The sequence below is a fragment of the Faecalicatena contorta genome, assembly GCF_022835095.1.
Classification (GTDB): Bacteria; Bacillota; Clostridia; order Lachnospirales; family Lachnospiraceae; genus Faecalicatena; species Faecalicatena contorta.
On record NZ_BQNQ01000001.1, the window covers coordinates 3,573,239 to 3,630,909 of the forward strand.

General features: G+C 46.2%; 48 protein-coding genes, 1 tRNA gene, 2 pseudogenes and 1 riboswitch (2 of these 52 running past the window's edge). Of the genes and pseudogenes, 9 read left to right on the top strand and 42 right to left on the bottom strand.

The window, feature by feature from the left end:
- The 4 genes from MWG26_RS16105 to MWG26_RS16120 form a co-directional block, all read right to left on the bottom strand.
- Positions 1-1,241: the 5' portion of an ABC transporter substrate-binding protein gene (locus MWG26_RS16105; RefSeq protein WP_025656678.1), read on the bottom strand. Its footprint begins 103 nt before the window's first position; 1,241 of the gene's 1,344 nt are visible here — the first part of the coding sequence; it begins with the start codon at positions 1,239-1,241; its stop codon lies beyond the left edge, outside the window.
- Between the two features lie 189 nt (positions 1,242-1,430).
- Positions 1,431-2,600 carry a serine hydrolase domain-containing protein gene (locus MWG26_RS16110; RefSeq protein WP_173005715.1) on the bottom strand — a complete coding sequence of 390 codons (1,170 nt, stop codon included), beginning with the start codon at positions 2,598-2,600 and terminating at the stop codon, positions 1,431-1,433.
- Positions 2,601-2,884: 284 nt separating this feature from the next.
- Positions 2,885-3,091, bottom strand: coding sequence for a hypothetical protein (locus MWG26_RS16115; protein WP_244062754.1), 207 nt, complete (start codon positions 3,089-3,091; stop codon positions 2,885-2,887).
- Positions 3,092-3,238: 147 nt separating this feature from the next.
- Complete coding sequence (locus MWG26_RS16120; RefSeq protein WP_025656676.1) at positions 3,239-4,483, bottom strand: uroporphyrinogen decarboxylase/cobalamine-independent methonine synthase family protein; 1,245 nt, start codon at positions 4,481-4,483, stop codon at positions 3,239-3,241.
- 255 nt (positions 4,484-4,738) lie between these two features.
- Here MWG26_RS16120 and MWG26_RS16125 point away from each other — a divergent pair, with 255 nt between their 5' ends.
- Complete coding sequence (locus MWG26_RS16125; protein ID WP_025656675.1) at positions 4,739-5,590, top strand: AraC family transcriptional regulator; 852 nt, start codon at positions 4,739-4,741, stop codon at positions 5,588-5,590.
- Positions 5,591-5,617: 27 nt separating this feature from the next.
- Here the strand turns inward: MWG26_RS16125 and MWG26_RS16130 are convergent, their stop codons facing one another.
- The 12 genes and pseudogenes from MWG26_RS16130 to MWG26_RS16185 all read right to left on the bottom strand — a co-directional run bounded on the left by MWG26_RS16130 (position 5,618) and on the right by MWG26_RS16185 (position 19,858).
- The gene (locus MWG26_RS16130) at positions 5,618-6,607 is read right to left on the bottom strand and encodes a GDSL-type esterase/lipase family protein (protein ID WP_240285806.1); all 990 of its coding nucleotides are present in this window, start codon (positions 6,605-6,607) and stop codon (positions 5,618-5,620) included.
- Positions 6,608-6,750: 143 nt separating this feature from the next.
- On the bottom strand, positions 6,751-7,632 hold the full coding sequence (larE, locus tag MWG26_RS16135) for an ATP-dependent sacrificial sulfur transferase LarE (RefSeq protein WP_330587999.1): 882 nt from the start codon (positions 7,630-7,632) through the stop codon (positions 6,751-6,753).
- On the bottom strand, positions 7,619-8,896 hold the full coding sequence (gene larC / locus MWG26_RS16140) for a nickel pincer cofactor biosynthesis protein LarC (RefSeq protein ID WP_025656674.1): 1,278 nt from the start codon (positions 8,894-8,896) through the stop codon (positions 7,619-7,621). The genes larE and larC overlap by 14 nt, the downstream gene beginning before the upstream one ends.
- A complete protein-coding gene (gene larB / locus MWG26_RS16145; protein WP_025656673.1) occupies positions 8,893-9,639 on the bottom strand; it encodes a nickel pincer cofactor biosynthesis protein LarB in 747 nt (248 codons plus the stop codon). Before larB ends, larC begins: the two co-directional genes overlap by 4 nt.
- A 246-nt stretch (positions 9,640-9,885) precedes the next feature.
- Positions 9,886-11,424 (bottom strand): annotated as a pseudogene (locus MWG26_RS16150) (ABC-F family ATP-binding cassette domain-containing protein); the annotation flags it as partial.
- A 49-nt stretch (positions 11,425-11,473) separates the two neighbouring features.
- Complete coding sequence (locus tag MWG26_RS16155) at positions 11,474-12,214, bottom strand: Rpn family recombination-promoting nuclease/putative transposase (RefSeq protein ID WP_244062755.1); 741 nt, start codon at positions 12,212-12,214, stop codon at positions 11,474-11,476.
- 486 nt (positions 12,215-12,700) lie between these two features.
- Positions 12,701-14,608: an FtsX-like permease family protein gene (locus MWG26_RS16160; protein WP_117440679.1), complete on the bottom strand. Its 1,908-nt coding sequence runs from the start codon at positions 14,606-14,608 to the stop codon at positions 12,701-12,703.
- A complete protein-coding gene (locus MWG26_RS16165; protein ID WP_025656670.1) occupies positions 14,609-15,361 on the bottom strand; it encodes an ABC transporter ATP-binding protein in 753 nt (250 codons plus the stop codon).
- A gap of 141 nt (positions 15,362-15,502) precedes the next feature.
- Complete coding sequence (locus MWG26_RS16170) at positions 15,503-16,528, bottom strand: sensor histidine kinase (protein WP_117440678.1); 1,026 nt, start codon at positions 16,526-16,528, stop codon at positions 15,503-15,505.
- Entirely contained in the window at positions 16,525-17,352 is an 828-nt protein-coding gene (locus MWG26_RS16175; RefSeq protein ID WP_240285808.1) for a response regulator transcription factor, read from the bottom strand. The genes MWG26_RS16170 and MWG26_RS16175 overlap by 4 nt, the downstream gene beginning before the upstream one ends.
- 67 nt (positions 17,353-17,419) lie before the next feature.
- A complete protein-coding gene (locus MWG26_RS16180; protein WP_025656667.1) occupies positions 17,420-18,397 on the bottom strand; it encodes a hypothetical protein in 978 nt (325 codons plus the stop codon).
- A complete protein-coding gene (locus MWG26_RS16185; RefSeq protein ID WP_025656666.1) occupies positions 18,398-19,858 on the bottom strand; it encodes an FAD-dependent oxidoreductase in 1,461 nt (486 codons plus the stop codon).
- A gap of 299 nt (positions 19,859-20,157) precedes the next feature.
- Here MWG26_RS16185 and MWG26_RS16190 point away from each other — a divergent pair, with 299 nt between their 5' ends.
- Positions 20,158-20,781 carry a hypothetical protein gene (locus MWG26_RS16190; protein WP_025656665.1) on the top strand — a complete coding sequence of 208 codons (624 nt, stop codon included), beginning with the start codon at positions 20,158-20,160 and terminating at the stop codon, positions 20,779-20,781.
- Between the two features lie 50 nt (positions 20,782-20,831).
- On the opposite strand, the gene MWG26_RS16195 is transcribed toward MWG26_RS16190, so the two are convergent.
- Together MWG26_RS16195 and MWG26_RS16200 are read right to left on the bottom strand one after the other, a co-directional pair.
- Positions 20,832-21,458, bottom strand: a complete 627-nt coding sequence (locus MWG26_RS16195; RefSeq protein WP_025656664.1) for a CatB-related O-acetyltransferase — start codon at positions 21,456-21,458, stop codon at positions 20,832-20,834.
- Between the two features lie 228 nt (positions 21,459-21,686).
- Positions 21,687-22,559 carry a helix-turn-helix domain-containing protein gene (locus MWG26_RS16200; RefSeq protein WP_025656663.1) on the bottom strand — a complete coding sequence of 291 codons (873 nt, stop codon included), beginning with the start codon at positions 22,557-22,559 and terminating at the stop codon, positions 21,687-21,689.
- Between the two features lie 330 nt (positions 22,560-22,889).
- Here MWG26_RS16200 and MWG26_RS16205 point away from each other — a divergent pair, with 330 nt between their 5' ends.
- The gene (locus MWG26_RS16205) at positions 22,890-23,876 is read left to right on the top strand and encodes a helix-turn-helix transcriptional regulator (RefSeq protein ID WP_117440677.1); all 987 of its coding nucleotides are present in this window, start codon (positions 22,890-22,892) and stop codon (positions 23,874-23,876) included.
- Here MWG26_RS16205 and MWG26_RS16210 read toward each other — a convergent pair.
- Positions 23,856-24,359, bottom strand: coding sequence for a hypothetical protein (locus MWG26_RS16210; protein ID WP_025656661.1), 504 nt, complete (start codon positions 24,357-24,359; stop codon positions 23,856-23,858). The genes MWG26_RS16205 and MWG26_RS16210 overlap by 21 nt on opposite strands.
- A gap of 164 nt (positions 24,360-24,523) precedes the next feature.
- On the opposite strand from MWG26_RS16210, the pseudogene MWG26_RS23190 reads away from it, so the two are divergent.
- A pseudogene (locus MWG26_RS23190) lies at positions 24,524-24,682 on the top strand (TetR/AcrR family transcriptional regulator); the annotation flags it as partial.
- Positions 24,683-24,856: 174 nt separating this feature from the next.
- Here MWG26_RS23190 and MWG26_RS16215 read toward each other — a convergent pair.
- The 4 genes from MWG26_RS16215 to MWG26_RS16230 all read right to left on the bottom strand — a co-directional run bounded on the left by MWG26_RS16215 (position 24,857) and on the right by MWG26_RS16230 (position 30,268).
- Complete coding sequence (locus MWG26_RS16215; protein WP_025656660.1) at positions 24,857-25,120, bottom strand: CD3324 family protein; 264 nt, start codon at positions 25,118-25,120, stop codon at positions 24,857-24,859.
- A 458-nt stretch (positions 25,121-25,578) separates the two neighbouring features.
- A complete protein-coding gene (pflA, locus tag MWG26_RS16220) occupies positions 25,579-26,352 on the bottom strand; it encodes a pyruvate formate-lyase-activating protein (protein WP_025656659.1) in 774 nt (257 codons plus the stop codon).
- A 103-nt stretch (positions 26,353-26,455) separates the two neighbouring features.
- Positions 26,456-28,708, bottom strand: a complete 2,253-nt coding sequence (gene pflB / locus MWG26_RS16225) for a formate C-acetyltransferase (protein WP_025656658.1) — start codon at positions 28,706-28,708, stop codon at positions 26,456-26,458.
- Between the two features lie 162 nt (positions 28,709-28,870).
- Positions 28,871-30,268, bottom strand: a complete 1,398-nt coding sequence (locus MWG26_RS16230; RefSeq protein ID WP_117440676.1) for a L,D-transpeptidase family protein — start codon at positions 30,266-30,268, stop codon at positions 28,871-28,873.
- Between the two features lie 246 nt (positions 30,269-30,514).
- Between MWG26_RS16230 and MWG26_RS16235 the strand changes: the two genes are divergently transcribed.
- Both MWG26_RS16235 and MWG26_RS16240 read left to right on the top strand, forming a co-directional pair.
- On the top strand, positions 30,515-31,000 hold the full coding sequence (locus tag MWG26_RS16235) for a GNAT family N-acetyltransferase (protein WP_025656656.1): 486 nt from the start codon (positions 30,515-30,517) through the stop codon (positions 30,998-31,000).
- A gap of 240 nt (positions 31,001-31,240) precedes the next feature.
- The gene (locus MWG26_RS16240) at positions 31,241-32,341 is read left to right on the top strand and encodes a glycerol dehydrogenase (RefSeq protein WP_025656655.1); all 1,101 of its coding nucleotides are present in this window, start codon (positions 31,241-31,243) and stop codon (positions 32,339-32,341) included.
- A gap of 476 nt (positions 32,342-32,817) precedes the next feature.
- Here the strand turns inward: MWG26_RS16240 and MWG26_RS16245 are convergent, their stop codons facing one another.
- From MWG26_RS16245 to MWG26_RS16285, 9 genes are all read right to left on the bottom strand, one after another.
- Positions 32,818-35,088 (bottom strand): xanthine dehydrogenase family protein molybdopterin-binding subunit, encoded by a 2,271-nt coding sequence (locus MWG26_RS16245; RefSeq protein WP_025656654.1) that lies wholly within the window; start codon positions 35,086-35,088, stop codon positions 32,818-32,820.
- The gene (locus tag MWG26_RS16250) at positions 35,085-35,552 is read right to left on the bottom strand and encodes a (2Fe-2S)-binding protein (RefSeq protein WP_025656653.1); all 468 of its coding nucleotides are present in this window, start codon (positions 35,550-35,552) and stop codon (positions 35,085-35,087) included. The genes MWG26_RS16245 and MWG26_RS16250 overlap by 4 nt, the downstream gene beginning before the upstream one ends.
- Positions 35,553-36,392, bottom strand: a complete 840-nt coding sequence (locus tag MWG26_RS16255) for an FAD binding domain-containing protein (protein WP_330641664.1) — start codon at positions 36,390-36,392, stop codon at positions 35,553-35,555. It abuts the gene before it with no gap.
- 261 nt (positions 36,393-36,653) lie between these two features.
- Positions 36,654-38,084: a 6-phospho-beta-glucosidase gene (locus tag MWG26_RS16260; protein WP_044927139.1), complete on the bottom strand. Its 1,431-nt coding sequence runs from the start codon at positions 38,082-38,084 to the stop codon at positions 36,654-36,656.
- Positions 38,077-40,017, bottom strand: coding sequence for a beta-glucoside-specific PTS transporter subunit IIABC (locus tag MWG26_RS16265; RefSeq protein WP_025656650.1), 1,941 nt, complete (start codon positions 40,015-40,017; stop codon positions 38,077-38,079). The genes MWG26_RS16260 and MWG26_RS16265 overlap by 8 nt, the downstream gene beginning before the upstream one ends.
- A 209-nt stretch (positions 40,018-40,226) precedes the next feature.
- Positions 40,227-40,952: a MurR/RpiR family transcriptional regulator gene (locus MWG26_RS16270; protein WP_025656649.1), complete on the bottom strand. Its 726-nt coding sequence runs from the start codon at positions 40,950-40,952 to the stop codon at positions 40,227-40,229.
- A gap of 118 nt (positions 40,953-41,070) precedes the next feature.
- A complete protein-coding gene (locus MWG26_RS16275; protein WP_025656648.1) occupies positions 41,071-42,972 on the bottom strand; it encodes an endonuclease MutS2 in 1,902 nt (633 codons plus the stop codon).
- Between the two features lie 630 nt (positions 42,973-43,602).
- Complete coding sequence (locus tag MWG26_RS16280) at positions 43,603-46,308, bottom strand: translation factor GTPase family protein (protein WP_025656647.1); 2,706 nt, start codon at positions 46,306-46,308, stop codon at positions 43,603-43,605.
- A gap of 29 nt (positions 46,309-46,337) precedes the next feature.
- The gene (locus tag MWG26_RS16285) at positions 46,338-46,499 is read right to left on the bottom strand and encodes a hypothetical protein (protein WP_244062756.1); all 162 of its coding nucleotides are present in this window, start codon (positions 46,497-46,499) and stop codon (positions 46,338-46,340) included.
- 256 nt (positions 46,500-46,755) lie between these two features.
- Between MWG26_RS16285 and MWG26_RS16290 the strand changes: the two genes are divergently transcribed.
- Positions 46,756-47,226 carry a nucleotidyltransferase domain-containing protein gene (locus tag MWG26_RS16290; protein ID WP_025656645.1) on the top strand — a complete coding sequence of 157 codons (471 nt, stop codon included), beginning with the start codon at positions 46,756-46,758 and terminating at the stop codon, positions 47,224-47,226.
- Positions 47,227-47,308: 82 nt separating this feature from the next.
- Here MWG26_RS16290 and MWG26_RS22740 read toward each other — a convergent pair whose 3' ends face one another.
- From MWG26_RS22740 to MWG26_RS16305, 4 genes are all read right to left on the bottom strand, one after another.
- The gene (locus tag MWG26_RS22740) at positions 47,309-47,440 is read right to left on the bottom strand and encodes a hypothetical protein (protein ID WP_275891950.1); all 132 of its coding nucleotides are present in this window, start codon (positions 47,438-47,440) and stop codon (positions 47,309-47,311) included.
- A 27-nt stretch (positions 47,441-47,467) separates the two neighbouring features.
- Positions 47,468-48,313, bottom strand: a complete 846-nt coding sequence (locus MWG26_RS16295; RefSeq protein WP_240285809.1) for a hypothetical protein — start codon at positions 48,311-48,313, stop codon at positions 47,468-47,470.
- Positions 48,310-48,654, bottom strand: coding sequence for a PadR family transcriptional regulator (locus MWG26_RS16300; RefSeq protein ID WP_025656644.1), 345 nt, complete (start codon positions 48,652-48,654; stop codon positions 48,310-48,312). Before MWG26_RS16300 ends, MWG26_RS16295 begins: the two co-directional genes overlap by 4 nt.
- Before the next feature lie 981 nt (positions 48,655-49,635).
- The gene (locus tag MWG26_RS16305) at positions 49,636-50,865 is read right to left on the bottom strand and encodes a chloride channel protein (RefSeq protein ID WP_044927143.1); all 1,230 of its coding nucleotides are present in this window, start codon (positions 50,863-50,865) and stop codon (positions 49,636-49,638) included.
- Positions 50,866-51,008: 143 nt separating this feature from the next.
- Positions 51,009-51,081, bottom strand: a riboswitch (Fluoride riboswitch).
- Between the two features lie 464 nt (positions 51,082-51,545).
- Between MWG26_RS16305 and MWG26_RS16310 the strand changes: the two genes are divergently transcribed.
- Both MWG26_RS16310 and MWG26_RS16315 read left to right on the top strand, forming a co-directional pair.
- Positions 51,546-52,898, top strand: coding sequence for an MATE family efflux transporter (locus tag MWG26_RS16310; RefSeq protein WP_181969614.1), 1,353 nt, complete (start codon positions 51,546-51,548; stop codon positions 52,896-52,898).
- A 73-nt stretch (positions 52,899-52,971) separates the two neighbouring features.
- Positions 52,972-53,057, top strand: a tRNA-Ser gene (locus tag MWG26_RS16315).
- Between the two features lie 10 nt (positions 53,058-53,067).
- Here MWG26_RS16315 and MWG26_RS16320 read toward each other — a convergent pair.
- From MWG26_RS16320 to MWG26_RS16345, 6 genes are all read right to left on the bottom strand, one after another.
- On the bottom strand, positions 53,068-53,775 hold the full coding sequence (locus tag MWG26_RS16320) for a hypothetical protein (protein WP_025656641.1): 708 nt from the start codon (positions 53,773-53,775) through the stop codon (positions 53,068-53,070).
- 7 nt (positions 53,776-53,782) lie between these two features.
- Positions 53,783-54,697 (bottom strand): ABC transporter ATP-binding protein, encoded by a 915-nt coding sequence (locus MWG26_RS16325; RefSeq protein WP_025656640.1) that lies wholly within the window; start codon positions 54,695-54,697, stop codon positions 53,783-53,785.
- 88 nt (positions 54,698-54,785) lie between these two features.
- Complete coding sequence (locus tag MWG26_RS16330; RefSeq protein WP_025656639.1) at positions 54,786-55,634, bottom strand: sensor histidine kinase; 849 nt, start codon at positions 55,632-55,634, stop codon at positions 54,786-54,788.
- A complete protein-coding gene (locus tag MWG26_RS16335) occupies positions 55,631-56,347 on the bottom strand; it encodes a response regulator transcription factor (protein WP_117441331.1) in 717 nt (238 codons plus the stop codon). Before MWG26_RS16335 ends, MWG26_RS16330 begins: the two co-directional genes overlap by 4 nt.
- Before the next feature lie 249 nt (positions 56,348-56,596).
- A complete protein-coding gene (locus MWG26_RS16340; RefSeq protein ID WP_025656638.1) occupies positions 56,597-57,391 on the bottom strand; it encodes an SseB family protein in 795 nt (264 codons plus the stop codon).
- 205 nt (positions 57,392-57,596) lie between these two features.
- On the bottom strand, positions 57,597-57,671 hold the final stretch of the coding sequence (locus MWG26_RS16345; protein ID WP_025656637.1) for an FtsX-like permease family protein. It continues 2,553 nt past the right edge of the window; only the last 75 of its 2,628 coding nucleotides appear in the window; its start codon lies beyond the right edge, outside the window — the gene reads right to left on this strand; it ends in the stop codon at positions 57,597-57,599.

The following is a 57,671-nucleotide window of genomic DNA, read 5'->3' on the forward strand; positions in this document are numbered from 1 at the left end:
TTTGCCAGCAGGTCACGGATATCGATGACTGTCTGGTCGTAGATTGAAGGAGTCGGGATGACGATGCTCTGTGCGATTTCTCCATATAAGAATCCGCCTACATCCTGTCCTGCAAAGAACGGATCTGCTCCGGACGCATAGGAAGCATCTTCATAGAATTCTTTTGTTGGTACATAGTAATCTGTTGCTTCTTTTGCAGTATCAACACCGCCCTGCTCCAGGAATGCCCATTTTAAGAATCTCCATGCCGCATCTTTCTGTGCATCTGTACTTGTGTTTGTAATACCTACGGAACATCCGCCGCAGCTGTAACCGCCTGTAGCTGGCATCATCAGGCCCCAGTTGCCTTCGCCGTCAGGGTCATTAGCCTTGATATAGTAAGAGATTGCCCAGTTCGGACAAGGATAGAACAGGTGCTTGTCATCTGCATATGTAGCATTTGCCTGTGGAGTACCATTTTCAAATGTATCCACAACCTTGTTGTCTCTCATCTTAACAAGTGTGTCCATAACCGGAGTCATCTTCTCTGTAAAGTTTACGGTATCCCCTGTCTGAAGTTCTGTGCTGTCTGCAAAGTACAGCCACTCAGCAACAGCGCCGCTGGAATGGAACAGGTAAGCATCTCCGCCTGATTTTTCATTGACTTCTTTGCCTTTTGTAATGTAGTCGTCTGTTGACTGGAACAGTGCTGCCAGTTCTTCCGGATCATCTGTTCCAAAATATTCTTTCGCAAGATCTCTCTTGTATGCAATTGCTGATGGAGATACAGACTGCTCAATACCGATCAGCTGTCCGTCTTCTGTCATTGCTCTGTCTTTGATAAAGTCAAAGAAGATATTCGGATCCACATTGTATGGGTCTGAGGTCAGATCCTCGAACACACCCAGTTCTTTGTAGTTTGCAATCAATGTACAGCTCTGCTGAACCATGGTCGGAAGCTCTGATCCTGAAGCAATTGCCTGCTGGATCTTTGTAAAATAATCGCTGTATGCAACATTGGTAGCCTCAATCTTAATATCCGGGTTCTCTTCCATAAACTTTTCGAACATCGGCTCATACCAGTTCGTGTCCCATCCCCAATATGTAATCGTAGTTACATCACCTTCTGCTTCCTGCTTTGTGTCTTTGCTGCCGGAGTCACTCTTTGCAGTATCTTCGGAATCACTCTTTCCGCACCCTGCCAGCATTCCAAGTGCCAGAACAGCTGTCATAGCCATCGCAGTTACTCTTTTCAATTTCATAAATTCTCCTCCTTGCCCTCATTTAATATGGGATTTCTTTTGTTAAATAAAGATTAACATGTCCGAAATTATTTGTTCATTGCAAAATTCTTTCATTTTGTTAGAAATCCGAACATGTGATATTTTTTACTGCAAAGGGGTCTGACCCCTTTGCAGTAAGGACGCTCCCTTTGTATCCGTCGGATTTTCTCAGCTGCATAGAATCTCCCGGATCGCTCTGTTTAAAGGCCAGTTGGAATATGCGCTGACCTGCACCATAAACAAGAATACTGTCTGCTTCTTTGCATCCACGGCCATATACGCTCCTGCCCAGCCGTCCCAGCCGAATTCCCCCTGTTTCCCGCCAATGGGAGAAGCATTTTCATCCATCAGCACCCGCATTAGGTTTCCGTATCCGTATCCCTTCATATGTTCAAAATAAATGGATTCTGTCTGCGTTTCCCCCAGTTGATTCTGCATAAACTGTTCCACAGTTTCCGCTTTCAGGATCCGCACCCCGTCCAAAATCCCCTGATTCGCCAGCATCATACAAAACCGCGCACTGTCATCCACCGTGGATAACAGCCCCGCCCCTGCAGATTCAAAAGCCGGCGGCTCCAGGCATTTTGTAAGTCCCAGCGTCCGATCCTCTTCCACCGCCAGCTTCACGCCATTCTCCGTCTCTTCCTGCCGGTACAGCTGGGCAAGCCTGCCCCACTTTTCCCGTGGCACATAGAATCCCGTATCCACCATACCCAGAGGCTCAAAAAGCTCTTTTTTATAGAACTCTCCCAATGTCATCCCCGACACAACTTCCATGACAGCCCCCAGTACATCCGCACAAAGCCCGTACCGCCATACACTTCCCGGCACATTAGCCAAAGGCTTTTCTGCGATCTTTTGCACAACCTCTCTCGTACTATACCCCACACCATCTCTGATATGCGCATGAATATCCTCAAATAGCCCCGCCATCTCCTGTCCGGCCGCATCCTCGTCCGGATATACAATCCCCGCAGTCATATTCAGAAGCTGTCTCACCGTAATGGTATACGGAGTCTCATCCCCCAGAACATACATCCGTTCATATTCCGGCAAATACCTGCAGACCGGAGCATCCAGGTCCAGCAGCCCTCTCTCTGCCAGAATCATGGCAGCCACAGCAGCCACCGGCTTGCTCATGGAATACAGCCGGAAAATCGTATCCCGCTTTATGAGCCGGGCCGTATCCCTGTCAGCCATACCATAAGTATCAAAGAAGACTTCCTTCCCCTTCTCATAATAGCCAATCAGAGCCCCCGCAAAATGCTCTTTCTCTATCTCCTCCTCCATCAGGCGGCGAAGCCTGCGCCTGATTTCTTTTTCTTCCTTCCAATCCATAAAAACGCCTCCTTTTCCCCTAAACCTGTTGCGGCAATGAATTTTCAAACACGCTTTAGCATAACGCCTTACCGCCTTGCCGTAAAGTAAAAAATCCGCGCATAAAGTACAAAATACGGAAATAGTGAACGGACTTTGGGAGTGAATGGATGGGGGCGCGAAGTAAAAGGTGAGGCGGGGAAGCTCCGGAGAGGGGGGCATCAAGTCGGTTGTCAAGATCCGCTTCCCGGAGGGATACCTAATACGGGAGCAGCGGATTTAAACTGGCTGTACGTAGCTGTATCCTATACTCCATATCCCATCCGCCGCCCCCACAGACTTCCTAAAAGCGCCCCTCCCCTTTGGATGCGCCCAGCCTGTCCGGGCCGTGTCTCCTGCCACAGCGGGAAACTTCCATGCCCCTTTTTCGCTGCATAGAGTGCGCCGTACTGCCGCTTGATAAAAACCACACCGGATTGGGAGGCACCGGCGGCATTCACCGCGCAATTCATCAGAATTGCACGGTGAATGCCGCCGGTGCCTCCCAATCCGGTGTGGTTTTTATCTAGTGGCAGTAGGCAAACGGACCGCAGCGAAAAAGGGGCATGGAAGTTTCCCGCTGTGGCAGGAGACACGGCCCGGACAGGCGTCCTCCCCCCTTAAATCCCCGCCTCCGCTTTAATAATATCCACATAACGTTTTGCTTTTTTGGGGTCGTTATTTATTGTATATACGTCTCTCTGTGTGATTTCCAGTTTACATCCTTCGGATGCCTTCATCGTTTTCCGTATACTTTCTCTTACTGCTTCCTCGTCCAGCACAGTTCCCACTCCAAGGTAGTTCGGGGACGGCTTCCTGTGGAAAATAGTTTTGCTGCCTTTAAGCCGCTCTCCCATATATTCTTCGTTACACCATGGAGAAATAGACACTTTTCTAAGATTCTCTAGTTTTGAGATGCAGTTTTCCCAGATCGGATCCACCGGTTCACAGCATCCATAGGACAGAAGGCCGTATTGTTCGGATATTTTCTTATAACATGGGAAGATAAACTCTTCAAACATCTCCGGTGACAGCCCTACAGTCTCCTGGGAATCCATGAATCCCCAGACGTCCCGCGTTGTAAGTGGACGTATTTTTGCTTCTTCTTCACCCGGCAGTTCACGGTTGTAGCACCAGCTGCCCTGTCCCAGACTCTCTCCTCCGGTTGTTGGCAAAATCAGATGCTTTTCTTCCAGCATCCGGTAATAAGCAAGCGTATCGTCTGCAATACGGTTCATCATTTCTTTGAAAAGTTCCGGATAGTCATAGATATTGAACATCATATTTTCCATCTTCATAAAATGAACGATCATCTGTGTTGGCACGCTGTAAAGGCAGTCCATCTGCACCCTGACAGGGAGGATATCTCCAAAGGCTTCCTCCAGCGCCTGCTTTTTCAGCATGGTGGACTCCATATCCACCCCGTAATCTGTTGCCTGCAGTTTCACGTAGTCATCTTCCAGATCTTCCACAACCGATATGAACTCGTGCCCGACAGAACCCACACTGTTGTGTTTTTTTATTGGAATATTGAATAAGGTAAAATGGGTATCGTATGGCAGCGGATAATAATCCGGGGTTACACGATCGTCGTCAAACAATTCCTGGTTCAAAAAATTGCAGTACAGCTTTGTCTCTACATCCCTGGCAAATTCGCCCTTGCACTGCAGGCGCTGGGGGATGATTTCCTGCGCAAACGTCCACAACTCCAGATGAATCATGGGGCGTTTCCCCTGCAGTGAGTTGTGATCCGTCCACTCCCGGATTCTATTTTTATTTTTTTCAGTCTGAGAGTATTCATACTGCTTTTTAGCCAATTCTCTCAAAATCATGCGATCTTTCCCATCAATCATATATCTTTGCATACGACCTCTCCTTTTTTCTCCCGCCTGCCGGTATCCCGTACTGCGGAATGTTTTCACGGTTTTCTTTACCGTTTTATCTTACCCTGTTCCTGCGCGTCTGGCATTAGATTTCTTTGCCCATTTATATCAAAAAATTGCTCTGCATAATCTTGACAAGTTTTTAATCAGATCCTATAATTAGCAAAACAAATCCTCTAATGCCACATTGAGATTTAGCCTAATCGTGCACTAGCATAATACAGAAAGGCAGAGCATATGAGCCATTCATTTAATGAAGGGGTTTCCCCTAATTCCACAATCTATTTTCACACGCCCATGAACTGTATTCCTGATTTTTTATATTATCCCTTATGTATCGGGCATTTTTACTGCAGCGCCGGGTATAAAGTTGACAGAACCAGTTATGACAGTTTTCTGCTTCTGTACACAAAGAGGGGGAAGGGTACCATAAATGCCGGCGGAATTACCAGAGAGCTGCATCCCGGCAAGATATGCCTTCTGGACTGTTACTGCCCCCATCTATACCAGACATCCGAAGTGTGGGAACTGGAGTGGATTCATTTTGACGGCGGAAACAGCCGCGCCTTTTTTGACTATCTAAGAGACGATATGCCATTCTTCTATACACTTCTGGATAGTCCGGCCCAATTAGAAGCCATTTGGAACCGTTTATATGAAACGCTTTTAAAAAAGAACAACATCAATGAGCTGCTGATTTCCCAGGATATCTCCCAGATACTCACCCTTCTTGGACTTTCAAAGGAGCGCCGGGAAAAGCAGAAAACTGCATCTGATTTTATGGATATTTCATTGAAATACATTCACCGCCACCTGGACGAAGACATCTCGCTGAATGCACTTGCTGCCCGTGTTTCTCTGAGCCCATTCTATTTCACAAGGAAGTTTAAAGAAGAAACAGGATATACCCCTTACAGATATATCCTGATATCACGCATTAACCTTGCAAAATTTTACTTAAAAAGCAGCCGGGATACGGTAAAAAATATAGGATTCAGCTGCGGCTTTCACAGCGAACACAGCTTCTGTACTACATTTAAAAAAGAAGTTGGCGTAACACCGACTGAATACCGATACCGTTCAGAATAACTTAATCTTAGCCGTCTTCCCTGCGCCTTACTGCAGAGAGCTTTCCGCCATAATGCGGGACCAGTTCTCTGCAATTTCCATACATCCTTCCACTGAAGGATGTACCAGGTCCTCTGATATAAATTCCTCTCTGTTTAATAATTCCAATCCGTCCGTAAAGATCAGCCTCTTAGAAGCGTATTCTCTCACTATTTCTCTGTAAACTTCTATAAGCTCCTTGTCAACATAATTGTTTCCAAAGATATTTGTGCAGTATATTTTTCTTGAATCTGAAGCCAATATTTCGATAAATTTTTTCACTCTATCCTCAAAAAAACGTGTGGAAAACCTGCCGTCTGTCATGTTAATTCCCAGTTCCACAGAGGCAAAGTCCCAGTCTTTTCTGCTGACAATGTACTCTGCCATCTCCTGTTCCAAAAATGCAGTTCCCGCAAATCCCAGATTCAGATAATCTGCACCCAGCCTGCGGGCGATCTGAAAGGGATAGGAGCAGGGCGCAGACAATGCCAGGCTTCCATGGGTGATAGAAGAACCATAGGCAAGATATGTCCTTTGCGGCAGTTCCGCTTTCTGCGGCGGCTGTATATCTCCGATTATTTCTTTAAAATAGCAGGTGCCGTATGGCAGTATGATCCTTACGATTTCGGGATGGAAGGGCAGCCTTTTTTTCTCTGTAAGCATTTTCAGCAGCTCTATATTTTCAGCCTTTTTAATTTCAATTGTAGTACCATCCTCTGTAAGTGCAGCGGATGACTTCTGCCATCCCCCCTGAAAGGAACCATAATAAATAAAAGCAGTCTGGGCCTCAATATCTTTCTCCGCGGACAGCATTATTTTTACAGTATCACTTTGCATCCTGAATCTGATTTCCACCCCTGTGGTAAAGCGGCAGGAGCCGTTTCGCGCTCCTTCATTTAATTTTTCCGATACAAAAGAAGGAATACGCTGCATGGCATACCCCTTCCTACACTCTATAATTTCCTCCACATTATGAAATTCCATATTTTTGAATATCATTGCTATTACCTCCTCTCCCATTGTGTCTTCACTTTAACACTGCCGTATAAGGAAAGGAATTACGAGATCCGAACAAATTTTATAAATAATGAGCATAAGTTTAGTACCCCTGTTCTAATGTATCTGCCGGGATATCGTACTTTTTACTTACTTATGTCATTGTCACCGTCCTCTGTCTTTTTACCAATATGCTTCTCGTCCATGCTGCCGGAACGGAATCCTTCCAGATCCAGCGCAACATACCGATATCCAAGTTTCCTCATGTACTCCATAATCTCTTTATGGTGCTGCAGCGCTTGTCCCAGGGACGCCTCATCCACCTCAATGCGGGCAACATCTTCGTGAACCCGCAGACGTACATTGTAAAATCCCAGAGACCGGATGTACGCTTCCCCCAGTTCCGCTGCTTTCATTTTCTCCCTGTCCAGTCTGGTTCCATAGGGAAAACGTGTCGCCATGCATGGAGATGCCGGACGCTCTGCCACAGAGATTCCGTAGGCAGCTGCCAGTCTGCGTACCTCTTCTTTTGTCAGCCCTGCCTCTGCCAGCGGACTTTTTATACCTAATTCACGGATTGCCCGGATACCCGGCCGGTACATGCCAAGATCATCTGCATTCGTCCCCTCCAGTATGCTGCCCACCCCCAGCCGGGAAACTTCTTCACGTATTTTGGTGAAGAGGAGCTTTTTACAGAGATAGCATCTGTTTTCGGGGTTATTCTCTATTCCCGCTTCCTCGAGTTCATTAACATAAAGGACTATATGAAATGCTCCAGTTTCTTTTGCTACTTTTTCAGCTATTATTAAATCATTTTGTGTGTGAAGTTCTGTTTGTACCGTTACTGCATAAACCTCATTTCCCTGCTTTGTGGCACACTCGCATGCAAGCTTCAGAAGCAGGCTGCTGTCCGCTCCGCCGGAAAATGCAACGGCAGTATCCTCCCTGCAATATTTTTCCATTGCCGTAAACAGAGCTTTTTTTCTTTTATCTAACAACACGTTCTGTGCATCCTCATACATCTCCATCGCACTCCCTCACAATCAACCGGTAAACTTCCTGCCATGAAAGTCCGCTTTTCCTGCTCAGCTCGGCCACACTGTCATGTTCCGGGTATATCCTTTTTCCTGATGGAAGCGCACAAATTTTTACGGCTGCCCGCCCCAGAGAAGTCACCACCTCTTTTTGCTCACGTTTTAGGATTGAGCGCTCCATTTTCATCCTCCGGATTCCAATGGTCGTTGTTTCCATGAACATAACCTCTTCCAACTTTGTGATATCTTCCTCTGCGCAGATTACATTAATCTGATATGCAGGACGGTTCTTTTTCATATAAATTGGAGTAAAATATACATCTTTTGCGCCTGCCTCCAGGAGTCTCTGCATTACGTAAGATAAAGCCTCTCCTGTACAGTCATCTATATTACTTTCAAGTTTACATATACAATCCGTTTGATCCTGCTCCGCCTGAATCAGCATCGCCCGGAGCAGGCTTGGCCTTTCATATGTCCTTTTCCCAGCTCCCAGGCCGGTTTTCAGAATCGTAAACTTCTCCGGAAGCCGGTCTTTCGTTCTGACCGCTGCTGCTATAGCCGCACCGGTCGGTGTCACAAATTCACCCTCCATATTATGTATACGAAGCGTCAGGGCATATTTCTCAGCAATGGCCGCAACAGCCGGAACCGGAACAGGTATCATACCATGCTGACAGCGGACAAATCCGGTTCCTTCATTCAGGATCGGAACAATCACCTCTTTTATATCCAGATTATCCAGGCATACTGCCGCTGCAACAATATCCACAATCGAATCCACGGCGCCAACTTCATGGAAATGCACCTGGTCAATAGAAACTCCATGAGCTTTTGCCTCAGCCTCTGCCAGAATCTCAAAAATACGGACGGCCGTGTTTCTGGCGTAATCACTGAGATCAGCCTGTTTTATAACCGCCATGATATCTGCCAGCCCCCTATGTTCGTGCGTATGCTGATGAGAGTGATGATGTACATAACTATGCTCGGCTCCATGCACATGATTCCCTGCATCCGCCCCATGCAGATACTCCATATCATGATCATGGTTCTCATGTTCCGCATCCAGATGAACCGAAAAGTCGCATGCAGCCAGACCACTTTTCGTAACCCGGCTGATTTCCACCCTGTATCCGGGCAGCCGCAGACTGTCAAGCGCCTTTCTCAGTACGTCCTGATCAGCGCCCAGATCAAGCAGCGCTGCCGTAAACATGTCCCCGCTTATTCCTGAGGCACATTCTAAATACAATTCCCTGCTCATATTCTCTCCCCCAATCTGTTAATCTGTGTAGCGATATATCCCGCCCCATATCCATTATCAATGTTGACAACCGCAATTCCATTTGCACAGGAATTAATCATAGTAAGCAGAGCCGACAATCCATGAAAATTAGCTCCATAACCTACGGACGTGGGAACCGCTATCACCGGTTTGTCCACAAGTCCTCCCATGACACTGGCCAGGGCCCCCTCCATTCCCGCCACGGCAACCACACAATTTGCACGCTGAATCACATCCAGACGGGACATCAGCCGGTGAATGCCGCTGACCCCCACATCATAGATACGTTCCACCCTGCTTCCAAAATACTCTGCGGTCTGTGCTGCCTCCTCAGCCACAGGAATATCTGCCGTTCCTGCTGTACAGACTGCAATCCTGCCAACATGATCTTTTTCCTTCTTCTCTATCTTCATAATCCGGGAGATCGGGTCATACTCAAGTTCAGGCAGTGTTTTTCGCAGCAACTCAAACTGTTCTTCTGTAGCTCTGGTGCCAAACACCTCCCCCTCTTCCTCATATAATTTCTGATAAATATGAAGCAGATGTTCCGTATCCTTACCGCTGCAGAATATTACCTCTGGAAATCCTGACCGCAGCTTCCTGTGCGTATCCAGTTTAGCATACCCCAGTTCCTCAAATGGCTCACGGCGAAAATACTGCTCGGCTTCCTCCACAGACACTTCCCCACTCTTCACTTTTTCCAACATTTCATGAGCATCCATCAACATCTCCTCCATCTGTAATTGCTATCTTTTTCTATTATAACTGCTTTTTCGTTTTTTTGAAATATACTCACATAATTAATTAAACAATATTCCACAGCCCATGTATTACGGGGTGCCCTTTGGGTATACTTTTTTCCACAGATTGACGCAAATCTACCTGCAAAGCAAAAGTCCCAGGATACCCCTAAGGCAAGCTTCCCTCGTCGACTCCTCCAAAGTTTTGTCCCTCCCGCCCGGATGCGCCCATCGGGTGCAGTCCCAAACTTCCTGGACAATATCCCGGTAAAATTCGGGTTCATGACAGATCAGCAGTATCGTTCCCCTATATTCTTTCAGCGCCTCTTTCAGGGCCTCTTTTGCTTCCACATCCAGATGGTTGGTAGGCTCATCCAGCAACAGCACATTTGTCTCCCGGTTGATTAGTTTGCACAAACGCACCTTCGCCTGCTCTCCACCACTCAACACCCGGACCTGACTCTCTATATGCTTCGTAGTCAATCCGCATTTTGCCAGCGCAGATCGAACCTCATACTGGGTAAATGAAGGAAATTCACTCCAGATTTCTTCGATACATGTTGTCTTGTTGTTTCCGTCTCCCTCCTGTTCAAAATATCCGATGGAAAGATTCTCGCCCAGTTCGCAGCCGCCCCTCAGAGGCTTTACAAGTCCCATGATGCTGCGGATGAGAGTGGTCTTTCCAATCCCATTGGCACCGGTCAGAGCAATCTTCTGTCCTCTTTCCATGAAAATATCGAGTGGTTTTGACAGTGGCTCATCGTACCCGATTACAAAATCTCTTGTCTCAAATATATATTTTCCCGGCGTGCGCCCTTGTTTGAAATGAAATTCCGGTTTCGGACGTTCTGCCGCCAGCTCAATGACCTCCATTTTATCCAGCTTTTTCTGGCGGGACATAGCCATATTTCTTGTGGAAACCCGGGCTTTATTGCGGGCAACAAAATCTTTCAGCTGGCTGATCTCCTGCTGCTGCCTCTTGTATGCCGCCTCAAGCTGGGACTTTTTCACCTCATAAACCCTCTGGAAATCTTCGTAATTACCCACATAGCGGTCCAGACTCTGATTCTCCATATGATAAATAATATTGACAACCTCATCTAGAAAAGGAATATCATGTGAGATCAATATAAATGCATTCTCATATTCCGTCAAATACCGTTTCAGCCAGTTAATATGTTCCTCATCCAGATAATTCGTCGGCTCGTCGAGCAGCAGGATATCTGGTTTCTCAAGCAGTAATTTACCCAGCAGGATCCTTGTCCTCTGTCCTCCGCTGAGATCCGCCACATCCCGGTCAAGTCCCAAGTCAAGCAGCCCCAGTGCGCGTGCCACTTCCTCAACTTTGGCATCAATGACATAAAAATCGTGCAGCGTCAGCGTATCCTGAATCGTCCCCAGTTCTTCCATCAGACTCTCCATCTCATCCGCATCGGCCTCTCCGAGACTTTCGCAGATGCGGTTCATCTTATCCTCCAGCTCAAAAAGATAAGAAAACGCAGACTTCAGGACATCTCGCATCGTCATCCCCTTTTCCAGAACCGTATGCTGATCCAGATAACCAACACGGATATCCTTAGCCCACTCAACTTTTCCTTCATCCGGTCGGAGTTTTCCAATTACAATATTTAAAAATGTAGACTTTCCTTCCCCGTTAGCACCTATCAGGCCAATATGCTCCCCCCGAAGCAGCCGGAAAGAAACATCCTGAAAAATAGCACGGTCTCCAAATCCATGGGAGAGGTGTTCAACATTTAAGATACTCATACAAAATCTCCTTTACTTTCTCTATTTCATGTACTCCTCAGACACCCCGCTACCTTGCGGGCTTAGCAAAACGCTCATAATACCTGCTGGACTCTTCCCGGTTTAATGAGAAGCCCCTGATTAACTTATCCAGGATTATTTCTTTGCTGTATCCTTCTTCTATATAATCCTGTACCAATACTTTGATTCCTTTCTCGATCCCCTTCTCGAGTCCCTCTTCTACGCCATCCTGGTATAAATCTTCCAACGCTTTACACATATTAACGTTCCCTCCTTCTTCCGTCTTTACCGTTTTCAAATGTTGTGTCGATCCCAGCATTGCACAAACGGCATTATATGAATCCTGATCAACCTGCACAAAATATGCCCTGTTATTCTGCACATAGCGTTTCAATTCTTCTTTGTTTTTTCTACATTTTAACATGCCAAATATCATCTGTAAATCTGTTTGAAAACACTCCAGGTTTTCCAGCTTTTTCGGGTCTATCAGGTTGATCCTGTAATTCGGTATGTACTTCGTCAGCAGCTTATACTCTTTTCGGTCTAATCCCAATAATCCATGCAGATCCGTACTCCCATCCCATTCTTCTTCACCATAGTAAAAAACAATATTCAGAACCGGCGACAAAAAATCTGTCCTCTTCAGACCGGAAAGAAATTCTGCCGATACTTTCATATCTTTCTTTTCCTTATGATTTTTCCGCAATTCATTGATCTGATCTGCATAACTTAAGGCATCATACAACATCTCTCGTACAGGCATGGCATAGCTGTAAAATAAGGTAACCAAAAAAGCATATCGAGACCCATTCCATACTGAAGGATCCGCAGCCAAGCCATAACCCCGGTACAACTCTCTCTTCCCACGTACCGAGTCTAAGCCGTACTCCCACCGAATCAATACGCTGCCCCCTAAAAGTATCCTCCCAAGCTGCCACCCTATCCAACCGATTGGATGCACCCAGCGAAAGAAAGGGATAGCCGCAAGCCGCCCAAGTGCACATATGCCGCCTCGAAACGCTAAAGCCAACCTAAGAAATTCTAGGAAGCCGGCAGCCGGGAAAGTGGGGTGATTTTGTGATCACCGAATCACAAAATCGGCTGACCCAGCGCGAGAAATCATCAAGATTTCTCGTGATGTGTCAGCCATACCCCACTTTCCCGGCTGCCGGCTTCCTAGAATTTCTTAGGTTGGCGTCCGCATTTCGAGGCGGCATATGTGCACTTGGGCGGCTTGCGGCTATCCCTTCCTTTCGCGGACACCATTCCCCAACTCCTACGTATCCAAAACCTTCCCCCTAAAAACCCGCACCGATACCAAATAAACCAGTGTAAATATAACCAGTATAGAAACCGCGCTGTAAATATTCACACGGAACAAATCTTCTTTCATTACATTTCCCAGTGCACGGATTGCAAACCAGGAGGATACTGCCATGAGAACAAACGGACAATAGTAAGTAAAACGTATCTCATTTTTCATGGACTTATACAGCGTGTCACCGGCGATTCCTAGTTTTCGCAGGATCCGGTACCTGTCACGGTCCTCATAGGCATCATTGTTCAGCTTGATGAAGATAATACTGCCTCCTGCCAGGATCAGCGTCACAAACATAAAGATACATAGGGAATACAAAACCCGTATCCATGTTTCTTTATCACTATCGGCTCCCGAAAAGTTAACTCCCACCTGCATCTGCCCGTTTTCATCCGTTTTGGAAAGGCTCCTCAAATAAGTCCTGGATGCGTCTGCATTGGACGGATCCTCAATTTTGAAGTTATACATGTGCAGCAGGATTCCCTTAGGCTCCAGTTCTTTATAAACCTCATCGTTGAGTACATAAATGCTCATCTGCTCCTGCATGGCGCCCAAATATGGGGTATCGTCTTCCTTAATAATACGATAAGAATTGTCTCCGATCTGGACGTCCTCTTGCTCCTGCCCAGCAAAGCTCATGAGAATGATGTGCGAAAGTTTAATTGTCTCGTCCTGATTCAATTCCGTGTAATCAAAAGGCATGCCCGCCTCTTCCGCAATAGTTTTCATTTGAGAGAAAGGGATGATTGCATAGGTAGAATTCACATATTTCGTATGGAACATACTCGGGTCAAGAAGCAGATAGGATGCCTCCGCCTTATATTCCACTTTATTCTCCTTCGATATTCCCTCTTCAATCTCCTCCATATCCATCTCATGTGAGCTTACGACCTGATATGTGAAGGTCTCTTGAAAATGCACCATCTTATCATAGCGCTGCTTTAGGGCGATCGCTGTACCCAGCACCGTTACGGAACAGATCATCAGAATCGTAACCATGGCATAAGTGCGGTAATTTCTCCGGATTCTGAAGGACAGATTATTCACCCAAAGGCTGCGCTGCTTTTGATACAGAAATTTCTTGTTTTTGGTCAGCTTTCTGATCAAGTATGGAATTGCACCGCCAAACAACAGATATATTCCTGCAATTACCAGTATTACAGCAAGCAGTGCATACGACAGAGTATCCAGATTCCCGGTTTTTATTGCACACATATAACCTGCGCCCAATACCACCACTCCCGCTGCGGATTTCAGGGCGGCCATCCATCCTTTTTCCGGCTTCATTTCTTCTTGCTTTGCACCGGAAAGCATACTCAGTACGCTGCTCCTCGATATCGATACATATCCTTTCAGTATCATCATGCTAAATATGATAAAGAATACGGCTGAAGTGATAAGAACCGGTTTTATAGTGAATGAAAAACGGACATCCACGCTGATCTCCGACAGCTTCATCAACAGCATCTGAAATAATTTTGAAAATGCAGTCCCGGCCAGCAGACCGGCCAGCAGGGAAAATATACCGATAAAAAATGCCTCAAGCGCGTACATTTTACCAATGCGCACATTATCCAGCCCCATAAACGTATAGATTCCGATCTCTTTTTTCCTCTGGTTGAGAAATACATTTGTGGCATACCAGATGAAAAAGAACAAAAACACCCCAAATACTACGGATGCCGCATGTACGACCAAGTCAATGTAGTCTTTGTTCATACTGTTCAGTACATCCATAGAGTCCGAATAGATAACATTTTGAAAGTTAAAAAATATAAAAACAGAAAATGCAAGGGACATAATCAGTGCCGCATATTCCCTTACACTTCTCTTAAAGTTGGAAAATGCAAGTCTGCACAAACTCATCTACCGTTCACCTCCCATGGAAGCAAGCAGTTCCATAATCTCTTCATAAAAGACTTTTCTGTCCCCCATGCTGTTCAACCGGCACTGTACCTGTCCGTCAGAAAGCATATAGACCTGCTTTGCGTAGCTTGCCGTATAGGCGTCATGTGTCACCATCAGGATCGTTGCCCGCCCGGAGTCATTGGCTGCTTTCAGGCTCTGCAGCAGATCCCGGCTGGATCTGGAGTCCAACGCTCCGGTCGGCTCATCGGCAAAGATAATCTTTGGCTCCGTGATCAGGGCCCGGGCACTTGCCCCTCTCTGTTTCTGCCCTCCTGAGAGCTGGTAAGGGTATTTTGACAGATGCTCCTCCAGCTGGAAGAGCTTTGCCATATTCATCACCCTTTTCTGCACCTCTCGGCTCTTTACTCCATTCAGGGACAACGGCAGAGCGATATTATCTTCCAGCGTCATATTGTCCAGCAGATTATATTCCTGGAAAATGAAACCGATCTTATCCCTGCGTATAATGGACAGCCGTTTATTATCCGCTTTTGTAACATCCTCCCCATCCAGAAATATCTGCCCCCTGGTCGGTTTGTCCAGCGTAGAGAGCATATTCAGAAGAGTCGATTTTCCTGCGCCGCTCGGCCCCATGATGGCAACAAAGTCCTGCTCCTGAATGTCCAGATTGATTCCCTTCAGAACCTGGGATTCATAATCCTTTCTTCCGAAACTTTTTACTAGATTTCTAATTTCCATTATTTTTTTCATATCATGAATACCTCCTTTTATCACTAAAATTGTAACAAAAAGAGGGTTGAAAATCCTTTCATCCGGATAACAGTCCCCTCCTGTATCTAACATTTCTGCAAGATTGCCGGATTATTGCAATACCATCTGCCAAAGCTGCGTTCATTCTTCTGCCTCTCTCTCTGCATCTATGTTCAAATTAAAAAATGCTGTATTATTTGAAAAACGAAGCGTAAACCGGGTGCCCTCCCCCGGTCTGGAATATACCTGCAGCCGGATCCCGAGATGTCCGGCTGTCTCTTTCACGAAGTAAAGCCCCATACCTGTAGAGCGATAATCACCGTTTCTCAGATTGCTTCCAATATAACCTCTGTCGAAAATGTAAGGAATCTCACCTTCTGCAATTCCGATCCCGTTGTCCTTCACTGTAAGCACTACTTCGTCAGCTGAAATACATCTTGCCTCAAAGTTGAGCGCCGGCTGTTTTGTTCTGTATTTTACCGCATTTCCGATGAGCTGATCCAGCATATAGACAAGCCACCTCCGGTCACTGTAAACCACAGCGCCCTCGATTTTCTTTTCAATCTGAAAATGCTCCCGGATCAGGAAATAAGACTGATTCTTCAGAGCCTCATTAACCGCTTCTTCCAGATAAACCCTCTCATAGCGTACATCATTTTCCATATTTTTCAGTTTGCTGCTCATCATCATTGTGTTTAAAAGCTGCTGCATCCGCTCCAGACATCCCTGCATCTCCTCCTGCAGTTCACTGTCGGGGTTCCTCTCATTCATCAGTCCCAACGCGGAGAGCGGCAGCTTAACTTCGTGTGCCCACCTTGTAATGTAGTCGGTCAGTCCCTCACGCTCCTCCTGCAGTGCGCTGATATCTTCCGCATTTTCTTTTTCCATCCTGCACAGCACTTCTGTAACCCTGCCGCCGAGCAGACGGCTGGCTTCTTCCCTGTTCTTATGTATTTCATCGTCCAGAATGCGGGATATCTGCTTCCATTTTCTGTAATCGAGTGCAAAGTAAAAAAGCCCTGCGGCCAGAAGGATCCCATCCAGATACAGCAAATCCCCGAAATTTACGCTGTGGGCGCACAGCACCCCAAAATACAGATTGATGGCGGCCAGGACTGCCGCCCCTGCCAGAATGCCCCGTCTCTTCTCTTTGAAATAATTTTTCATTCTATATAATACCCCATACCTTTTTTCGTTACAATAATTTCGCTTCCCCCCGTAACTTCATTCAGCTTTGCACGGAGCCGAGAAACTAGAACACTCAGCGAAGCATCCGTCACAAACTCGTCCGTATTCCACAGCTGCTGCATCAGCTTCTCCCTGCTGACCACACTCCCTTTTTTGGAGAGCAGCGCCGCCATGATCTTACTCTCCGACTTTGTCAGATCCACAGTCATTCCGTTGCATACAAACTGCCCGCTCTCATAATACATCCCGCCGTTCAGATAGGTTCTCTCATTTGTAGTGTACTCATAAGCCCGGCGCAGCATAGCCCGGATCTTCAGCAGGAGCAGCTCCGGGTCGAATGGCTTTTCCACATAATCGTCTCCGCCGGCTGCCATGGCCATCACCTTATCCGCATTCTGGTCTCTGCTTGAAAGATACAGAAGCGGTACATTAGAAATCTGGCGTATCTTTTCACACCAGTAGAACCCGTCGAAGCTTGGAAGGTTAATATCCATCAGAATCAGATCTGGCTGTCTGCTGATGTATTCATTCGTAATATCATCGAACTGTTTCGCGTAAACAGCGTCAAATCCCCACCGTTCACACAACAGCACCAGTTCCTTTGCCAGCGTCATATCATCTTCAACAATCAGAATTTTCATTTTCACCACTCCCGAATACATTATCAGACAGCATAAGTCTGCGGGTATTATTTTATCATAACCGCAGGCGGTCACGATGCCTCCGGCGGATACGCAGCAGCTTTCTGCGGTTCCGCAGAAACTGCCGAATGCGCAATGATACAATGTACGCTCTGCGTACATTGTATCATACTTTTTCTCCTCATCAGTCCTCTATAACAAAAATGTTAGAAATATACCACTTCTAATTTTATGAAAACTCCTGTTCATAAGAAGCCTGCTCAGAGATGAGATGAAAGATCTGCTTTTTCCCTTTCCACAATTGATATTCCATACTACAGGCCGGACTCTCTTTTATAATCCGGTCCATACTCCCCTCATAAGGAGCCCTGAGTCCATGAGATTTTTCCCCGAGTTTCCTAATTTTCAACAGGAGCTTTCCCTGCCTCAGAGTCACTGCCCCCTCACGGTATTCTGTAAGCCGCGCCCCATAATAAGTTCCCATTCGGTATTCCCTGCCCTGGTAATGAACCGCAGCAATACATCCTCTAAAGTGCATTCCCAGGAAAGGAATATCCGCAACAGAAGCCATAATACTGTTCATTTCTTTCTGAAAACATTCCTTTGTCTTCTTTTCGAGTGCATACTGGCGCTTCCCGTTTCTAAGGCATTTCTTCTTTTTTGTTTCCTGTATTTTCCCGAATCCGCACTGGGTCCAGAGATATGTTTCAGGAAAAGATTTTCCCCTGTCCGTTTCTATATAACCTCTTCCCCCGGTAAAGTCCATCCGTTTCCCGTTGACCCTCAGGGAACCTTTCAGATTATGCGCCATACTTAACACTCCGTGGCTGCACTGCATAAATGGGCAAAACCGGAACGGCCCCATGATATCTCCCCTGATCTTATGGAAACCCGAGTAGGCTATTTTTCCCTCCACAGTGAGCTCTTCCGTGTGTATACTGATTAAGGCCCCTTTTTCAGTAAATAAATTTTCTCCGATTCGCACCTGAAATTTATCGTCGTGAATCTGGCACATTTCGATCGGATACGTAAAGTTCCATGCGCCATGATCCATGGCCACCTGAATGGAAGCCGTCCAGTTTCCTTCTTTATCTGCGTGTACAGCCGGAATAAATGCAATGGTTTTCCCTTTATTCTGATGCTTCAGATACCATCCCTCAAAATAGGGCCCTTTTTTCCCTATCCCATGAAAATACTTTACCTTCATCTAGTTCCCCTTTCTGATATGGCATTCCAAATCATTCTGTGCCGGACCGTCCAGCCGTTTCCCCCGATAATCAAACCGTGATCCATGGCAAGGGCAGTCCCAGCTTTTTTCATCGGGATTCCATGCGAGCTGGCAGCCCAGATGGGGACACCTTGTTGAAATTGCAAAGAGTTTTCCCGTTTCTTCTCTGTACACTCCGTATTTATTTCCGTCATGCTCTACGATCCCGCCATGCCCAGGACGCAGATCCTGAAGCTTCTCCTTTGGTATTGCAGCCAGCTGTTTCATAAGGCCGGAAACAGCATAGCCGCCTTCTTTGATTAAGGTACCCACGGAAGACTGCAGGTGAAAGCGTCTGGGGGTGAATACATCCGCGTATTGGTTTTGCCGCCCGCAGATCAGGTCAGACAGGATCATGGCAGATACCATGGAGCTGGTCATCCCCCATTTGCCAAAGCCTGTGGCCACATACCAGTCCGGCTGGCTCTTACTGTACTTTCCAATATAGGGAATCCCATCCAGTGTCATGCAGTCCTGTGCAGACCAGCGCGCTGTTTCTTTACATCCCGGCCATAATGCCTCCGCCCTGCTGCTTAGATATTCATAGGATTTCCCGGCTGTATTTTTGCCGGTGCGGTGCCCCCCGCCCCCAATCAGCAGGTTTTCTCCTGCGCTTCTGAAGGATAATCCGTCCTCATCTATACCGTAATACATTCCCTCCAATGAAGCGGCCTTTTTCACCGCCAGCACATAACTTCGTTCCTGATGCATACGCATAAAATAATATCCCGGGCTGTTCAGAAAAGGATAGTGGCAGGCAAACACGACCCGCTGCGCATGTACGGTTCCATGCGCTGTCAAGACCGTATGATCCTCTACATGAGTTACTTTTGTATGCTCAAATATGGTCAGTTCCTCCGCCAGCATATACAAAAACCGCAATGGATGAAACTGGCCCTGCCCCTCTAGTTTCAGGGCCAGTTTCACCTGAAACGGAAGTTCCGTCTTCTCTGTCAGCTGCATCCCCAGCCCGATCCGTTTTGCCGCCTCATGTTCCCGCCGCAGCGCGCCCGTATCCTGCATGGTATACAAATAAGCAGGACACTGGTTCCATCCAATGTCCCCCTGATACTTTTCCGCCAGAATCCGGTACCGTTCAACCGCTTCCTGATTCGCAGCGGCATACAGCCCTGCCTTTTCAGTCCCCTCGTTCTGCAGCAGTCTGTCGTAGATCATCCCGTGCTGGGAAGTCACCTTCGCCGTGGTATTCTTTGTCTGCCCGCTCCCGATTCTGTCTGCCTCCAGAACCACGCACTTCATACCCGCCTGCTCCAAAAAATGAGCCGTCAGAACCCCGGCCATCCCTCCGCCTATAATCACCGTATCCGTCTCAATATCGCCCTGCAGCGGGGAACGCTTGGCAGACGATGCAGAAATACTCCAAATTGACTTTTCAACCATACTATTCACCTCAATACATTCTTCTGAATAGGATGCGTCTTAGATGCGGGAATTATACAAAAACTGGGAAAGAATTGGTGGGGGAGGCCGCGAAGTGAATTGCGGGCGAAATGGGCATCCTCCCCAACATCTCCCTATCATATACCCGTCAATAAGTTTAGCTTGTCTTTATTGCGGTAATGTGGTAAATTATAAAAGAAATTATTTTTTTGCTCTATCCAATCAGTAATAACTTTACTTGAAATCAGGTTAACACCAGGCTCACTTACATATGCCTGCCATTGTATGAGGAGTAAATCATGAAAATCTCAACTTTTACTAAGACACCATCGTCCGGACGCTTTTTATGCAATCCTACCTGGTATATTGATGCCTGCGGGAAAAAGCTGCTGTTTGTTTCCTCAGGCTCAGGATCTTTCCGCAGAGACATATCTCAGGCGGATACGATTCTTAATGATATTGATATTATCATTCTTCCTGCCGGCTGCATTGAGCCGGTCAGAGAAATTCAGTATTTTCTGTTTGCAAGCCCTCATGCACAGTTCTATCTTCCCAAAGCTACATCGCAAAAATATTTTCTGGATATATTCCATAAATTAAATGGGTACTGCAAAACCGAGTACCAATATGGAATGCTTTCACGCATTCATTTTGTGAACGACCTCTGCAGTATTAATCAGAACCTTATGCTGTTTGGATCTGATCCTTATCCCGCTGATTCTATTGAACACAGGCAGAGCCTTCTGATCCAGGAAGACAGTTGTGCCGTGCTGTTTGCGAATACTGGCACGGGGACGCCTGCCCTGGAGGCCACCTTTTCCCGTGCCCGAGACCTGACCTGCTTGAAAATCAAACGTGTTATCATGGCAGCCGGAGAATACGATACGCAAGATAGGGAAGATCACAGTGAAAAAAAAGCCTAAAGCGCAGACACGCTCTAAACGTACCTTGAAATTCCAGTCTGGCTCTGTAGCTACTTCAGTTGCTCAATGCGGCCTGCTTTAATTGCAGCGATATTTTCTGCGATCTTCTCTTTTGACCAGTTCCACCACTGTATTCTGAGCAAAGAGGCGATTGTGGCTTCAGAAAATCTCTTTTTAATCGCTTTTGCGGGCACTCCGCCGACAATCGTATATGGCGGGACGTCTCTTGTTACAACGGCCCTGGCGCCGATTATGGCGCCATCCCCTATTGTTACCCCGGACAGTATAACAGCCTCATATCCAATCCAGACATCATTACCGATTATGATATCGCCTTTATTGTCCCAGGCATCTGCCACATCATTTCTGTCAAGTCCCCATTCCTCAAAGAACAGTGGAAACGGATAGGTTGAGAGTGATTCCATTGAATGGTTTGCGCTATTAAAAAGAAACTTTGCTCCACAAGCAATGGAACAAAACTTTCCGATGTTCAGTCGGTCTCTATTGACCGGATAGTGATACAAAACGTTATTTTTTTCAAACTCCCGGGGATCTTTAACAAAATCATGATACATCGTATAATCGCCAACCTTAATATTCGGATTGGTAATTGCATTTTTCAGATAGATCGTCTGGTTATCTCCTGTCCGCGGGTATATTTTTTCTGGTGCTGCCATTTGAATTCCTCCTGTCCTCTAGTACATCGCTAATTCTGATCTGCAGACGCCGTTTTATCATATCCTCTGTTAACGACGACTGCTTATTATTATATTAACTTTCCGAACCAGCATTCTCAATATACCAGATACTACAGCAGTGTTTAGTATACATTGGCTTTCCTACCCGAAGACAATTTGTTAATTTAAGAATATTCTGAAAATGGTGGGCAAAAGGGTCTGACCCCTTTATAATACCGGCACCCAGTATTCGATCGGGCTTTTTCCGTCCTTATCTGCTTTTTCTCCGTATTTTGCAAAATCATACCGTGCATGGTCATTCAGCTGGCTGGTCGATTGGGGAAACCATTCTTTATAGACGTAATCAGCAACCGGCTGCAGGCTGTCTTCGCATTTAGCCCTGAAACTGAAGACAATATACTTGCATGCCGGCAGCTCTTTTACCTCCATACCTGCAGGGATATTCTCAATATGGTCAACTTCTGCTGCAGCCAGATAATCAAACGCCGGCTGTTTTTCATTTTCTAAATCCCATTTTGTATAGTCATTAAGCCCAATCAGAAAATCCATATCATTCCTGTGTGAAATCAATTGCTTTTTCGCATGTAACTTACGCCAGCATTTTCCAATATTAAAAAAACCAAAACGAACATTTTTCTTGAAACCCACTAACACTATTCTGCCGCATTCTACGGTTCTGATATCCATCATCTTGTCTCCCCTCAGCCTTGCCTGTCCGTCAGCCGTAAACTTTAACTGGTACGGATAAAATTCCCGCTTCTTACGAAACGCCTGCGGGCTGCATTTGAACAGAGCTTTGAAGCCGGCCGTAAAGGACTGCTGTGTCTCATATCCGGCACACAAAGCAATTTCCATGATCGGTTTGTCAGTAAAGATCAGTGATCTTGCCGCTTCGGTTAAACGCCTTCTCTGGATATAATGATGCAGTGTAAAGCCTACAATACTTACAAACATTCTGCTCAAATGGTATTTCGAATAATGCATCTTCCCGGAAATACTATCCAGGTTCAACGCTTCTTCCAGGTGCTCCTCAATGTAATCTACCACTTCTTGAATTGTATCAATGTTATTTGTTTTCATTCTGACCTCCTGAACATATTATACTGCTTTTTAGATCATCTATTTTCACATTTCTTGCTGTCATCCCCCATTTTAAGATGAGTTAAACGGTACAGCCCTTTCACCGCTTCCTGCCTGACATTAGCTTCTTGATATGAAGGAATTATACGCTTATAATAATTACCATAGCACGAATAGCTTCTAAACAGAAAGGCAGCGGCGTGAAGATTGCAGATCAGATAACAAAAATTAAACTATGAAAAGAACAGAAATAACAGCAAGTTAAATCAAGCAGTAATTCCTTTATTTCTTTATAATAAGTATAGGGCGATTGAGATGAGGTGAACAATAATGTACGAATGGCAGAAACAAATTCAAATCATCGTTGATGAAATTGACAACTGTATTAAAAATTATAATGATGACGCTTTGACTCTAAGCTGCCTTTCCCGCAGGCTGGGCTATTCCGAGTTTTATACAACCAGAAAGTTTAAAGAAACAGCGGGCATGCAGTTTCGGGATTATCTGCGGCATAGAAAATTAGCCTTTGCATTAAAAGAGGTGCGTGACAGTGAAAAAAGCTTTTTGGAAATTGCTTTTGATTATGGCTTTTCATCACATGAGGCCTTTACCAGGGCTTTCAAAAAAACATATGGCGTAACTCCAAGTGAGTACAGGAAGAATCCAAGGCCTGTCGTTCTCCGTACAAAAATAAACCCTTTCGACCGTTACTTTTTTGGATATGGAGAGATAGGTATGATAAAAACTACAGATGACATTAAAATTTATTTTGTAACCATCCCGGCACACAAGTTTTTGCACATTAAGAATTATGAAAGTAACGGGTATTGGGATTTTTGGGAAAAGCAAAGCCATATCCCAGGCCAAGACTGCGAAACAATCTGCGGCTTGCTCGATAGTATCAAGGGAAAATTGGATGACGACGGAGGGAGCGAAACCAACAGCGGCAGCGGCCAGCTTATGGCATATATGAATGACCCGGACGGCAGGCTCTGCGATTGGGGAATCCCGCGTACAGAATGTTACGGCGCGCGTCTTCCCGTCGATTACAAAGGAGTAGTCCCGCCGCAAATGCTTCTGGTTGATGTTCCTGAAGCCGAGTATCTTGTTTTTGAGCACGGTCCCTTTAATTATGAGCAGGAAAACCGCAGTATAGAGGAAAAGGTCGAAAAGGCAATGGCATCTTTTGATTTCACAGGCACTGGTTACTGCTATGACACTACCCCTGGCAGAATCATTTACTTTTACTTTAATCCGGAGCGGTTCTGGAAGTATATCAGACCGGTGCGGAGTATCTCAAACAAGAAGGTATATTGAAACAACATGTATTATACCACCTGATAACAGTGCAACAACAGCACCTATAATAATTCCTATCCCGGCACCTATAATATGGTGCCGCGGATTTCTATATTCTTTATCCATATCTTCTGTTCCGGGTATTCTTGTTTTTTTGCTGTGGCAGAAAAGTCCAATATCTAAAACCAGCAAATCGTAAATATTTACAACAAAAAATAGTATGAACACATGTATATATGCAGATGTGAATGTTTTTGCACCGGAAAAATACGCAAGTACCGCAAGTACAATGGCAATCAAAAATATAAAAATTATTTTTATTGATAAATGTCTTTTTTCTATTTTATCTATAACCCCCTTATATTGCGGCAGACTTTCTACCCGCATTCTGATTTCTTTTGGATAGGACATAATTTGGTTGACAGGGTTTTTGTAAAGTGGGGGAAGTATCATAAATGAAAAGACCCCACATGCGAAAATACATTCAATTGTTAATAACATAGCAATCCTCCTTTTGTATGTTTCACATAGATAAAGCAACATGACACACTTGTGCATTGGTCTGTAATCTAGTATAATACGGTCAGATGATCCGGACAAGATATCCGGTAGAAGTGATACATATTTTTAAATATGTGCCATGGGTGGAACAGGAGAAGAAACATATGTACTTTAAAGAAAATAACCAAACGAAAAAACGGATTATAGAAGCTTTATATGAGTTGTTAGACAAAAAAGACTACCATGATATCACAATATCCAGGATTGTCGATAAAGCAGCGTTAGGAAGGAGAACCTTTTACAGATACTTTAAATCTAAGGATGAAGTGATAGAATACTCAACGAATTTGCTGATGAAGGAATTTGCTGATATTATTGTACTGAATCATGCTGAAACACAGGACAGTATCATAGAATCCTATACTGTTAAACCAACAAAAAACCGCACCTGTGGTTCACAATTTCGTTCTATTGTGAGCTGCAGGCTGCGGTTTCAATCATTTCTGATAGATTATCTTTCTTATAGCATATACCGAGAGCGAAAAACACGCGGCAAGTTCTTCTATAGACATGCCGCCGCGATATTGCTCAACAATAACCGCATTGCGTTTTGCAAGCTCTTTCCGATACCCGGACAACTCTCCCCACTTCTTATGCTGATCGTCTTTTGCAGGAATATAAATATATCCTGCCTGCACATACTTCTGCAGTTCCTCGACTAAAGCATCCGGGAGAATTGTATTTGCATTCTTATATTTCATACAGGCTCCCTCCTTGATCATGAAGTCAAGCAGCAAAGCCAGCTGTATTAACTTAGCGACGCGAAACTACTCCATGCAAATGTCGCTCCTGATTCTGGCTTTGCACAGAGTCCTGCATCATTTTTCCTATTCTTATTCTTACACACAATCATCACCACCTAAAGATAACACTATGCTGTCAGTATACCATGACTGTATTTGTTGTTCAATCCCCCTTAACTCTCTTAGCCAATCCAATCAGAACTTCAATCTATGGAGTAACCGTGTTTTCAGGGTGTATTGGCCTCTATTCTACATAGGAATGGAGGTGATATCTATGGAACATTTCGATTTTAAAGACCTTATGGCTTTTGGAATGTTTATTTTGGCGTTACTGACATTCTTTTATTTAATTTTTAATGTAATGTGACACATTGTTTTTATAATGAATAAATACCGGATAACAATTTTTCAATTCCTCATTCAGAAACACTTTCCACCGGGCCTCGCCCATGCACATGCAAAAGCCTCTCCGCATTCTCTATGCGCTCCTTCGAGGGCACTTCCACCCCCTCCAGAGGATATGTAAGCCCCAGTTCTTTCCATTTAAATACCCCCAGCGTATGGTAGGGAAGCACCTCCACCTTCTCCACATTCTCCAGTGTCCCGATAAATGCATCCAGCCTACGAAGATACTCATCATTATCACTTTTCCCCGGTACAAGCACATGCCTGATCCAGACCGGTTTCCCCATCTCCGAAAGACAGGCCGCAAGATCCAGAATATTCCGGTTCGTGCATCCGGTCAGAATCTCATGCTGCTGTTCATCCATGTGTTTGATATCCAGCAATACCAGATCCGTATACTTCATCAGTTCCTGGAATCTGCCGAAGAAAGGTTCTTCTCTGGTAAATGGATTGCCACTTGTATCCAGAGTCGTATGGATCCCGGCTGCTTTTGCCTTCTGAAACAGTTCTGTCAGAAACTCGATCTGGAGAAGCGGCTCTCCACCGCTTACGGTAATACCGCCCTTACTCGCCCAGTAGGAGCGGTATTTTAAAGCCTGCCCAAGCAGTTCGTCAGCGGTATACTGTGTCCCCGACTGCATGTTCCACGTATCCGGATTGTGGCAGAACTGGCAGCGCATGGCGCAGCCGCTCATAAAAATAATATATCTGACGCCGGGTCCGTCTACGGAACCAAAGCTTTCAAGAGAATGGATATATCCTTTCAGATTGTTCTGCTCTGTCATCGTATTCACCTCAAAATAAAACTTTCTACATGATTTATAACTGAATTAATCCGTAAACAAACCGGCCCGTAAAACGGTCTGCCGTCAAAAAGGTGCTGCCTGTTTACATATCCGCGTGGCATGTTCTGGAGATTACGTCCATCTGCTGCTCACGTGTCAGGTCGATAAACTTAACTGCATATCCGGACACGCGGATTGTGAAGTTTGCATATTCCTCTTTTTCCGGATGTTCCATCGCATCGATCAGCTTTTCTCTGCCAAACACATTGACGTTCAGGTGGTGCGCCCCCTGTTCAAAATATCCGTCCAGCACCCGGGTAAGATTCTCAATACGCTCCGCCTCGTCATTCCCCAGTGCACCAGGATTGATCGTCTGAGTATTAGAGATTCCGTCCAGCGCCTCTTCATAAGGAAGCTTTGCAACGGAGTTCAGAGATGCCAGCAGACCGTTTTTCTCCGCGCCATAGGAAGGATTTGCGCCCGGTGCAAGCGGTTCCCCCGCCTTTCTTCCGTCAGGCATGGAGCCCGTCGCTTTTCCGTAAACCACATTGGATGTGATTGTGAGGATAGAGGTTGTCGGCTCTGAGTTTCTGTATGTATGGCATTTTTTCAGCTTGCCCATGAAGGTCTTAAGCAGCCAGATTGCAATATCGTCCGCCCGGTCGTCGTCATTTCCGTATCTTGGGAAATCACCCTCTGTCTCGTAATCCACAGCCATTCCCGTCTCGTCACGGATGACTTTGACCTTGGCATATTTTATTGCACTTAAAGAATCTACTACATGTGAGAATCCTGCAATTCCTGTTGCAAATGTTCTTCTTACATCTGTATCAATCAGCGCCATCTCCGCCGCCTCATAATAATACTTATCGTGCATGTAATGGATCATATTCAGGGTGTCCACGTATAGTTTTGACAGCCAGTCCATCATCTTGTCATACTTATCCATGACATCCTCATACTCCAGATATTCTGTAGTAACCGGCTTATATGCAGGAGCTACCTGTTCTCTGGTCTTTACATCCACACCACCGTTGATTGCATACAGCAGGCATTTGGCAAGATTCGCACGGGCGCCGAAGAACTGGATTTCTTTTCCCGTCTGGGTTGCAGATACACAGCAGCATATGGAATAATCATCTCCCCATACCGGTCGCATCACATCATCGTTCTCATACTGGATGGAGCTTGTCTCGATAGAAATGTAAGATACATAGTTCTTAAACGCCTCCGGAAGGCGGGAAGAATACAACACCGTCAGATTCGGCTCCGGCGACGGTCCCATGTTCTCCAGGGTGTGCAGAAAACGATAATCATTCCTGGTCACCATAGATCTGCCGTCCTGCCCCAGCCCTGCCACTTCCAGCGTTGCCCATACCGGGTCACCGGAGAACAGTTCGTTATAGGAAGGAACCCTGGCAAACTTGACCATCCTGAACTTCATCACCATATGGTCGATCAGTTCTTGTGCCTGTGCCTCTGTCAGAATTCCCTTTTCCATATCCCTTTGGATATAGATGTCCAGGAAAGTAGAGATTCTTCCAACGCTCATCGCGGCACCGTTCTGCGTCTTGATTGCCGCAAGATAGCCGAAGTACAGCCATTGCACTGCTTCCTTCGCATCCTTTGCCGGCTTGGATATATCAAACCCATAGACAGCCGCCATCTCCTTCATGTCTTTGAGCGCCTTTAACTGATCCGCAACTTCTTCTCTCAGACGAAAATCGGTTCCCTTCATTCCGTGTCTTTCGGTTTCGTTAAAGTCCACCATTTTTTGTTCAATCAGGTGGTCAATTCCGTAAAGAGCTACACGGCGGTAATCGCCCACTATACGCCCTCTGCCATATGTATCCGGAAGTCCTGTGATGATCTTATTATGGCGCGCCTTTTTCATCTCCGGGGTATAGATATCAAAAATCCCCTGGTTATGTGTTTTGTGGTATTTGGTGAAAATCTCATGCAGCTTCTCACTCGGCTGATACCCGTAAGTCGTACATGCCTGCTCCGCCATCTTGATACCGCCAAAAGGCATAAATGCTCTCTTAAGCGGCTTATCTGTCTGGAGACCGACTACCGTCTCCAGTTCCTTCATCTCTTCATCAATGTATCCCGGCCCATAAGCCGTCAGGCCGGAAACAACCTCTGTCTCCATATCCAGGACGCCGCCCTTCGCCCGTTCTTCCCGCTGCAGCTCCTGCAGCCTGCCCCAGAGTTTATTTGTAGCTTCTGTAGGTCCTTCCAGAAAGCTCTCATCGCCCTCATAAGGAGTATAATTGTTTTGAATAAAATCCCGGACATTGATGTCATCTCTCCATAGCCTTCCCTTAAATCCTTCCCACTGATCATAATGAGTCATATTATAAAATCCTCCTTTGATATAACAGGTTATCTTTTAGTTCCCGCCCAGTATATCATTTCGTTAAATAAAAGACAAGAGGATAAGTGATAATAGTTTTCATTATTGGCCTTGTATCTAATTTTATACAATATATAGTGTTTTCTGCTACGCTTATGTGCATCAGTAGTGCATGACAACAGGAGTCCCGTTTGATATCATGCTGTATAATGTCGCTGCGCCGTCCAACGGCATATTAATACATCCGTGGGAACCAATACTCCAGTACAGGTCTCCCCCGAATGCGGGCTGCCATGTGGCATCATGGAATCCAACGCCGCCATAAGTCACCTGCATCCAGTAGTCCACCCATGTCCGGTATTCCGGCTCTCCTGTCTCCGGCACAATATTTCCCACAAGGGTAGTGCCTGGAATCATCATAAGAATATCATATACCCCTGCCGGTGTGGAGTGTTCATAAGGCTTGCCGGTTACCACGGCCGTCTCAAAGGCAACATTCCCATCAACAATATACCACATATATTGCGCACTCAGATCCACCTCAATAAATGTTTTGCCCCAGTCCTGCTGCTCATGGCTAGCCGCCCGCTGCTCGTATACCGGCTCCTTGGTTGTCTGCTCACCAGCTTTAATACTGGCGATCAGTGCATCCGCCTCAGCCGCCTCATTGATCGCCCAGCCGTAGGTACCGCCGCTTACTTCTGTCGCTTTTCCCCAGGGCGTGGTCAGCGGACGGGTCCCGTAAAGTGTTTCATATTTTGCGGCAAATTGATTCATATATTCTCTGACCTTGTCTTCATGGAAAGTAACATTCATGTTCTCATCCCAGGACAGCCATGTAGAAATCAACGCCTTGTCCACCACCTCTTTATGCGGCGCCATATCGTAAGTGATGCTTGTCCCGCAGTACTTGTTCAAGGTATCGCAGGCAGCCGCCACCTCTTTTGAATCCGCAGTATGCTTCGGCTTCAGATAACAGTCTTCTTTCTCCAGGCTGAATTTCTCTTCCAGCCCCTGCACTGCCTGTATTAGCTTTTCCTTCATTGGCTCCTGATCGATTTTTGTCCCCAGCACCTCCGGCTTTACAACAAACTTATCTCCATCAAACTCCGGCTTTGCACTCTCCGGATCACTCTTCTCTTCATTCTGGAAACATTGCAGCGCCTGAATCTTTTCCTCCAGCTGTTTGTGGTCATATTCAAAACCCAGAGACAGCTTTACCTTATGGTCTTTCCAAAGCATCGAAGGCCAAAGAAACGCCCCCTGCTCCTTCAGCGCTTTATCCAGCTCTTTACTCTTCTTATACTTCATGGATATCGATGATCCGCTGATCTCCTCACTGCCGCCTTCTTTCGGAGTAACTTTCAGCGCATATCCATCGATCTGCCCTGCAAAATACCGCTCGGCCTCATCTGCCGTCTTCATGGAAAAGTCTACGCCATTAATCATGGTATTATGAAAGAAATGACTCATGAAATAAATAGATATGCCACAGTAAATACAGATCAAAATGCCAGCTGTTATCCCCCCTGCCAGTAATACCTTCTTCTTGCCGCTCATCTTATGTACCCTCCTCTATAGTAATACAGTATTATCATTACATTAAATAGACGGATTTTCAAGGCAAAAGGCTGCAAATTTTCAGTATTTTTTCTAATTGCTTAAATATGTGAATCGTTTTAAAATAAAATATGTGTGTAATTCATTTTAAACATCGTAAAACCATTGCTCAAACCGCACATATATTACATAGTATGCAATATATTATTTTCAGAATAAACAACATTTGAAAGGTAGTAGTTAAACATGGAAATTAGAAAAGCAAGGCTGGCAGATCTGGAAATTCTGCTGAAAATGTATGAAAGTGCAAGAATGTTTATGACAAGCCACGGAAATCCCACACAATGGGGCAGCACCTATCCACCCAAAGCACTGCTGGCTCAGGATATTGAGGATGGAAACAGCTATGTCTGCGAAGAACACGGCAATATCATAGCTACATTCTATTATAAAGAGGGCCGTGACGATACTTATACCAAAATATATAACGGTCAGTGGCTGGATGAATCCCCCTATGGGGTTGTACACAGGATCACATCCGACGGCACCATCCGCGGGGCTGCATCCTTCTGCCTGAACTGGGCACTAGAGCAGTGCAGGAATCTCCGTATCGATACACACAGAGATAACGTGGTCATGCAGCATATGCTCGATAAAAATGGGTTTCAGTACTGCGGGATCATCTATCTGGAGGATGGGAGTGAGCGGATGGGGTATCAGAAACGAATGTAGGGCCACTTGGTATGGGGACGCCGCTCCGTCCCACGGCCGGTTGGTTCATCCAAACGGTAGGGAGGTCCTCGCTCTCGGATGGTAATGTAAATGGTAACAGTTCAGACTTGTCTGAATTATTACCGTAAACGGAATCTGGGTGTGAGAAAGTTTTGGTACGGGATTGACTTTATTGGGGAATCAGTGCATAATAAGATTGTTAATAAAATAACATACTGATTGATTTAGGAGGAATTACAAATGGCAAATATTTTGATTAGTCCGGGCAAGTACCTGCAGGGTGCCAATGAGATGGCAAGACTCTGTGATTATGCGAAGGTGTATGGGAAAAAGGCTTTGATTCTTATTACGGAATCTGGTTATAAGCGGATCGGCAATATTGTTGATGGGAGCTTTGCTAGTCAGGATTTTGAGATCGTATATGATTATTTTAACGGTGAATGCAGCAAGAATGAAATTCAACGTCTTACTGAGATTTTGAAGAAGGAAAACTGTGATCTTGTTATTGGGATCGGGGGCGGAAAGATACTGGATACGGCTAAAGCAGTGGCATATTATGGACATACGCCGGTTCTGGTGTGCCCGACCATCGCATCTACGGACGCACCCTGCAGCGCTCTTTCTGTGATCTACACGGATGAAGGCGTATTTGAGGAATATTTATTCCTTCCGGCTAATCCGAATATGGTCTTGATGGATACGGACATTATTTCAAAATCACCGGTACGTTTAACCGTATCCGGCATGGGGGATGCCCTTGCCACATATTTTGAGGCAAGAGCGGTACAGACAAAAGGCGCCGCTACCTGTGCAGGAGGAAAAGTGACCTCAGCAGCTATGGCCCTGGCAAAATTATGCTTTGATACATTAATGGAAGAAGGTGTAAAAGCAAAACTTGCGCTGGAAGCAGGAGCATGCACTGCAGCCGTAGAAAAAGTAATAGAAGCCAACACCCTGCTGAGCGGAATCGGCTTTGAAAGCGGCGGACTCGCAGGAGCACATGCCATCCACAACGGCCTGACAGTGCTGGAAGACTGCCACCAGATGTACCACGGCGAAAAAGTAGCATTCGGGACAATTACCCAGCTGGTACTCGAAAACATTCCCGCAGAAGAACTCCAGGAAATCATCGACTTCTGCATCGAACTGGGCCTGCCCGTAACATTAAAAGAACTGGGAATCAAAGAAGTAACCGAAGAAAAACTCATGGCCGTTGCCACCGCAGCATGCGCAGAAAATGACACCCTGCATAACATGCCGTTCGAAGTCACCCCAGAAACCGTATGCGCAGCAATCAAAGCCGCCGATGCATACGGAAGGTACTTTCTTGGAGAAGATTAAGAAAAACCCAGGATACAACTAGTTTATCTCAAAATAAGCAACTGCCTCTTAAGCTGAGATAAACTTTCGTAAGTGCAGCCCACACAATCCGCCTCTCCCGCTCGGCTCCACACCCAAGATAGCCTTTCCTTCCGCCCGGATGCGTCCAGCCTGTCCTGAGAGGTTCACCTGCCGCGGTGCAGAGAAAATGGGGATGCCCCTTTTTGAAAGCATAAAACGCGTAATTAGAACGGCTTAATGGAAACCCTGTTGGATTTTGAGACTGAAATCGGCTCACAAAGCCGATTTCAAAGAGACCTGAGCTGCACAATCATCAAGATCGTGCAGTGAATGTCTCTGGTGTCTCAAAATCCAACAGGGTTTCCATTTAGCCGTTCTTTACAAGTGATCTGCTTTCAGAAAGGGGCATCCCCATTTTCTCTGCACCGCGGCAGGTGAACCTCTCAGGACAGGCGTCTCCCTCCAGCAAGACTATCTCACAGCATCCCCTTATAGATTTTTTCCGATGTAATAGGCATTTCCCGCACTATCACTCCCACTGCATTCTGAACTGCATTTGCGATTGCCGGGGGCGGCGTATTGATAACGATCTCTCCTATGGATTTTGCACCGAACGGACCTGTCGGCTCGTAACTGCTCTCAAACTCCACCCGGATCTCTCCTACATCCATCCGGCTTGGGATCTTATACTGCATAAAAGAATTGCTGTAATTTTTCCCCTTTTCGCTGTATACGATATCCTCGTAAAGGGCCATACCGATCCCTTGGGCTATTCCGCCCTCCGCCTGGATTCTGGCCAGATTCGGATTGACTACGGTTCCACAGTCTACGACTGCAGCATAATCAACCAGCTCCAGCTCCCCTGTCTCTTTATCGATCTCTACCTCTGCCATGCCCACCATAAACGGCGGCGGTGATACCGGTGAGGTAAATGCCTCACTGGCATAAAGTGCTTCTTCATTGTTGCACATAACCCGATTGCCGATATCAGCCCTTGATATGCTCCTTCCTGTTTTCAGATCCAGAACCCGTTCCCCATCGAATTCCACCTCTTCCGCAGAACATCCAAGATATGACGCCCCTCTGATACAGATTTTCTCCCTAAGTGTCTCACAGGTCTTTACAACAGCCATGCCTGTCACATAGGTGGTGCTGGACGCATAGGAACCGCAGTCATAAGGGGATACATCGGTATCTACCCCATGCACGATGATTTCTTCTATCTCACACTCCAGGCATTCGGCTGCCATCTGGGCCAGTATGGTGTCGCATCCGGTTCCCATATCTGTAGCCCCGATCATAAGGCTGTAAAAGCCATCGTCATTCACCTTGATTCCCACTGATGCAGTGTCTACAGCTGAGATACCGGAGCCCTGCATTGCCATTGCAACTCCAACGCCGCGGACTTTTCCATTTCCCATATCGCGGCATGGATATTTGTGATCCCAGTCTATCATCTCTTTCGCCCGTTTCAGGCAGCGGTCCAGTGCACAGCTATTTGCCGTTTCACCATAATAAGCAGGCATTATCTGTCCCTCTTTTACCATATTAAGTTCACGGATTTTAACCGGATCCATGCCCAGCTCAGCCGCAAGTTCATTGACAGCAGATTCTACTGCAAAAATCCCCTGGGTAGCGCCATATCCCCGGTAAGCCCCTGCGGACATGACATTCGTATAGACCACGTCATACACAAAGCGAAAGGCTTCTGCCTTTCCATACAGAGGAATAGACTTATGTCCGGAAAGCCCCACCGTAGTCGGACCATGCTCTCCAAAGGCACCCGTATTCGAGAGAGTGTAGACATCAATCCCTTTGATAATTCCATTCTTATCCGCCCCGACACGGACATGGACTTCCATCTCATGCCTTGGTGAGGATGCGATGAAGGACTCTTCTCTCGTATAAATAAGCTTAGCCGGTTTTCCGGTTTTCCAGGTCACCAGCGCCGGATAGACCTCGGTCACCACCGTTTGTTTTGCTCCGAAACCTCCGCCGATCCTCGGCTTAATGACACGTATTTTTGACTTCGGCACGTCCAGGGCCGTGGCCAGAATTCTCCGCACATGAAATGGAATCTGGGTTGAAGAAAGAACATTGAGCCTCCCATAGGTATCCAGATACGTGCAGGTTCTGAAAGTCTCCATCATTGCCTGCTGGTTTGCCTTCGTATGATAGGTTCTGTCAATTACGTATTCACAGTCTGCCAGAACCCTCTCAATATCTCCCTGGAAGTCCTCCTCATGGGCGCACAGGTTTCTCTGATTGTCCGCCCCTACGGGGCAGAGACTCTTCCAGTTCTCCTCCGGATGTACAAGGATAGGATTGTCCTTTGCTTTTCTGAAATCCAATACAGGTTCCAGCACTTCGTATTTCACCTTGATCATTTTCATAGCCTTGCTGACTGCTTCTTTGGTTTTGCCTGCTATAATGGCAACCGCATCGCCCACGAACCGGACGCGTTGATCCAGAATCAGCCTGTCATAAGGACTTGGCTCCGGATAAGTCTGCCCCGCCATTGTAAAACGCTTATCCGGGCAGTCTTTGTAAGTTAGTATACACTCAATCCCCGGTACTGCAGCTGCTCTAGTCAGATTGATGTCCTTGATCAGTGCATGTGCATGAGGGCTTCTCAGCACCTTTACAATTAAGCAGTCCACAGGCGCCAGATCGTCTGTGTAGACGCCTTTTCCGGTCACGAGTGCCTGCGAATCAACTTTTGGTACGGACTGGTTTACAACTCTCATGAGCGCACCTCCTCTTTTTTCCACTGTAAATACTTCTTTATCGCACGCAGCTGTCCCATATAACCGGTGCATCGGCACAGATTTCCTGACAGGTATTCTTTGATTTCATCCGTACCCGGATCTTCCAGTTCACGTACCATAGCAAGCACGTTCATGATAAACCCAGGAGAACAGAATCCGCACTGTTCGGCGCCTTCATTTGCCAAAAATGTTCCAAACTCCTCGGCTTCTTCTTTTACCCCTTCCAGTGTTGTCACTTCCTGCCCTTCAATGCTTGCCGCCAGAATGGAGCACGACAGGCGGGATTTTCCGTCGATCCACACCGTACAGAGACCGCAGTTTGTTGTCTCGCAGCCACATTTGACACTGTGGCATCCAAGTTCTCTCAGCACATCCAGAAGAATGGTATCGCCTGCTGCTTCCACACAGGCCTGTTTTCCGTTTAATATGAATTTTACTTCCATCTATCTGCCCTCCTGTGTTCGGTCTGCCAGAATGGAACGCATGGCCCTCAGGATCAGCACTTCTGCCAGATGATGCCGGTATTCGGCGCTCCCGCGCATATTGGTTCCGTAAACAAAGCCCGCAGCCGCCTCTTTCGCGCACTCGGCCAGTTTCTCTTCTGTAATATCATCCGGGATTTCCCACTCTTTCTCCAGCACTGCCGCCTTCATAGGCCTGGCCCCCACTGAAAAGTACCAGGTTTCCTTCCCATGCACCGGTCCGGTAACTACCGCACAGGAGAGCACGGGAAAATCTGTTTTCGTCCTGCGGACGGAGGAATAACGGAGCTTCCGGTCGCTCTTCCTTATGATAATAGAGACAAGGATATCCTTATCCCGCTTTTTATTTACAAATTCGGACAGGCGGATCGTTCCCCCGTCATACAGCTCTACGAATGTATCCAGAGCCAGCAGGCAGGTCAGCACATCTGAAAAGCCGAATCTCCCATAAATGCTTCCACCCACGGTTGCCTGATTCCGGAACTGTACTCCTACTATGTGGCGTACGGACTCAGCAACCGCATCTCCGTACATTTCCCTTAACCCCTCGTGAAGCTCCAGCTGCCGCAGGGTACACATGGCTCCAATACGGAATACATGGTCTGTCTCCTCAATCTGATCCAGCCCCAGGCCCGATATATCTATAATTGTCTGTACCTTTGCATTTCCCAGACGCATCCACATCATGCCGCCCATGATGCGCGCATTTCTGGCCTGGTTCAGCTCATAGGCCTCTTCCAGTGTTTTTGCTTTTACATAATGATTAATCGTAAGCAAAACCGTTCTCCTTTCAATCCCCATTCTCTGCTCTGCGCGAAAAAAAGGTGCAAATGCTTACTGTCATTTACACCTCGTACTTAAATATATTATCATATTACGCCGATTTTGTCAAAATATCTGTGTTAGATTCAACGGGCTTTAGGATCGTTGACGTATGGAGACGCTTAATAACCAGAAGGCTGGGGTTGGCATGGGGCTGTATGTGCAGGTGCGGGAATGCACCCGTACTGCAAAATTCTTCTAAGACAGCCTGTCCCGGCTCCGGTTAAGCGTCCCTCCTTTCTACAGCTCCCCCCCATTACTCTCAATAACCCTTTTATACCACTGGAATGATTTTTTCTTTTTTCTTTCCAGTGTTCCGTTCCCCTTATTATCCTTATCCACATAGATAAATCCATACCGTTTTTTCATTTCCCCGGTTGTGAAGGATACACAGTCTATACATCCCCATGGTGTGTAACCGATTAATTCCACGCCATCGAGGAGCACGGCTTTCTTCATTTCATTGATATGTTCTCTCAGATAGGATATTCTATAATCATCATCTATCGTACCATCCGGTTTTACCTCATCTACAGCACCAAAACCATTTTCTACTATGAATAATGGCTTCTGATATCTCTCGTAAAGCAGATTCAGAGCATACCGCAGGCCTACGGGATCAATCTGCCAGCCCCAGTCACTCTTTTTTACGAAGGGGTTGCTGACGCTTCCCGGAAAGCCGTCCAGCCCGTTTCCTTCTCTGACCACATCTGCTTTAACCGCATTGGTCATATAGTAGCTAAAGCCTACATAGTCAACCGTGCCTTCCTTTAGTATGGCTGCATCTTCCGGATCCATTTTAATCGTAAAACCTTTTCTCTCCCATTCTCTGTAGATATAGGAGGGATATTCCCCGCGCACATGGACGTCTCCGAACAGATAACGGTCATGCATGGCCTCCACAGAGTACATCATATCGTCCGGGTGACAGGAATATGGGTAAATCGGTACACAGGCTACCATACATCCGATCTGGAAATCGGGGTTGATTTCATGCCCTTTCTTAACTGCAAGTGCACTGGCCACCAGTTCGTGGTGCACAACCTGGTACATGCATTCTTCGGGATTCTCCTCCTTTGTGAATATCACGCCGGAGCATGTGTAACCGAAGAGAGGATACTTATAATTCTTCTGGTTATTGATCTCATTAAAAGTCATCCAGTATTTCACCTTATCTTTATATCTCTCCATAACAGTAACTGCATACTTCACAAAAAAATCAATGAGTTTTCGATTTTTCCATCCCCCGTATTTTTTTACGAGATGGTAAGGCATTTCAAAATGTGATAATGTCACGACTGGCTCTATTTTGTATTTCAGCAATTCATTAAATAGGTCGTCATAGAATTGCAGTCCTGCCTCATTCGGAGTTTCTTCATCACCCAAAGGGAAAATCCTGGTCCAGGCTATGGATGTGCGGAAGCACTTGAATCCCATTTCGGCAAACAGTTTGATGTCTTCTTTATAGCGATGATAAAAATCCACTGCCTCATGGTTGGGATAGTAGCAGTCACGCTGGATATCGTCTGTGATTCTTCGGTCCACACCGTGCGCTCCTCCGGTCAAAACATCTACAATGCTGACTCCTTTACCGCCTTCGTTCCATCCGCCCTCTACCTGGTGGGCAGCTACCGCGCCGCCCCAGAGAAAATCATCCGGTAATCTATCCATTTGCATGCTCCTTTCCTTCCACGTACATAACCGTTTCCATTGCCTCTACATTCTGATTTGTCCGAACATCCAGCTTCGCCACCTGTTCCATGTCTGTTAAGATATAGATTACAGTTGGATCGTAACCCTCTTTTTGAATCAGCTCCGGATCGAATTCGATCAGAAGATCCCCCTTTTTCACTCTGTCCCCCTGCTCCACATGGGCATAAAAACCTTTGCCCTCCAGCTGAACAGTATCGATTCCGATGTGGATCAGGATTTCTCTGCCCTCCTCTGTAACAAGCCCCACCGCATGACCGGTCGGGAACACGGCTTCGGCGGTTCCGTCAAGAGGGGCATATATTTTTCCTTCCGAAGGTATGATACCAAGACCGTCCCCCATTGCACCGGAAGCAAATGCTTCATCATTTACCTGTGAAAGCGGGATTGTTTTTCCCTTTACGGGACTTCCCATCTCAACCCCGAAGCCCTGGATTCTGCTTTCTGTTGTTTTGGGAGCGCCGTCTTTATCTTTCTGTTCCCTATTTGGGGAAACAGACGATTTTGTATCATTTGTTTCAATTGCATTATCATTTTCCGGAACATCCTCATCGAAGCCAACGATGTAAGTCAGTACAATGGCCAGAACAAATGATACAACAATGGAAATAAGAAGGCCTGTAAACTGTGACATGTGACCCGCTTTGAAATAGGCTGGAAGTGTTGCGATACCAGGCATGTTGTATCCCCATGATACGGCATTGAAAGCCCCGGCGATACCGCCGCCGACTGCACCCGCCACGCATCCGCAGATCATTGGTTTCTTAAGCCGAAGGTTAACGCCGTAAATAGCAGGCTCTGTGATACCGAAAAGACCAGTAACTGCTGCTGAAAGTGATACCCCTTTCATGTCTTTGTTTTTTGTCTTCAAGAATACACCCAGTGCGGCTCCTGCCTGGGAGAATACGGCTGAGGCCTGAAGCCCGGTAAAGGTATCATATCCCAGGTTTGCATAGTTTCCGACGGTAACCGGCGTGATGCCCCAGTGTACACCAAAGATAACCAGCACTTCCCACAGGCCGCCCACGATTACCCCCGCCACAATCGGGCTCAAACCATAGAGGTAATTGTAAGCCCCTCCAATCGCGCCGCCGATCGTATTTCCGATAGGCCCGAATGCAAGCAGTGTCAGAGGTACCATAATCACGATCGTTAACATCGGAGAAAACAGATTTCTCACTACGATCGGCAGGTATCTGTCAAAAAACTTCTGTACATAGGAGGCAATCCAAATAGAAAGAATGATCGGGATAACAGAGGATGTGTAGCTTAAAAGCTGCACCTTAATACCCAGGAAGTAAACATCCTGTCCCGCATTTACCATATTCATGTAGTCCGGGCTTACAAGTGCACAGGCTATTACAACCGCCACGAACGTGTTTACCCCGAATTTTTTGGATGCGGTAACTGCAATCAGAACCGGCAGGAAGGTAAATGCCGTCCATGAAATAAAATTCAGTATCTGGTAGGTTCCCCCCGTTGTGTCAATGGCATTTAGCGCCACAAGTATTCCCAGAATTCCCTGCAGGATACCGCAAGCTGCAAGGGTGTATAAAAACGGTGCGAAGATACTGGATATGATGTCGATAATCCTGCTGAAAACTCCGCCCTTTTTACCCGTATCTTTTGCCTGTTTCTCATCGATAGATACCAGTTTCAGTACCTCTTCGTATGCATCTTTTACGTGGTTACCGATGACCACCTGAAACTGGCCGCCCGCCCGCACCGTGGTTATGACCCCCGGAATCTTAGATACTTTTGCTGCATCCACAATTGTTTCATCTTTTAATATAAAACGGAGTCTTGTCGCACAGTGTGCTACATTTGTTATATTTCCGTCACCGCCAAGTTCCTGTACCAGTTCCCTGGCTGTTTTCCCATAATCAATAGCCATTTCAGCTACCCCTTTCTTCTCAATTTCGCACCGGCTGCTCTGTAGTTCTTATTATACATAACTGCTTTCAAATTCATAGTATTTCACGTTCTTTAGAAATTTATATGCCTGGAAGAAATTTGTTTCAGAGAAAAAACAAGGTGTTTCCTGCCAACGCCTATTAAAGATGCCAGAGCGCCTTGCTCACTCAATATAATATAAAAAGGCAGCTATGAAAGCCGCCTTCCTATTGTTTCTATCAAATACAGCACCGGAACCTGTGTAGTGATATTATATTCTTCTTTAATCTTGCGCTCGGACACATAATATGCCAGGGGACAATCCGCCATTTTAGCCAGTGTGCACCCCGAGCCATTTGTGATACTCACAAGCCTGCAGTGATGTTCCTTGAATCTGCCTGCCAGCTTCACAATCTCCTGGGTCTCCCCCGATTCGGACAATGCAATCACCACGGTGTCCTTTAAGTCCTCCCGTACAGGATAATAGGGATCTTCGATATACTGGCTGTACTTTCCCAGATTTGAAAAATACCGGGCACCGTATTTTCCCAATATACCTGATGTCCCGATCCCGATAAAAACCAGCTGCCCTGCATCCTGAATCACCTGAACCGCCTTGGAAATACGTTCCTCATATTCCGTAGATGTAACCGTATGGAAAAAATTAATCACTTCATCTATATTATCATCATAAGTCAGCTTTCTTTTGTTCTCTTTTTCTTCTTTAAGGAACATTTTAAACTGCACACGGAATTCCGAATAACCATCACATCCAGCTTTCTTACAAAACCGTATCACCGTGGATGTCGAAACATGCACAGCCTGTGACAGTTCCCGGATCGTCATATATTGTACCTCTTCCTTGTGCTCCATGATGTAGCTGTAAACAAGCATTTCCAAATCATTCAACGATTGCAGAACTTCGTAACTAAACATGCTTCACCTCACTGATGTATCATGAATTTATTATATCAATGCAGTACCTGTGCGTCAATAACTTCAGCGCGGCTCAAAGGGGTCAGACCCCTGTGCAGAGGGGTCTGACCCCTTTGAACTACTCGTCACAATTTAGTGTCTTTTGTACGTATTTTCTTTCCATATCATGTCTTGTCTTCCGTGTTTCAACACTGTCAAATATGATAGAAAAATCGTAATCTTCCGGATATAACTGGTCTGCAGGAACGTGCAGCCGTATTCTCTTATGGTTGATCCATATTTTTTTATCCGGCATCTGTACACGGAGTACCCCCTTTTCATTCGCAGTCTGGCAGACGATTCCTATTTTTTTATCCGGCATGACCATCACGCTGTCACCCAGCTGGTATTTTACTGCATTCTCCTGCATGACTACTTTTTTCTTTTTCTGTATCTTTGAATGAGAATTTCTTTTTAGTTCCTGGTTGTCCGTCTCTGTCTGAAAGTCCAGCTCTGCCTCCTCTCCGTAGGCAGCTTGTGCTGCGGTTCGGAGCATATTGCCCGGCATCCCCAGTTTACCTGCAATATAGAAGGCGCAGCTCTCTCCTGCTTTTCCGATGACTAACTGATATAACGGACGCAGGCTTTCTTTGTCAAAGGTCATTCTTGCATTCACGATTCCCTCTTCCCGTTTGGCATACTCTTTCACTTCCGGATAATGTGTGGTGACCAGAAACAGTGCCCCGCTCTTTTTCAGTTCCTCCAGAATGGCGATGGCGATTCCCATCCCCTCTGCCGGATCTGTGCCGGAACCCAGTTCGTCCATGATAACCAGGCTTTCGCGGCTGACTGTTTTTAGTATGCCCAATACATTTGTAATATGTGCGGAAAATGTGGACAGGTTTTCAGACAAATTCTGTCCATCCCCGATATCACATAATACCGCATTATTCATGCATATTTCTGCATGATCACATGCCACATGCATTCCGCACTGTGCCATCATGCAATTGAGCGCTACAGTCTTGATTGCCACTGTCTTTCCTCCGGTATTGGGGCCGGTAATGACCACACCGTTAATACCGTTCCCTATTTCAAAGTTCAAAGGCACATTGATTTTTCTGTCCATCAGCGGATGCCTTCCGTTCTTCAGCTTGATATAGCGTTCCGTATTGATTTCCGGCTGCGTCCCTCCGTATTCCAGGCTCAGCTTTGCTTTGGCGAAAATAAAATCCAGCTTTTCAACTGTCCTGTTGTTTTTCTTTATAATCTCTTCCTTATCGGACAGCAGCCCCGACAATGTGTACAGAATCCTGATCACCTCATTTTCCTCATCAATTCTGAGTTCCTGCAGTTCATCGTAGAGCGCGGCAACTGCAGCTGGTTCCACAAATAAGGTGCTTCCTGTAGCGGATTTGTCAATCACTGCGCCGGCAATCTTAAATCGGTATTCTTTCTTGACCGGTATACACAGATGTCCATTTTTTACTGTGCTGAAACTATCAGACATATAGGATTTGTTTGCCCGCAGTGCTGCATCTGCCTTCTGGTGCATTTTATCGTCTGTCCGGTCAATTGCCTCCCTGAGCGACTTTAAGGTCTTAGAGGCATAGTCGTCTACTTCTCCATTTCGTATCTTTTGATTCAATTCTTCACAGACCTCATCCAATGAGTCCAGATTTTCTTCATAATAGGCCAGGCTCAGTTCATACTGCTTTCCTCTCTCAAGATAGGACTTCAGCCTTCTTACAGATGTAAGAGTCCTGGAAATACATTCCAGCTGTTCGGCAGTAAGGCATCCTCCTTTGCCCGCAAACTCGATCCATTCCCTAATTCCCTGAAGCGCCGTCATCGGCGGCATCCCGCATTTTTCAATCATATACCTGGCTTCTGTAGTCTCCTTTTGCCTGGCTCTGACATCAATTTCGGACAGATATGGTTTCAGATCCCTTGCCTGCCCTTTTGCCCCCTCCGTGCATGCCAAATCTGCCAGCTGTTCTTTTATTTTATCAAATTCTAGTATTTTTTCTGTGTCTAACATATTGACCTCCTGAAAAATAACCGACCGGTTATTTTGTCCTAAATTTTAACCTTATTCACCCGTTTACATCGGATTCGCCCGGAGGACCGCATAATACGGTACCCTGCGGGTATACTCATTTCAACAAAAAAACGCCACGAAAAGTATCTGCCCATATACAGGCATACTACTTCCGTGGCTTGTAAAATATACTATAACAGAAAAAACAGCATGACCATACAGCCATGCTCTTCAAATCTCATCTATCACAGATATCTATCCGAAGCGTATGTTCGCATTTTGTAAGGCAGATAAAAGGATACAGCTGTCCCCTAAAAACGACAATGCTGCTTCCCCACAACTATTTAATTAGCTGTATTCTCCATTACTACCACACGTAACATACATTTACCTCTCCCGAAAAATTTTCTTTATTATATCCCGGACCTGTGCAGATTGTCAATAAGAATTTTTTACTTATACAATCTTTATTAATGGCAGCCGTAAAGTTTTGTATTTTATTTTATCTCCTGGCATTTCATTTTGTTCATCTTTCTAAAGAGAACCCACACCGAATTGGAAAAGGCATTCTGCCTTCCAAAGCGATGTGGTTTTTATAAGTATTACCCAATATATCTGCCTAAAAACAGCTTAATAATCTCTTCGTTTTTTTCCTAACCGCACATTCTCCATTTCATTGACTAATTCCTCTGACATGTGGTCGAATAAATAATTTCTTGCATTTTCCGGTTTGTTCAGGTACTCACTTCGGATCTCATTCTGCATAAGCTCTATTTCCTCTTTCAATCCGTCAGCAGACATCCGCTGCGCTCCCTGCCCGAGGATAATCACCTGCTCCAGGGCATCGGATGTAGCAACCGTAACATCATACCCCCGTCCGATGCGGCGTACCGTCTTTTCTATATACTGGTCCGCAGTCTCCGCCTCCTTGGTATAAACGACGTAAATGTTGTGGTATTTCAGAACCTCCCCCGGATTTCCCTCCACCTTGTAGGCGTCAAATACCAGAATCAGCGTACACTGCTTATATCCCTGGTAATTGCACAGAATATCCATCAGCTTGTCCCTTGCACTCTCTATATTTACCTCAGCCAGAGCGCTTAAATCTTCCCATGCAAATATAATATTGTAGCCGTCAACAAGCAGATAGGTCTCTCTGCTTTTCTTATTTTTCTGCCGCTCCTCCCATTTTCCGTCGGTTAGCTTCTTTTCCGGTGCCTTAACGGTAACCGGCGCACTCTGTGTCCTTCTTTTCACCGGATCCGGAGTCCTCCTGTAGATCGCATCCAGTTCCGCCTGTGTCAGCTCTATCCTGGAAGAAGAGCCGGAAGCCGGCGGTATATATACAAATAAATCCTGTTCGGGAGCGTCTGTCTTCAGAGTGCTTTCCATATGCATATACTCCTCCACCTGATCCCATTTCACAACAAATCCAGCACCATGGGCACAGAAAACCGATCCTGTCGGATTCTCCATATCGGCCTCAGAATCATAACCAGCTGCGGCTATAACCGCCTCCTGATCATGGCACGGCTCATATCCCCTCAGGCTGCAGAACATCCGGCCCTGCCCGCCCGTGTAGGAAATAAATTCCCGCTGATATCCCCGCATCGTCGCTACCGGAACGATTCCGGTAAGCACCGCGGTCCCCCCGTCCATCCCGGGGTGATCGAAGCGGCCGTACATCTTTTGTATATCAGACATCGCGCGTCCAATATGGTCCGAAGGCATTTCCAAGCGGAATTCATAATACGGTTCCAGCAAAATGCTTTTCGCTTTTTTGAGACCCTGGCGCACCGCACGGTACGTGGCCTGTCTGAAATCTCCGCCTTCCGTATGCTTCAGATGTGCCCGCCCTGCTGTAAGCGTAAGCTTCATATCCGTGACAGCCGCGCCGGTCAAAACTCCCTTATGCTCTTTTTCCTCCAAATGAGTTAAGATCAGCCGCTGCCAGTTTCTGTCCAGAACATCCTCACTGCAGGCAGACGTAAACTGAAGGCCTGATCCCCGTTCTCCCGGCTCCAAAAGCAGGTGTACTTCCGCATAATGCCGAAGCGGTTCAAAATGCCCGACCCCCTCCACCGGCTCTTCAATCGTTTCTTTATAAACAATATTCCCTTCGCCAAATTCTACACGGACCTTAAAGCGCTCCCATATCAAACTTTTCAGCACCTCTGTCTGCACCTCTCCCATCAGCTGGGCATGGATCTCTCCAATCTGCTCCTCCCACACGATATGAAGCTGAGGCTCCTCTTCCTCCAACTGCTTAAGATTCAGCAGCATCTGATGCACATCGCAGTCCACAGGAAGCTGAATCTGGTAGGTTAGAACCGGTTCTAGTATAAACATGTCCAGCTCCTTCTCCGCGCCGATTCCCTGCCCCGGATACGTACTGACGGGACCTGTCACAGCACATACACGGCCCGCTGCAGCCGACTGGACAGCCTCATACTTTGCACCCGAATAAATACGGATCTGATTTATCTTCTCTTTTGTGCCAGGCAGTATATTCTTCACATGCAGAGTCCCTCCTGTCACCTTCAGATAGGTCAGCCGGTTTCCTTGTTCATCCCTCGCTATCTTGTAAACCTTTGCCCCGAATTCACGGGGATAATCCGGGCTGGCCATGTACGTCCTGAGCCCCTCCAGCAATTCTTCCACGCCTTCCAGTCTGAGTGCGGATCCAAAGTAACAAGGGAATACCTTTCTTTCACGGACCGCGCGTACCACTGAATCCAGCCCAATCTTCCCGGTCTCCAGGTATTCCTCCAGCATGCCTTCCTCACACACTGCCAGATTCTCCAGACAGCTGTCCTCCGCATTTTCCAGGTTAGATAATTCATAAAAGCCCACACACCCGTCACTCAGGCGTTTCTTTAGTTCTTTTAAAATTAACTCCTGATCCGTTCCCTCCTGATCCATCTTGTTTATAAATAAAAATACCGGAATTTGATACTGTTTCAGAAGACGCCAGAGGGTAACTGTATGCCCCTGTACGCCGTCCGCCCCGCTGATCACAAGCACGGCATAATCCATCACTTGCAGAGCACGCTCCATTTCCGCCGAGAAATCCACATGGCCCGGTGTATCCAAAAGCGTGATCTCCATATCTTTCCACACAAATTCCGCCTGTTTTGAGAAGATGGTAATCCCTCTCGAACGCTCCAGGTCAAATGTGTCTAAAAAAGCGTCCTGATGATCCACCCGCCCCAGCTTTCGGATACTGCCTGCCGTATAGAGCATGCTTTCCGACAGCGTTGTTTTTCCTGCATCGACATGAGCAAGGATGCCTAGGCAGATATGTTTATGGGGGTTATTCGCTGATGTATTGCTCATCAAAAATACCTCTTTCTGTTCTATAATAATCAAACATTATCATAACACAGGAAGAGGTATAAGTCGATGCTCGTTTCTATCTGCTTCTTTATGCAGTTATACCCTTTGTATGCTGGTATCTTCTGGCATAAGTATTCTTCCCCCGTATCAACTGCATCTGATGCAACTCGCAGATCCTCTGCTTTTTTCATCCGCTTTACTGACAATTGGATCTTCCACATGTTCCCTCACGTCAAGCTCTATAACCAGCACCGGATACCGGTCTTTCCCGTGCTTTATCCTGAATGGTGAAGCGGTTCTGCAAAACCCAGATATTATCTTACGTTCGTCATTTATGATAATCCCGCGCTCCAGCAATTCCTTCCTGTTCTGCAGAACCGTTGGCATACCCAGGCCAAGCGTAGACGCAATCTCCAGCTTTGATGCGCTGCTTCGGTGGAGGTCAAAATGAAAATAGATGAATCAATATCTTTTTTGGAAGGTACTACAAAAACTTTCATTATAAAAAAGATACAGTACCTAATCAGCCGAATACCTGATTTGGAATATATTATACTGTTTGGCAGCTATGCACGTACAGAACAGACCATAAAAAGCGAGATTGATTTAATGGCAATTACATCAAGCATTCCCGACCGCTTACTCCGAGGTGATTTATGCAGTGAATTTGATGAAGAGAATATAGATTTAGTTTTTTATGATATTGAAACATTTCGAAACTCAAGATGCCTTTTAGTATCTCAGGTCAAAAAGAAGAGAATCGTATTATGGAAAAATCCCCCCCTTTTGGAGAAGAAACATATCAAAATGCAGCAAAAAAGAGACAAATCCAAGAGCTGGACTCTTTTGATCTGTAATTATAGATACAAAACATCACAGCCAAGGCATACATATCCCTGGCTGTGTTCCTGCTTTTGAGGTGCTCTTCCTGAATCTGCATAAGCGGTGATCTCCTTCTTTCTCAGCGTCTCTTCTGTGAAACAATACCCGCTTATATATCTCAGCGTCCGCCCAACTCTCTCCCATACCGCCCAGTCCTGTACACGGTCAGTCCAACCTCTATGGCGGATGCAATTACGATAATCCCCAGGATGATATCAGATACCAGTCCTGCATTCCACCTGTTAATCAATTCATTCTTCCAGTGAAATGATTCGCTTTAGTTTAACTCTAATTCAAATACAAAATTGGGATTCCAGATGGGAAGTACTTTTAATACGAGTACCGCCAATATTATCTGAATTCCATTCGCTATGATACTGCTCAGCATCACAGTCCGGCAGTAGCACCCGGCTACAAGCCGGATAATTTCATCTACAAATGCGGCCATCAGGGCAACCAGAAATATGGGCAGTATCATCCCCCATCTGTCCATATTAAAGATGGAAATGCATGTAACTTCGTTTCCATCTTTAAAGCATGCTCCAATAAACTGCGGTACAAATATGAGAATAAAGGCAAAAATCATGATAAATACCAGGGATGCAACACAATCCCCCCGGCTGATCCTGGCCTTCTTATCCGGTATCGGGTTCAGCATGTCGGAGGTCCAGACCTTATCCTTTTTTAGTTCTACCTTTATCTTCTGCCGTTCCATAAATGCAAAGACCAACGTCACCGCTCCAAATGCACCAACAGACCCCGTCATTAGCCCGCTTATAAAACGCGCTATCTCGTAGAATACATTTCTATAGTCAATCACACACTGAACCACCATGGAAATAAACATCCCTGCCCATACACAGATCAGCACGATCTTCATCACCCAGATATAATTGTCATAATACTCAGGACTGATGACATAATTCTTATCTTCCCTGTACTTACGGGCAAACACAGCCGGATCTCCAAGTTTTGCAAATACCTGATCGAGCGTCAGCTCTTCCAGCATATCCCCGATCAGTTCCCTCATCTCCAGCTCAATCTCGTCCCGCTGCTCCTTTGGAACGCGCCTTGTAACTTCGTAAACATATCGGTTAATCAGTTCTCTCTCCCTGTCTGTCATAACGCTCCCTCCCTTAAAATCCGCTCCATATTAAACGAAAGCTGCTCCCACTGTGCCTTCAGTTCCCTGTAAATATCATCTCCCATGGGAGTCCTCCTGTAATATTTTCTCGGTTTAGACTCCCCCACATCCCATTCGCTGCTCAAAAGTCCCTGCTTCTCCAGACGCCGGAGCAGAGGATACAGCGTGTTCGGGTCAATCTCTACCCCCTTCTCCTCAAGGCTCTGGACAAGAGCATATCCATACTTGGCTTCCCCCAGCTGGCTCAGCACACTAAGAATCAGCGTACCCCTGCGCAGCTCTGACGTCAGGTTTGCCATCAAATCCTTCTCTTCCGGCATAGTAAATCCTCCTTTAAACAAATTATACTGTATGTCGCACACTATTGTCAAGATTATAATAGTGGGCGGTGGAGGTATTGCAGGGGGGACGCCTGCCGAAAGAGGGGGTTCTGCCCGGGGGCGGGAAACAGGAAGGGGCCTTTCTGCAAGCTGTCCATTTGCTGAGAACGGCTAAGCGGAAACCCTGCCGGATTTTGAGACACCGACGGCATTCACTGCACAATCTTGATGATTGTGCAGCTCAGGCCGTCTTGAACTCGGCTTTGTGAGCCGAGTTCAGCCTCAAAATCCGACAGGGTTTCCGCTAAGCCGTTCTAGCGCGCATTCTATGCTTGCTGAAAGGCCCCTTCCTGTTTCCCGCCCCCGGGCAGAACCCCCTCTTTCGGCAGGCTGTGTGCATCCTTGTGGAAGATTCCCCGTCACTTGGGGGAGTGATCGGCGGGAGCAGCGGATTAAATTGGATAAAAGGGAGTATATCGACTCCAGTATTTATTTTTACGCAGATGCTTTTGTCTGTTGGTTATATTGTATACTTTATGTGCCGTCATTCATTACGACCAAATTTTTATGAGCCTCCCCACATGTTCACAACTGACCGTCCGGATTTATTTTTCCTTCCAATACCACGCATGCAGCCCAACGTGATCCACTGCTCCCGTCTAATATTCCCTCCGGGAAAGCCGCACTTCTGTCTTGATGAGTCTAGCGCTGTTGATGGACAGTCAGGGAGCCGCATTCGGATATACATGCTGTCTGATAATGCTAGAGTGGATCCTACGAATTCTAGGAAGAAATCAGGCGGGAAACAGGGGCACGGGATGACACAGCGTGGGAAAATATCAATTTTCCCATGCTGTGTCATCCCGTGCCCCTGTTTCCCGCCTGATTTCTTCCTAGAATTCGTTGACCCACGGGTGCATTATCAGACAGCATGTATATCCGAATGCGGCTCCCTGACTGTCCATCAACAGCGCGCCCCCTTTAAATAGTATGCGTTCCTCCCCATATCTTCTGTAGAGAATATATAGACTTGTTTAGGTTAAACAGATATGCAAAAGCGCAAACTATAAAAAAATGTGGAAAGTATGCAAAACCAAACACCTCCGCCCCGATCAGCACCGGCGCCAGAAATGTATTGCTGGCACTTCCGAAGACGCTGGCATATCCTAGCGCCGCCGCAAGTTCCGGGGGGATTCCCATCACAGGTCCGGCTACCGCTCCCAGACTTGCGCCGATGGCGAACAGTGGAGTGACCTCACCGCCTTGAAAACCGGCCGTCAGTGTCATAATTGTTAGCATAAATTTCAGAATCCAATCAAAGCTATAAATTTCACCGCCATAAAAACTTATATGGATCAGATTCGTCCCCAGCCCTGCATATCTCCCCTGGTAGAGTAAAAGCAGCAGCATGCTTATTATAAGTCCCATATAGAAGATACGGATAACCGGCTGGCTCCAAATCCTGGCGAGTTTCGCTTTTATATATTTCAGCGCCCAGGCAAAAGCCCCTCCCACTATTCCAAACAGAATCCCTGCCAGGATCAGCTTTCCCATATCCGGCAGATTCAGATTCATTTCCGCTGTCAGAGCAAAGGAGAACTTTTCCAGCCCAAGGAAATGGGAGGTCATGCTGGCTGTAAATGCAGCTGTAACAGCAGGGAGCAGCGCCTGATACTCCAATGCACCGGCTACCAGAACCTCCATTGCAAAAAATACTGCCGCAAGCGGTGTCTGAAACAGTCCGGCAAACCCGGCGGCCATCCCTGTTACCAAAAAAATATGGGAACTGTTTTTCAGTGGAATTTTCTTGCCTGCCCAATGGGAAAAAGTTGCCCCAATCTGTACTGCCACCCCTTCTCTCCCTGCACTGCCGCCAAACAAATGGGTAATCCAGGTGCCGGAAATGATAAACGGTATCAGCCTTATCGGAATCACTTCCTCCTCCCCGTGGCCGACTTCAAAAATCAGATTCATTCCCTTACTGCTTTTCCCCCCGAATTTGAGATAGCAGAATGCAATAAATACACCGGACAGGGCCAGAAAAGGAATCAACTGCATCGGATGTGCATCCCTAAAATCAGTGATCCCCAGCAGAATCCTCCCAAATACCGCATCGATACTTCCCACTACCAGCCCGATCGGAATTCCCAACAGGCCCAAAATCACCAATTCTTTATAAGTCATAAATGTTCTTTTTATTCTGTCGTACATATTTTCTCCATCCTTTACTCCAATTTTCTTCTCCAACACCCATCCCACAATACGGGATAATTACAGCCTGGCTGCCAGAATATCTCCGCTCCTATAACAAATAAGAAGTAAGAATTTCCAACAAAAAAAGCTGACACCCCTGTTTTTACACAGAAGTCATCAGCTAAAAAGCGTTTTTGGAATCATCCACGGGAGAACTTCATTCCCTCAAAGTTTACTTTTAGAGCATATCATTTATATACCCTCTTGTCAATATACTTGCCTGTTATTTATTTCCACTTAAGAACCGCTTTGTAACGTTCAAACAGGTCTGCGCATTTACTGCACAGACCGTACGAAAACATGGTGGTTGCAGGTATACAGCCCTTCGCTGCAGACGAATTTAAATGAGCTGAATACGTAACAGTTCAGGCCTGTTTGAACTGTTACACCGCTTTAATTCTACAATTAACAAAATATATAAGGAATATACATGAAAAATCAGTTGACATTTTCCGCTCTTTTGTTCTAAAATATACTTGCTCATCGGAGGGCGGATACTCAACATAGATTATTTGCCGGATAAGATGGCGGACTGAAATGTCTGCTCTCTTATCCTTTTTTTATTTATCAGGGTAATCCTTTGATTTTACCAGTTAAATAAAACATTACATTAGAAAAATATAAAGGGGATGAATGAGATGAATAATACTTCAAAATTGACACAGGGGAAGATATTGGTTCCCCTGATGAAATTTACTCTGCCAATTATGGCGGCTTTGATACTACAGACATTATATGGGGCCGTTGACCTGCTTGTTGTCGGGCAGTTCGCTACGCCCGCGGCAGTATCGGCTGTGGCTACGGGCAGCCAGATACTTTATACACTGACCGTGGTTATTACCGGCCTTTCTATGGGAGTTACGATTATTATCGGACAGCAATTTGGGCAGCATAAGGAAAATGAAATCGGCAATACTGTGGGAGCCGGAATCTGCCTTTTTGCGGCATTTTCACTGATTCTTACTGCTGTTATGCTTCTGGCTGCGCCAGCTCTGGTCCGCCTTCTCCAGGCTCCGCCGGAGGCCTTTAACTTTACCGTACAGTATGTCCGAGTCTGCTCCGGAGGGATTTTGTTTATCGCCGCCTATAATACTCTGGGCAGTATCTTCCGGGGAATGGGGGATTCCCGCACACCGCTCATGGCTGTCGCAATCGCCTGCGGTGCCAATATTGCTCTGGACCTGCTCTTTGTAGCCGGAATGAACATGGGTGCGGCCGGAGCCGCAGCTGCCACGGTAGCGGCACAGGCAATCAGTGTGCTGCTGTCTATGCTTATTATCCGAAAACGGGGGCTGATTTTCCCGTTTTCGAGCAAACAGATCCGGTTTCAAAAAAAAGTTATACTCAGGATCTGTAAAATGGGCGCTCCCTGTGCACTGCAGGATCTGCTTGTCAGCATCTCGTTTCTGGCAATTACGGCCATCGTCAACCAATTAGGAGTTATCTCATCGGCGGGTGTAGGCGTTGCGGAGAAACTCTGCGGTTTCATCCTGCTGGTTCCCTCGTCCTATACCCAGTCCATGTCCGCATATGTTGCGCAGAACATCGGTGCTGGTCAGCCGCAACGGGCAAGGAAGGGGATGTATTATGGGATGGCTACCTCTTTCTGCCTTGGACTGATCATGAGCTATTTTGCCTTCTTTCACGGAGCCGCCCTGTCACGCATTTTTGCAAAGGACACTGCTGTTATCCTGGCCTCAGCACAATACCTGAAAGGGTACGCGATTGACACCCTGCTGGTTTCCTTTCTGTTCTGTTTCATCGGGTATTTTAATGGGTGCGGCTGTACCACCTTTGTTATGATCCAGGGCCTAGTCGGAGCATTCGGGGTGCGGATACCCGTGTCCTGGCTGGCAAGCCAATCGGCAGAAGTGTCGCTGTTTCATATAGCACTGGCAACCCCCTTTTCCACCGTAGTCCAGATCATCCTCTGCTTCTGGTTCTTTAAATGGGGCTGCTCACGGTTTCAAAAAAAAGCAGTATTTTCTTAAAAAAATACTGGAGTTTCCTGACGAAATTTGTTACAATATCAGAGGTGTGCCAGGTAAATGACACACCCCATACGCAGCAGTGGTCGAGTTGGCTGATGGCATCTGCCTCGAAAGCAGAAGAGCGGCAACGCTCCGGGGGTTCAAATCCCTCCTGCTGCGTTTTCTTATTTCATATCAAGTCTTTTTTCTCCGCACTGCAGACCGATAAGAATGCAAATCCCAGCGACACAACGATCAGAACCGCAGGAAGCACTGTACTGTCCGCCATCGTATAATCACCCACATTAGCCTGTGTAAGGAATATGAGTAAAAATGAAGTTACAATAGCCGCTTTGGATGATTTCATTGCCAGGCCGATAAACAGCGCAATAAAGCTCATGCTTACAATGACTGCAGATTTGACCAGCAGCTGAACATAAAATGTCACACTTCCTATATTATAGTCCAGTAAAAACGATGTTTCCCTGAAATGCGCCCCCACGGCTGCGCACAGGTAGATCACAAGCTTGGTTAGTGTCAGCGCTGCAAAATTAAAAATCCACACGGCAAGCATCTGTGAAGCCAGTATTTTCTGCCTTTTAATCGGATAAGTGAACATCAGGTTCATCGTCTTATTCTTATATGCGCTGACAATAAAAGAGGACAGCATTACACTTGTAAATATCAGAAATGCCATGCTTGTAAACAGTTCAACGGGCGCAGACAATACATTATTTCCCGGCGCCGCATCCAGCTTTCCTGTATCCGGGTCGTTGGCAATTCCTAGGAACGCAAGAGCTAAAATAAACACTGTCAGTAAAAAAGCAAGTATCACCGCGTTTCTTACGTATTTACTGATATTATTTTTCCGATACTCCAGTTTGACTAATTTTAACAAATCCATATTATCTTCCCCCCTCAGTCACTTTCAGGAAATAATCTTCCAGAGATTCCGACTGCCTGCCGATAGCTTCTACTTCAACTCCGCCCAGAGCCAGCGCCTTTGACAGTTCCCCGGTCGAGGCTGTCGGCTCATAAACTCGGATTTTTTGCTCATCCAATACCTTAAAGTTTTGCAGTTTTATACTGTCTGCTAGAATATAAGCGGCCCTTTTTACATTCTTTACGGATATTTCGATATAGGCAAGATTCTTCTCTGCTATGTCTTTCATCGAAACTTCCCGCTGCATTCTTCCACGGCTGATCACCCCCACCGTGTCTGCTATATGTTCGATTTCAGGGAGCAAATGGCTGGAAATTAATATAGTGGTATTGTACTCCTCTTTCAGCATCCGCAGCAACTCTCTTATCTGCTTCATGCCGGCAGGATCCAACCCGTTTGTCGGCTCATCCAGTACAAGCAGTTCCGGTCCGGCTAAGATGGCACGGGCGATCCCAAGACGCTGCTTCATTCCCAGTGAATATTCTTTTACCGGTTTTTTAGCTGCATCCGTAAGATCCAGCATTTTCAGAGAGTTTTCCACACTCCCCTTTTGATAAAAGCCCATGTATTCACAATGCAGCTTCAGGTTATCCTCCCCGCTCAGGCTTTCATAGAAAACCGGAAATTCGATGATACTTCCCATACGCTTTAAAACTCCATAAGAATTATTTCGGAGCTGCTCTCCCAGGACTTCCACAGTTCCTTTGGTTGGCTTCCAAAGATTTGTTATCATTTTCATGACCGTCGTTTTTCCGGCGCCGTTGGGTCCGAGAAACCCATATATCTCCCCTTTCTTTACGTGAAGGTTGATATCAGTAACCAGCTGTCTGCCTCCAATGGATTTTGTAAGATTATTGGTCTGAATTATATATGGCATAAGTATGCCTCCTTTCATAAATCCATTGTAGCAGCTTATATTTTCAAATCCCTTTCTCAATTCTTACGAATTTCTTTCTGGCCTGGTTTTAAAATCGTTTCAGCTTTACAGTAAATGTAGTTTCAGCAAAAGGCTCGCTCTGTAATATGATATCTCCGCCCATCTGTTTAGCCAGGTTCCTTGCAATCGTCAACCCCAGCCCGTTGCCCTGGATTCTGCGGCTGCGTGAATCTTCCATTGTAAACAGACGGTCGAACACACTGTCGGCAAATACTTTATCAATGCCTTTTCCCCGATCTCTCACATCGATATATACCCACTCCTGCTCATATCGTATGGAGAGGCCGATATAATTTCCGTCTCCGCCGTACCGGACGGCATTGGAAACAAGATTACATAGGATTCTATGCAGCGCCTCTCTATCTCCCAGAACATAGACCGCTTTCTCCGGCACATTGATATCCACTTCGAATCCCTTTTGGCTGAGAATCTCATAAAAATCAAGAATACTCTCCCTGCAGACCTCATTGACCGGAATCTGGACTGCCTCCAGTTCTGTATCCCCGGCCTCCAGCTTAGCCAGCGTAAAAAACTGGTTCATCATTTCCAATACCTGGCCGGCCTTATCCTCCACTTTCTTCAGCATCTCCTCATCTGGACTGTCCATGCGCATGATCTCCAGATATCCCAAAATCACTGTCAGCGGAGTCTTGATATCATGGGAAATATTGGACAGCATCTTCCTGGAAGCATTCTCCTGACACCGGTAATCGGCCTTCAGCGTTCTCCGGTCTTCCAGAAGACGGTTAATCAGATCCGCAAGTTCTGCCAGCACCTTATCATCCGTAAATATCATAACCTTCTCGTCGCTGCCGTCTGCCATTATACGAGTCAGATCCTGGTTCAGCTCTTTCAGTTTCTTCTGTGTATAATTCATCTGTTTTCCCCCAGTTTATACCCAATCCCCCACACAGTCAGAATATACCCGGGCTCCCGGGGATTGTCCTCGATTTTATTGCGCAGACGGCTGATATGAACATTGACCGCGTTCTCATCCCCATAGTATGTATCCTGCCAGACCTGGGAATAAAGCTGTTCTTTCGTATAAGCTCTTTTCGGGTTCTTCATCAGCAGCTTGAGTATTTCAAATTCCTTGGCCGTGAGTTCCACCTTCTGCCCACTTTTTGTAACCGTGTAGGTTCCGGTATCCAGCGTCAGACCGCCGCATACCAGAACTTCACCTGCTTTTTCCTCTTCTCCGGTCCTGTCTTTCCCGGCCGATACTGCATACTGGGTGCTTCTGCGAATGTTCGCTTTAATACGCGCCAGCACCTCGGCTACGGAAAAAGGCTTTGTTATGTAGTCATCCGCTCCAAGCCCCAGCCCAAGTGTCTTGTCCGAATCCGTGTCTTTCGCAGATATGATGATGATGGGCACCGTACTGCTGGCCCGTATCCTTCTCATCACTTCCATACCACTGATTCTGGGGATCATCAGGTCCAGAAGTATGAGATCAAAAGCCCCCTTTTCAAATCTATTCACAGCTTCCTCTCCATCGGCTACGGCAGTCACGTCATAATTTTCTGTGCTCAGAAAATTTTCCAGCATAGCGCTGATTTCATTATCATCTTCCACCAAAAGAATCTTCATTGTTCTCCCTTCCAGCCCTGATGTTTCCTGCGGCTTTACATATTTCAAAACCTCTTATGCATCATATAGAAACACACAGCCTTAACTTATTATATTCCCTCTAAATATCCCGATCAAATCCTCCAGGGAACGCTTGCCTCGCTGCGGCCTGCAGTAGTTGCCATGATTGCCAAAGCCGGAATTACCACATCATAAAACAACAGGGATGTACAGCATGGGGGTACTTTTGCTGTACATCCCTGTATTGAATTATCCTCTCGCAAACTGCTGCAGCAACCCCGGAATCTTGCTTTTTAATATAACGATATTCATACTTTGCGGATTCATCACGATGCCTTCTACATTCTTACCGAGCACCTTCTCTATATTGGCAAATTCGATCATATTGGCCTGGAATTTTCCCTGTGTATTGAATTTCACAAACTCATTATAATCTGTGAAAATCGGCTGGAACATCTTACCCTCCTGATTCTTCACACAGGGAATCTTAATATTGGAGCCATCCGGCAGCCTCTTTTCGCCCTCTACCTCTACCGCAATCAAAAATCTGGATCTCACCAGATTTACCGCCATCTCTTCTTCCAATTCACGCAGTTTCGGCTTCTCATTATTCGGGATGCCTCTCTGGACTTCCTGCATAAAATAGAGCCCGGTCAGCTGCATCTGCGGATTCAATAGCGGCTGTTGATTCTTGGGAAGCTTGGAATAATCCTTCTGTACCACGAGCTGTTCCAGAGGGATCTTGGATATCTGCGCCTCCTCCGCGAATACGATCTCATTAACGCCCAGAAGGTACAGGCTGCTGTAGAATCCCAGGAGCTGCTTGTTCTCCAGTTTGACAACCATCATGAAGTCCTTATTCTCATCCTTGCGCTTCTGCGCAAAATCCTTTGCTCCATCCTCAGTGGTAAACACCCAGATCTGATCATTAAAAGACTCTTCATCACAGATCAGAAAAGGCATCTTCGTGCCTTGTCCAAAAATCACATATGTAGTTTCTAACTTCTGCAGCTTCTTAACTTGTATTTGAAATTCGTTTTCCATGTCAGACCTCGATTCATCCGTTTTCTAAAATTATACTACACGATAATCCACAAGGCAATCGAAAAGTATGAGTGAATGAAGTGCATAATACTTTGCTGAGAAGGGCGAAACGAATAGACGCTGTCCAAAACAGAAACAGAATTCATACAGGAAGTGTTGAGTCTTCCTGTATGAACCCTGCTTAAATTAAGTGCCTCGGCTTCCCTTACTCCGCTATCCTCAGTTGTTCCACTACACTTCCTTTATAGAAAATCCGCATTGCCCCCCGCGGTATAAGCAC

Bases quoted from the DNA above. Each gene is read 5' to 3' on its own strand.
- MWG26_RS16235 (WP_025656656.1), top strand. From the start codon at position 30,515: ATGGAAATTAGAAAAGCAAGGCTGGCAGATCTGGAAATTCTGCTGAAA.
- MWG26_RS16275 (WP_025656648.1), bottom strand. From the start codon at position 42,972: ATGTTAGACACAGAAAAAATACTAGAATTTGATAAAATAAAAGAACAG.
- MWG26_RS16165 (WP_025656670.1), bottom strand. From the start codon at position 15,361: ATGAAAAAAATAATGGAAATTAGAAATCTAGTAAAAAGTTTCGGAAGA.
- larC (WP_025656674.1), bottom strand. From the start codon at position 8,896: ATGAGCAGGGAATTGTATTTAGAATGTGCCTCAGGAATAAGCGGGGAC.
- MWG26_RS16270 (WP_025656649.1), bottom strand. From the start codon at position 40,952: ATGTTTAGTTACGAAGTTCTGCAATCGTTGAATGATTTGGAAATGCTT.
- MWG26_RS16300 (WP_025656644.1), bottom strand. From the start codon at position 48,654: ATGCCGGAAGAGAAGGATTTGATGGCAAACCTGACGTCAGAGCTGCGC.
- MWG26_RS16185 (WP_025656666.1), bottom strand. From the start codon at position 19,858: ATGGTTGAAAAGTCAATTTGGAGTATTTCTGCATCGTCTGCCAAGCGT.
- MWG26_RS16210 (WP_025656661.1), bottom strand. From the start codon at position 24,359: ATGTTATTAACAATTGAATGTATTTTCGCATGTGGGGTCTTTTCATTT.
- MWG26_RS16280 (WP_025656647.1), bottom strand. From the start codon at position 46,308: ATGAGCAATACATCAGCGAATAACCCCCATAAACATATCTGCCTAGGC.
- MWG26_RS16245 (WP_025656654.1), bottom strand. From the start codon at position 35,088: ATGAGAGTTGTAAACCAGTCCGTACCAAAAGTTGATTCGCAGGCACTC.
- MWG26_RS16305 (WP_044927143.1), bottom strand. From the start codon at position 50,865: ATGTACGACAGAATAAAAAGAACATTTATGACTTATAAAGAATTGGTG.
- MWG26_RS16170 (WP_117440678.1), bottom strand. From the start codon at position 16,528: ATGAAAAATTATTTCAAAGAGAAGAGACGGGGCATTCTGGCAGGGGCG.
- MWG26_RS16310 (WP_181969614.1), top strand. From the start codon at position 51,546: ATGAATAATACTTCAAAATTGACACAGGGGAAGATATTGGTTCCCCTG.
- MWG26_RS16215 (WP_025656660.1), bottom strand. From the start codon at position 25,120: ATGAAATATAAGAATGCAAATACAATTCTCCCGGATGCTTTAGTCGAG.
- MWG26_RS16120 (WP_025656676.1), bottom strand. From the start codon at position 4,483: ATGCAAAGATATATGATTGATGGGAAAGATCGCATGATTTTGAGAGAA.
- pflA (WP_025656659.1), bottom strand. From the start codon at position 26,352: ATGACAGAGCAGAACAATCTGAAAGGATATATCCATTCTCTTGAAAGC.
- MWG26_RS16265 (WP_025656650.1), bottom strand. From the start codon at position 40,017: ATGGCTATTGATTATGGGAAAACAGCCAGGGAACTGGTACAGGAACTT.
- MWG26_RS16250 (WP_025656653.1), bottom strand. From the start codon at position 35,552: ATGGAAGTAAAATTCATATTAAACGGAAAACAGGCCTGTGTGGAAGCA.
- MWG26_RS16230 (WP_117440676.1), bottom strand. From the start codon at position 30,268: ATGAGCGGCAAGAAGAAGGTATTACTGGCAGGGGGGATAACAGCTGGC.
- MWG26_RS16290 (WP_025656645.1), top strand. From the start codon at position 46,756: ATGAAAATAGATGAATCAATATCTTTTTTGGAAGGTACTACAAAAACT.
- MWG26_RS16330 (WP_025656639.1), bottom strand. From the start codon at position 55,634: ATGAATTATACACAGAAGAAACTGAAAGAGCTGAACCAGGATCTGACT.
- MWG26_RS16340 (WP_025656638.1), bottom strand. From the start codon at position 57,391: ATGGAAAACGAATTTCAAATACAAGTTAAGAAGCTGCAGAAGTTAGAA.
- MWG26_RS16115 (WP_244062754.1), bottom strand. From the start codon at position 3,091: ATGAATTGCGCGGTGAATGCCGCCGGTGCCTCCCAATCCGGTGTGGTT.
- MWG26_RS16110 (WP_173005715.1), bottom strand. From the start codon at position 2,600: ATGGATTGGAAGGAAGAAAAAGAAATCAGGCGCAGGCTTCGCCGCCTG.
- MWG26_RS16160 (WP_117440679.1), bottom strand. From the start codon at position 14,608: ATGAGTTTGTGCAGACTTGCATTTTCCAACTTTAAGAGAAGTGTAAGG.
- MWG26_RS16260 (WP_044927139.1), bottom strand. From the start codon at position 38,084: ATGGATAGATTACCGGATGATTTTCTCTGGGGCGGCGCGGTAGCTGCC.
- MWG26_RS16125 (WP_025656675.1), top strand. From the start codon at position 4,739: ATGAGCCATTCATTTAATGAAGGGGTTTCCCCTAATTCCACAATCTAT.
- MWG26_RS16175 (WP_240285808.1), bottom strand. From the start codon at position 17,352: ATGTACGCAGAGCGTACATTGTATCATTGCGCATTCGGCAGTTTCTGC.
- MWG26_RS16285 (WP_244062756.1), bottom strand. From the start codon at position 46,499: ATGAAAAAAGCAGAGGATCTGCGAGTTGCATCAGATGCAGTTGATACG.
- MWG26_RS16325 (WP_025656640.1), bottom strand. From the start codon at position 54,697: ATGCCATATATAATTCAGACCAATAATCTTACAAAATCCATTGGAGGC.
- MWG26_RS16205 (WP_117440677.1), top strand. From the start codon at position 22,890: ATGTACGAATGGCAGAAACAAATTCAAATCATCGTTGATGAAATTGAC.
- MWG26_RS16295 (WP_240285809.1), bottom strand. From the start codon at position 48,313: ATGACAGACAGGGAGAGAGAACTGATTAACCGATATGTTTACGAAGTT.
- MWG26_RS16200 (WP_025656663.1), bottom strand. From the start codon at position 22,559: ATGAAAACAAATAACATTGATACAATTCAAGAAGTGGTAGATTACATT.
- larB (WP_025656673.1), bottom strand. From the start codon at position 9,639: ATGGATGCTCATGAAATGTTGGAAAAAGTGAAGAGTGGGGAAGTGTCT.
- MWG26_RS16195 (WP_025656664.1), bottom strand. From the start codon at position 21,458: ATGGCAGCACCAGAAAAAATATACCCGCGGACAGGAGATAACCAGACG.
- MWG26_RS16255 (WP_330641664.1), bottom strand. From the start codon at position 36,392: ATGGGGATTGAAAGGAGAACGGTTTTGCTTACGATTAATCATTATGTA.
- MWG26_RS16130 (WP_240285806.1), bottom strand. From the start codon at position 6,607: ATGATATTCAAAAATATGGAATTTCATAATGTGGAGGAAATTATAGAG.
- MWG26_RS16180 (WP_025656667.1), bottom strand. From the start codon at position 18,397: ATGAAGGTAAAGTATTTTCATGGGATAGGGAAAAAAGGGCCCTATTTT.
- pflB (WP_025656658.1), bottom strand. From the start codon at position 28,708: ATGACTCATTATGATCAGTGGGAAGGATTTAAGGGAAGGCTATGGAGA.
- MWG26_RS16240 (WP_025656655.1), top strand. From the start codon at position 31,241: ATGGCAAATATTTTGATTAGTCCGGGCAAGTACCTGCAGGGTGCCAAT.
- larE (WP_330587999.1), bottom strand. From the start codon at position 7,632: ATGGAGATGTATGAGGATGCACAGAACGTGTTGTTAGATAAAAGAAAA.
- MWG26_RS16190 (WP_025656665.1), top strand. From the start codon at position 20,158: ATGAAAATCTCAACTTTTACTAAGACACCATCGTCCGGACGCTTTTTA.
- MWG26_RS16335 (WP_117441331.1), bottom strand. From the start codon at position 56,347: ATGAAGATTCTTTTGGTGGAAGATGATAATGAAATCAGCGCTATGCTG.